Genomic DNA, 56,513 nt, shown 5'->3' with positions numbered 1-56,513 from the left:
CCGGCTGGTCCTGATCACGCTCGACGAGGCGTCGCTGGGCCGCGGCACGCCCGATCAGGAGCATGAGCGGGCGATTGCGATCTATGACCTGATCGAGGTCAACCACTTCACCATTCCCCAGCGCGACCACGGGCCCTACAAGCTCGCCATCAGCCTGATGGAGCGCAAGCTGTGCCTCGACATCCGCAATGAGGCGGATCACCCCATCATCATGCACTTCCTGTCGCTGACCCCGTTCAAGCGGGTCATCAAGGATTACGAGATGATCTGCGAAAGCTACTATGAGGCCATCCGCACCTCGTCGCCCGCGCAGATCGAGGCGATCGACATGGGCCGGCGCGGCCTGCACAACGAGGCGGCCGAAATCCTCATGGAGCGGCTGGAGGGCAAGCTCATCGTGGACCATGACACGGCGCGCCGCCTGTTCACCCTCATCTTCGCGCTTCACTGGAAGGGCTGACGTCCTTGGCGGAGGATGCGCCCGTGCCTCCACCGACCGGGCGGCGTCCGCAGAGCGTGCTGTTCATGTGCGCGCAGAATGCGGTGCGCTCGCCCATGGCGGAGGGGCTGGCCAAGCATTTCTTCGGCAGGTCGCTCTATGTGCAGTCTGCCGGCGTGCGCACGAGCGAGCCTGACCGCTTCATGGTGTCGGTCATGGACGAGATGGGCATCGACGCCAGCCGGCACAGGCCGCGCACCATCGACCAGTTGGAGGAGTGGGAGGGGCTCAACTTCGACCTGATCATCACGCTGTCGCCCGAGGCGCACCACAAGGCGCTCGGACTGACACGGACGATTGCCGCCGAGGTCGAGTACTGGCCGACGGCAGACCCCACAATCCTCCAGGGTTCGCGCGACCAGATTCTGGATGCCTACCGCGAGGTGCGCGACGGGCTGGCGCGGCGGATCAGGGACCGGCTGCGTTAGCGGCGCAGCTTCGCGCCCGATCCGGGGCCGGGGCGCCACCGCCGTGATCGGCAGCCATGCGGCGGCGTTCGACTTTGGCGGGCGCCTGTTCAAGGGCCGCGTGGCGTCCAGCCCCTTAGATGGTGGGCCTGAGGCGCGCGCTCCAGGGCGCATGACGATCCACCGCCAGCTGCCGACATCAACAGCAGCACCGGCCATGAGCATGGCAATGGAGCGCCAGATCGAGCGCATGCAACGCTGCCCGGATGTTGCGATGAGGCTGTGCCGGCGCCCCGACGAAACCGGCCGGCAGGAGGAAAGGCTCGATCAGTTGCTCGACCGGTTCAACGAGACCTGTTCGATGCTGAAGGCCATGGCGATGCAGTTCACCGCCAAGCAGGACGCGCTGACCCATGCCATGGCGGATGACGCGATCCTGAAGAACACCTTCGCAAATCTCGCCTTCGAGCCTTTCGCGATCGCGTCGTACAAGTCCGCGATCGCGATGGCGGAAGCCGGCGGCTGCTCCGAGGCGGCCCGAACGGCTCAGATGCCTGTCCGCTGCCGGATGGCGGCGGACAGGGTGCCGTCATCGAGATAATCGAGTTCGCCGCCCACCGGCACGCCATGGGCGAGGCGTGTGACCTTCACCGGCAGGTGAAGCAGCCTGTCGGTGATGTAATGCGCTGTCGTCGCGCCTTCGACCGTGGCGTTCAGCGCAAGGATGATCTCCTCCACGCCCGGCCGGGCAGCCCGCTCGATCAGGCTGTCAATCCCCAGATGCTCGGGCCGGACGCCGTCCATGGCGGACAAGGCTCCGCCGAGGACGTGATAGCGGGCATTGATTGCGGCCGACCGCTCCAGCGCCCATAGATCAGCGACATCCGCGACCACGACGATGATCGAGCTTTCGCGGCGCGGATCGCAGCAGATCGCACATGGATCGCTGGTATCAAGGTTCCCGCAGGTGGAGCACACCAGAATCGCACGGTGAGCAGCCTGCATGGCCTCCGCAAGGGGGCCGAGCAGCGCGTCGCGCTTCTTCACGAGCTGGAGCGCAGCGCGGCGGGCGGACCGTGGTCCAAGGCCGGGCAGCCGCGCGAGAAGCTGGATCAGCCGCTCGATCTCAGGCCCGGCCGTGAAGCGCGCCACGGCGGGCTCAGAACAGCTTCATTCCGGGCGGAATGGGCAGCCCCTTCGTGATCTCGGCCATCCGCGTCTCCATGACGCGCTCGCCTTTCTGCCGTGCATCGGAGCAGGCAGCGAGGATGAGGTCCTCGAGAATCTCCCGTTCGTCGGCGTTCATCAGCGATGGATCGATGCTGATCCCCTTCATCTGCCCCTTGGCCGTGGTCGTGACCTTGACCATGCCGCCGCCTGCCGCGCCTTCCACAAGGGTGTTGTCGAGTTCGGCCTGCATGTCGGCCATCTTGGCCTGCATGGCCTGTGCCTGCTTCATCAGGCCCATCATGTCACGCATCGGGTGTGCTCCGGTGTCGAACGGGGTCAGAAATCGATGTCGGAATAGGGTTCGGCGTCGCCGTCATGCTGGCCTTCGCCGGATTCGAGCGATGCCGCAAGGCCGGGGTCGAACTCGGCCGGCACAGCCTCCTCGGCAGCGCGGGAGCGGACATCCACAATGCGCGCGCCCGGGAAGGCAGTCATCAGCGCCTTCACGACAGGGTGGCCGGCGGCGCTGTCCTTGCGGCTGCGGTCGGCGGCCAGCTTCTGCTCGCGCAGCGTGGCCTGGCCTTCGGCCTGGACGATGGCGACCATCCAGGTCTGGCCGGTCCAGTCCTTCAGCTTGCGCGACAGCTCGTTGGCGATGCCGCGATCGCCCGTGGGTTCGAGCGAGAATTCGAGACGGCCCGGCTCGATGCGCACAGCGCGCAGATCACGCTGGATGGCGGTCTGAAGCTTGATGTCGCGATTGCGCGCTGCGAGCGCGAGAATGTCTTCGAGCGAGCCGATGCGCGGCGCCGGCGCGCTGCGTTCCGCCGCCGCGGGCGCCGTGGCCTGCGGGCCGCCAAGGCCGGCGCGGCTCAGCCCGAGCGGGCGTGGCGGGCCGGAACTCATGGCAGGCGCGCTCTGGATCGGCGCAGATGTGGCCGCCGGTCCCCGCTCGACCGCGCCTTTTGGCGCCCCGCCGGTTCCGCGCGTCTGAGGCGCCGCCGGTCCCGCCAGCTGGCGCAGGGCTTCGTCCGGCGTCGGCAGATCAGCGGCATGAGCGAGGCGCACCAGCACCATTTCCGACACCGGCAAGGGGCGATTGGCGTCCTTCACCTCGGCGATGCCCTTGAGCAGCATCTGCCAGGCGCGGGACAGAACGCGAATGGAGAGGGTGTCGGCGAATGCCGCCCCACGCACGCGCTCGGCCTGAGTCAGAGCGCTGTCGGCGGCGGCCTCGGGCACGATCTTCAGGCGCGTCACCAGATGGGTGAACTCGGCCAGTTCGGTGAGCACGGCGGCAGGATCGGCGCCAGCGTCATACTGGCCGCGCAGTTCCTGCATCGCGCCGGGAAGATCGCCCTTCATCACCAGCTCGAACAGATCGATCACGCGGGCCCGGTCTGCGAGGCCGAGCATGGCACGCACATCATCCAGCGTGATCCGGCCGGCAGCATGGGCGATGGCCTGGTCGAGCAGCGACATGGCGTCCCGCGCGGAGCCCTCGGCGGCGCGTGCAATAGCCTGGAGCGCATCCTCATCGGCCTCGACTGTCTCGGCCGCGCAGATCCGCGCGAGATAGCCGACCAGCACGGACGCATCGATCCGCCGCAGGTCGAAGCGCTGGCAGCGCGAGAGGATCGTGACCGGAACCTTGCGGATCTCGGTCGTCGCGAAGATGAACTTGGCGTGGGGCGGCGGCTCCTCGAGCGTCTTGAGGAAGGCGTTGAAGGCCTGCGTGGTCAGCATGTGGACTTCGTCAACGATGTAGACCTTGTAGCGGGCCGACACCGGCGCATAGCGCACCGCATCGTTGAGCTGGCGGATGCTGTCGACGCTGTTGTTCGAGGCGGCGTCGATCTCCATCACGTCGATGTGGCGGCCCTCGATGATGGCCTGGCAATGGATGCCCGGCGTTGCGAGTTCGATGGTGGGCCGCGCCGCGCCATCAGCGGTCTGGTAGTTGAGGGCGCGGGCCAGGATGCGGGCGGTCGTGGTCTTGCCGACGCCGCGCACGCCGGTCAGCATCCATGCCTGCGGAATGCGCCCGGAGGCAAAGGCGTTGGACAGGGTGCGGACCATCGCTTCCTGTCCTATCAGGTCGGTGAAATCGCGCGGTCGATACTTCCGGGCCAGGACCTTGTAGGCCGTCTGCTGCGCTACGGGCGCGAGCGACGGGAGCGCATCCAGAAAACCTGGATCGTCACGCATATTGCCGGTCATGTCGTCGGCCATGCGGGCTCAGATCTTCGTGGTGGCGCACAGGCGTTGCCGGCGAACGCATCAGGGCCAATGCCCTGAAAGGCTTCCGCGCATCCGCCGCTGAATGCAAGGTGGAAGGCTGGACGAAGACCCGCACAATCTCGTTAGGGCTGCTTCCTTCCGGACCTGACCCGGTTGGCGAGTGTTACGTCCCTCACCAACCTTCCAACCGTCATATGCGACAGCTTTGCTGCGGATGCAAGGGTGCCCTGAATGCAAGGGCGCCGCGGCGGAGCCGGCATGCCCGTCCGTCAGCTTTCTGGCAACGGCTGCTCCGCGCGCTTTGGGCAAGGCTGCGAATCGCTTAACCTGGAGACGTCATGCCCAGCATCCATGTTTCCTCCCTGTCACGCCTGCATCACACCGTCGCAGTCACGGGCGCGAGCGATCTCGTGACGCTGATCAACGTCAACACCAAGGTGGAGCGGCCCGCATCGATCGAACAGGACAGGCATCTCTTTCTGGGCCTTTCCGATATCGTCGAGCCGATGGAGGGGCATGTGACGCCCGGCGCCGATCATGTGTCGCAACTTCTGTCCTTTGTGGCGGACTGGGGCCGGGAGCGCCCCATTGTCATCCATTGCTGGGCAGGGATCAGTCGTTCCACTGCGGCGGCCTTCATCACCGTCTGCCACCTCAATCCTGCGCGAGACGAGGTTGAACTGGCGCGTTTGCTGCGACACGCTTCGCCCTCGGCGACGCCGAATGCACGCCTCGTCGCCATTGCCGACGGCCTGCTCGGCCGCGACGGCCGCATGGTCGAAGCCATCGCGGGCATTGGCCGGGGCGCTGATGCCTTCGAGGGCGAGCCGTTCGAGTTCAAGCTCGGGTTCTGATCGTCCGGCGACTGATCGAAAGCCAGGGCTGGGCAACGCCCAAGTTTGCGGGTTGAGAGTAAGATTCTCAATGTTTCATCGAGATTTGCCTTGCAGCCTCGAAGAATCTTTCAAAATTGTGCCTTTAAGTTGAATTTTATGTCAATTTCATTGTCAAAAAATCTCCACCTTCGTGCCTTGTTTTTGATAATTTGTCGTCATTTTGAATGTTATTTTGTGTATAAATCAGACATTACGTTGGATAATCAATCGCATAAAAGTCGAATGCGCTGGCGGTTGTATGGGTTATTCCATTGCGTGGATGCATTGATTATTGCAATTTTGTCGCATTTTGTGATTTTCGTATGTTTAATTTTGAGCTCATGTGTTGCGAAAGTTAAGTAGAAATGTTTACTTACGGTCATGCATGATATCTCGGCACGCGGCGCGAATCTCCCCCTGGACATTGACGCGCGCGACAGGTCCATCCTCCGCCTGCTGCAGGAGAGTGGGCGCATCACCAATGCGGAGCTTGCTGAGCGGGTCTACCTCTCGCCATCGGCCTGTCTGCGACGGGTGAAGCAGCTTGAGGACAGCGGGCTCATCAAGGGCTACGCGATGATCCTCGACGAGAAGATCGCGGGCTTCCCGGGGACCGCCTACGTCTCCGTCACGCTCGACCAGCAGGGCAGGGCCTCGCTCGACCGCTTCGAGAAAGCTGTGATGCAATATGAGGAGGTTCTCGAATGTTACCTGCTCGCCGGCAATCACGACTATCTCGTGCGCGTCGCCTATCGCGACAGCGCCGATTTCGAGCGCATCCATTCCGAGATCATCACGCAGCTGCCGGGCGTCTCGCGGGTGAATTCGACGATGACGCTGCGGACGATCAAGCGCACTTCGGCCCTGCCGGTCTGAATGCGGCCTGACGGCGAGGGGCACATGCCGGTCCCGCCCTGCTTGCTCCCGCCGCCTGGCGGGGCGATAAATGTTGCCGCATCGTGCCGCCAAAGCCTGTGAGTCGAACCTGTGACCGACGTGAAGACCGCCGAGACCCGGCCCCTGCCGGATGTGAATGCCATGCCCTTCGAGCAGGCGCTTCAGGAGCTTGAGCAGATCGTGCACCGGCTCGAGAGCGGCAATGTCTCGTTGGAGGATTCCATCGCGATCTACCAACGTGGCGAATCGCTGCGCGTGCGCTGCGCCGCGCTGCTCCAGCGTGCGGAAGCGCGGATCGAGACGATTTCGGTCGGGCCGGACGGACAGGCCGCAGGTGTGACGCCGCTCGATCCCGAGCGTTGAGCGAAGGCCCCGGCGCAAGGACGGCCGTGCACGGCGCGTCTCGAAAGCGCCGCCCCTGCCTGCCATATGAGGATGGCGAGAGCAGGAGGCCAGAACCATGTCGCATCAGCCAGCCGATGATCCGGTACCCGGCCATGCAATGTCGTGCGATGCGATTGAACAGGTGATCGTGCCGCGAGCCCGCGATCTTGGCGGCTGCCTATGGCGAGACATCGCCGGTGAGCTTCCCGTGGGCAGCTCTTTATGCGGAGGCTGTTCTGGCGCCCGGCGCGGTTCTGCCACTCGACGCCGATTATGAGGAGCGGGCCATCTATGTCGTGTCGGGCGAGATCGACATCGCCGGCGACAGCTTCGGGCCGGGCCGACTGCTGATCTTCAAGCCCGGCGACCGGATCTCCGTGCCGGCCCTGTCCAATGCGCGGCTGATGCTGGTGGGCGGCGACCCGATGGATGGACCGCGCCATATCTGGTGGAACTTCGTGGCGTCGTCGAAGGAGCGGATCGACGATGCGAAGGAAGCCTGGCGGAGCGGCCGGTTCGACGCCGTGCCCGGCGATGACGAATTCATCCCGCTGCCTGATCGCTGAATTGCGCCTTCCCTAGATCTCGATCCGGAAGACGGCCCCGGTTTCGCTCTCCTCAAGCGCGATGCTGCCGCCATGGAGCCGGACCAGCTCCGCTGCGATGGCGAGGCCAAGGCCGGCGCCCCCCGCAGTGGTGGAGCCGGTGAAGGCCTCGAACAGCGCGATGCGGGCACGGGCCGGCACGCCAGGCCCATTGTCGCGGACGCGGATCACGATCCGCTCGCCCTCCCGCGCGGCGCTCACGGTGATGAGCGGATCGGGCGTGGCCGCGGCCTGAAGCGCCTGGCTGGCGTTCCGCAGCAGGTTTCCGATGACGCGGTACATCTGGTCAGGGTCGAGGTCGGCGCGCAGGTCCGGGTCGATCCGGTTGTCGAAACGCGGCGCGCTGCCGGCGCCAAGGCCCAGCGTGTCCGCCACGTCACCCAGGAGGGCTGCCAGCGCGACGGGCCGCCGGCGGGGCTCCTGCTCCGTGACGCGTCCATAGGCGAGGGTCGACTGGCAAAAATCGATGGCGCGGTTGAGCGTCGCGATCAGCTTCGGCCCGAAACGCTGCACGGACGGATCCTTCGACTGGCCGATCCTGTCCGAAAGCAGTTGCGCGGAAGCCAGCATGTTGCGCAGGTCGTGGTTGATCTTGCTCACGGCCAGGCCCACGGCGGCGAGTCTCTTCTGCTCGCGCAGCGATCCGGCCAGGGTGCGCTCCATGCCCGCCAGGGCCTTCTCCGCGTCGCCGATCTCGTCGTGCCGGCCCGAGGGTCGAACGATCCGCTTCGGGTCCTCGGGATCGTCTGCGAAGCGCATCACGTCATGGGCAAGGCGCTTGACGGGCCGCACGATCAGCCAGTTCAGCGCCAGGAACAGCAAGGTTGCGGTCAGGCCCGCAATGAACAGCGATATCCAGAGGATGGCCTGGGCGAAATCCAGCATGGCGTGCCGCAGCGGCCGCTCATCGATGACGATCTCGACGAAATCCGCTTCCCCGACCGAGCGTCCTATGACGCGAATGCGCCGCTCGGCGCCGTTGAACAGGATGTCGAGGCTTTCCATGATGAAGCCGATGCGGTCCACCTCGCGCAGATCGACCGTGCGGCCCACTTCGGGCGGCAGGTTCTCCTGGGCCAGCAGGCGACGCGCCCCGCCAGCGCGCGCGGCGATGGCCAGCGCGCCGACGCCATCCAGCAACTGGCTTTCGAGCCCGCTCGGCAGGCCCTCGCGCGGGGCGGCCTCGAGCACCATCACAGCGACCTGGGCAGCAGCGAGGCGGTCATCCAGCCAGTTGCGCCGGAATGTCGCCACGGAGGGCACGAAGATCAGCACTTCCGCGATCATGACGAAGACGATGGTCAGCGTAAGGAGCTTGGCCGAAAGCCCCATCCGCCATCCGCCCGGTCGGGAAGGGTCGGGTTTCGCGTCGCGCGTGTCGATTCGGGTCGATTCCAAGCCTTTTGCCTCAGCCGAACTTCCTCAAGACGCCGAGGATGCGGCGAATCCATGGCTTTCCAGCCATCGGACTGAAATGGGTGAGCGCAGCGCGCTTGGAAACCTCCGAAAATGTCGGATAGGGAAAGATGAAGCCGGCGATGTCCTGCACAGTCCAGCGCTTCTGCACCGCCATGACCCATGGCATCAGCAGATCGCCGGCGCTCTTGCCTGCGATGGTCGCGCCAAGGATGCGGCCTTTGCTGTCGGTCACGATCTTGATCATGCCGTCGGGTTCGCCCTCGGCCTGGGCGCGGTCATTCTCGGCAAAGGGCCAGCGCAGGACCTGGAACGTGCGCCCTTCCTCGCGCGCCTTGTCTTCGGTGAGGCCGACGCTCGCGATCTCGGGGTCGCAGTAGGTGACGCGCGGCATGGCGCTGTTGTCCACCTTCGCGGGCAGGCGGAAGAGGGCGCTGCGGATGACGATGCCGGCATGGTGATTGGCGGCATGGGTGAACTGCAGCCCGTCGGTGGCGCCCGTGGCGCAGTCGCCGATGGCATAGATGCGGCGGTTGGATGTGCGCAAGCCGCGGTCCACCGTGATGCCTGCGCGCCCGTGGGCGACGCCCGCGGCAGCCAGATCAAGCGCCTCGAGGCTCGGCGTGCGCCCCGCCGCGATCAGCAGATGGCTGCCGGCCACAACCTCGCCGCTCGCGAGAATGGCGCGGATGGCGCCCGCCTCGCCCTCGATGCGCTCGACCCTGGCGCCCTCGCGCACGTGGACGCCATCGGCGCGGAGCGCGCGCAAGGCGTAACCCGCCGCCTCGGCGTCGTCGCGTGGCAGGATGCGGCCGGCCTGAAGCAGTGTGACGGCCGAACCAAGCCGACGGAATGCCTGGCCAAGCTCGACCCCGATGGGGCCGCCGCCCAAAACGATCAGGCGGTCGGGCCGGGCAGTCTCATCAAACACCGTCTCGTTCGTCAGATAGGGCACAGAGTCGAGGCCGGGGATCGGCGGAATCGTCGGCCTCGAGCCCGTGGCAATGACGAAACGACGCGGGCGGATGCGGATGTCGCCGACTGCGGCAGTGCGGCCGTCGATGAAGCGCGCCTCGCCCTCAATGACGCGCACGCCGAGGCTGGTGAAGCGCTCGACCGAATCGGTCGGGGCGATGGAGCCGATGACGCGGTGAACATGGGCATGAACGCGGGCAAAATGGATCTGGGGCGCGCCGCTCACGATCCCGAACTGGCCAGCGTGGCGGATGTCATGAGCCCGATGTCCGGCCGCGATCAGCGCCTTCGAGGGCACGCAGCCTGCATTGAGGCAGTCCCCGCCCATGCGGTGGCGCTCGACCAGAACCACAGGCACGCCGAAGAGCGCGGCGGCTGCCGCGACCGAGAGGCCGCCCGAACCGGCGCCTATGACGCAAAGATCGGGTGTCAGAATCTCGGTCATCGGCGATTCCAGTCCCGTCGGTCACCGACCGGAGGTAATGTACGGCCTGGGACACTGCAAGGCGGCGTTCCTTGCAGCTTTGCGAGGCATCGCACCGCAGCGGGGAGGGGCCGCGCCGTGTTGACTTGGTGACCCCCATCCGTCATAAGCCCGCACAAGTCAGGCGCGGGCTTTTGGTGGCGCGCGTCATGCTTTGCCGAGACACTGCGCCTTGCTCGCCTCTCCCCTCAAGGGCGTGGCAGCGACAGGCGCTCCTGACAGATGCCGGAGACCTTCCGTGAAGAGAACATATCAGCCGAGCAAGCTCGTTCGCAAGCGCCGCCACGGCTTCCGCGCCCGTATGGCTACCGTTGGCGGCCGCAAGGTTCTGGCCGCACGCCGCGCCCATGGCCGCAAGCGCCTTTCGGCGTGAGGCTTTGAGGCCGCGCGCCGTTCTGGCGTGTGCCGCAGCGGCGCCGACAAGGAGGGTTGCATGGGCAGGTCCGCCCCCCGCCTTGCACGCTTGACCCGGCGGGTTCAGTTTCAGGCGGCGGCCGGCAACGGTCGCCGCTTTCGTTCATCAGTTCTGACGGTGCAGGTGCTCGACAGGGCCGCAGATGATGACGGCATCCGCCTCGGGCTCACCGCATCGCGCAAATGCGGCAACGCCGTGAAGCGCAACCGGATCCGGCGGCGGCTCAGGGCCGCGGCGCGCGAGGCCTTCGCTGAAAGGACGGCTCATGCCGACTTGGTTGCCGTGGCGCGTGCCGAAACGCTGGCCGCACCCTTTGACGAACTGGTGCGCAGCCTGCGCGGCGCCTTGACCAAGGCGCGGGCGCAGCGGAAACACCAACCGGACAGTCCGGAGCCGGGCCCGGGCATTTCACGCGGTCGCGACGAACAAGAGACAGAACGGTCATGATGAACCGGGAAGACAACAAGAACCTGCTGCTGGCCATCGTGCTGTCGGCCGTGGTTCTGCTGGGCTGGAACTACTTCTATGGAATGCCGCAGATGGAGCAGCAGCGCCGGGCCGCGCAGCCCGTGCAGCAGGCCCAGCCCGGCTCCGTCGCGCCGGGCGTGGGGACCGTCACGCCGACGCCCGGCGGCGCGACTCCCGGCGGTGCTCCGGCCGGCGCCATGGAGGCGGCGACCCGCGAAGGCGCGCTGCAGGCTGCGCCGCGCGTCATCATCGAGACGCCGCGCCTGAGCGGCTCGCTGTCCCTGCTCGGCGGGCGCATCGACGATGTCTCGCTCAAGGGCTACCGCGAGACGGTGGACCCCAAGAGCCCCAAAATCATCCTGTTCTCCCCGCAGAACGGCCCGAACGCCTACTACGCCGATTTCGGCTGGGCGGCTGGCGCGGGGGTCAATGCCACGCTGCCGGGACCGCAGACCCTGTGGACCGCCGACCAGACGAAGCTGACGCCGGAAACTCCGGTCAACCTCAGCTGGGATAATGGTCAGGGCCTGACCTTCCGCCGCCAGATCGCCGTCGACGCGAACGCCATGTTCACGGTGACCGACGGCGTGCAGAACAGCCTTGGCGCGCCCGTCACGCTTTTCCCCTACGGCCTCGTGGCCCGCCATGGAAAGCCTGTCACGCAGGGCTATTACGTGCTGCATGAGGGGCTGATCGGCGTCATCGGCGACAAGGGCCTGCAGGAATACACCTACGACCATGTCGAGAAGGAAGCCGTGCTCGGCGGCACCCAGCGCGGCAAGGTCTGGAAGGACGCGACCTCCGGCTTCCTCGGCATCACAGACAAGTACTGGGCCGCCGCGATCATCCCGGACCAGTCGCGCACCTTCGAGGGCCGCTTCTCTGTCAACATGAGCGGCAACAAGACCTTCCAGGCCGACTATCTTGGCCAGGGCATGACCATCGAGCCCGGCGCCTCGGCCAGCGCCGTGACACGGCTCTTCGCCGGCGCCAAGGAAGTGGCGACGGTGGATGGCTACGAGCAGAGCCAGAACATCAAGCGCTTCGACCTGATGATCGATTGGGGATGGTTCTATTTCATCACCAAGCCGATGTTCTACGCGATTGATTTCTTCTTTCGCATGTTCGGCAATTTCGGCGTCGCGATCCTGCTCGTCACCGTGCTGGTGAAGCTGATCTTCTTCCCGCTGGCCAACAAGTCCTACGCCTCGATGGCCAAGATGAAGGCCGTCCAGCCCGAGATGCTGGCCATCCGCGAGCGCTTCGCCGATGACAAGATGAAGCAGCAGCAGGCGCTGATGGAGCTCTACAAGAAGGAGAAGATCAACCCGCTGGCCGGTTGCTGGCCGGTGCTGATCCAGATCCCGGTGTTCTTCGCGCTCTACAAGGTCCTGTTCGTCACCATCGAAATGCGGCACGCGCCGTTCTTCGGCTGGATCCGTGACCTTGCCGCGCCTGACCCGACCTCGATCTTCAACCTGTTCGGGCTTCTGCCCTTTGCGGTGCCCGCCATGCTGCTGATCGGCGTGTGGCCGATCCTGATGGGCATCACGATGTTCGTCCAGATGAAGCTCAACCCGGAGCCGACGGACCCGGTGCAGAAGATGGTGTTCACCTGGATGCCGGTGTTCTTCACCTTCCTGCTCGGCTCGTTCCCTGCCGGCCTCGTGATCTACTGGACCTGGAACAACTTCCTGTCGATCCTGCAACAGGCCTACATCATGAAGAAGCACGGCACGAAGATCGAACTGTGGGACAATCTGATGGCCATGTTCCGCAAGAAGCCGGCTGCGCCGGAAGGCGGGAAATAGGCTGACGGCAACTTGTTCAGGGGCGCAGGCGCGGCGATGTTTTCCTTCCGCCGTGTTGTCTTTCCCCTGCGCTTTGCGCTGGCCGGGAATCGCGCCGGGTGAACGGCCGGGCCGGAACGGCAGGCGAAACGGTGTCTACCCCGGTGAGCAGCAGGCGTGCGAGCGGATTGGCCTTGCCAACGTGACAACTCCGCGCCGACCGCAACGCGCCGGCTAGCGGCCCAGCGCGCATCCCTCACCGCTCACCGCAGGCCAGACATGCCCTTGCCCGATCCCACCATCCGTCATCCCATCGCTGGCTGGAAGGGCACCGGCTACCTCAAGGCGATCGTGAAAAGCCCTCTGATCGAGGTGGGCGACTTCACATATTATGACGACTCGCGCGGGCCCGAACACTTCGAGGCCCGTTGCGTGCGCTACCATTTCGACTTCCTCGGCGACCGGCTGCTGATCGGCAAGTTCGTGGCCATCGCGCAGGGCGCACAGTTCATCATGAACGGCGCCAACCATCCCATGGGCGGCTTCTCGACCTATCCGTTCAACATGGTGGGCTTCACGGACAAGCCGCCCTTCTCCGATGACGGACTGACCAACCGGGGCGACACCATCATCGGCAATGATGTCTGGATCGGGCGCGACGCGGTGATCATGCCGGGCGTGCGTATTGGCGACGGCGCGATCATCGGGGCGCATGCCGTGGTCGCCAGGGACGTGCCACCCTACGCGGTTGTCGTCGGCAACCCGGCAAGGATCACGCGGCGGCGCTTCAATGATGCAACGATCGATGCCTTGCTGACGATCCGCTGGTGGGACTGGCCGGTGGAGGCGATACAGGCGCATGTGGCATTGATCACGGGCGGCGATATCGACGCGCTGCGCGCGGTGCGTTAAGAGCGCCCCATGACCCAGGACAATGCGGATTTCACGGAGGCGGGGCGCAAGCTCTTCGCTGGCGACTGGCAGTTCATCTGGGCGGCCGACAAGGTGGATGGGCTGCCGCCCATGACCGGGCTCGAATTCGCGCTTGCCGGCCGCTCCAATGTCGGCAAATCAAGCCTTGTGAACGCGCTGACGGGCCGCAAGGCACTCGCGCGAACCTCGCATACGCCGGGGCGCACCCAACAGCTCAACTTCTTCCGCGTCGGCGACCGCGCCACGCTGGTGGACATGCCCGGCTATGGCTTCGCCGCCGTTGGCAAGCAGAAGGTCGAGACCTGGACCAGGCTGATCCATGATTACCTGCGCGGCCGGCAGAACCTCGCGCGCGTCTATCTCCTCATTGATGCGCGTCACGGATTCAAGGAGGTCGACACGCAGGTGCTGGAGACGCTCGACAAGTCGGCGGTGTCCTACCAGATCGTGCTGACCAAGGCCGACGAGGTGAAAAAATCCGAGATTCCCGGATTGCTCGAACGGGCGAGCGCGGCGATCCAGCGCCGGCCTGCGGCCTATCCAGATATCCTGCTGACATCGAGCCGCGACGGCGACGGCATCGCCGAACTGCGCGCCAGCATCGCCCGGCTTCTCGCCGAGCGCGGAGCCTGATCCTTTTTCGCGCTCGTCGCCGTGCCTTGCGCGAGTCCGGGCGCCTGTGGAGTTGAAGCCGCCATGATCGCGCTTGCCTGCCGTGCCCATCTCGCCATCGCCGCACTGTTCGGCGCGGCCGGAACCATCCTGTGGGCCTCGGCGACCCATGCCGCAGGCGGCGGCAGCGCGGCCATCGGCGCACAGATGCTGCTGATTCATGCCGGCGCGATCACCGCCCTGGTGGCTGCGCGCAGCGGCGGCCTGTTGCCGGAGCGTCTGGCCAGCTGGCTGGTCTCGCTGCTGGCCTTCGGGGTGGTGCTGTTCTCCGCGGATCTGGCGCTGCGCGGACTGGTGGCCCAGCGGCTTTTTCCGATGGCGAGCCCGCTGGGCGGCGTCATGATGATCGCGGCGTGGCTGGGGCTGGCGCTCGCGCCTTTTCTGCGCCGCCGGGCCTGATGCGGCTTCCGCAGGGCTGCGCCTTCGGCTAGAAGCCGGCCGAACCCGCCCCATCGCCGCCTGTCGGCGGCCTCGCCGGAGCACGCGCCATGACCGACCTGTCGAAGCTCTCGCCGTCCCTGCAAGCCGACCTGCTGGTGCAGGCGCTCCCGCATATGCAACGCTATGACCAGCAGGTGGTCTGCATCAAGTATGGCGGCAACGCGATGGGCGACGCGGCCACGGCCGAGGACTTCGCAGAGGATGTCGTCCTTCTGGAGCAGTCGGGCCTCAAGCCTGTCGTCTGCCACGGCGGCGGGCCGCAGATCGCCCGGATGCTGGAAAAGCTCAACATCCGCAGCGAGTTCAAGCAGGGCCTGCGCGTGACCGACGCCGCTACTGTGGACGTGGTGGAGATGGTGCTGGCCGGCTCGGTCAACAAGGACATCGTGGGCTACATCACCCGTGAAGGCGGCAAGGCCATCGGACTGTGCGGCAAGGACGGCAACATGGTCACCGCCCGCAAGGTGCACCGCACGGTGGTCGACCCGGATTCGCGCATCGAGCAGGTGCTGGATCTCGGCTTTGTCGGCGAGCCGGAAACCGTCAACACGGAAGTCCTGAATGCTGTCCTCAAGGCCGAGCTGATCCCGGTTCTGGCGCCGGTCTGCGCGGGCTCTGACGGACAGACCTACAATGTCAACGCCGACACCTTCGCCGGCGCCATCGCGGGCGCCCTGGGCGCCAAGCGCCTGTTGCTGCTGACGGATGTGCCGGGCGTGCTCGACAAGGACAAGCAACTCATCAAGGAACTGAGCATCGAGGATTGCCGCCGCCTGATCGCGGACGGCACCATCACCGGCGGCATGATCCCGAAGATCGAGACCTGCATCTACGCGCTGGAGAAGGGCGTGGAGGCTGTGGTCATCCTCGACGGCAAGGTTCCCCATGCCGTACTGATCGAGCTCTTCACCGATCGCGGCGCAGGCACGCTCATCCGCCGCTGAGGGCAGCGGGCCGCAGCCTCAATCGAACAGACCGGGCAAGGGGGCGGCGGGCTTCGGCCGTGCGGCAGTTCGCGGCTGTGGCGACTGCGCTCCGTTGACCGTGGCGGCGAACTCGCCATCCGCAAGCTCGATGGTGAGGAGCGCGCCCGCAGCGGCGCCAGCCACGCTGCGCAGTGATTCCCTGTCGGCGTTCCGCACGATGGCATAGCCGCGACGCAGCACCGCCTTGTAATTCATCGATTCGAAAAGCTGCACTGTTGCGCCCAGCCTGGAGGCTTGCCGATCGAGCAGCCCACGCAGCGCGCGCGACGCACGGTCCGCGAGCCGGTCGAGCGCTTGCCGCTCGGCTGCGATGCGCTTTTCCTCTGCGCGGAGAATCGTTTGGCGCGCGAATGTGAGACGTTGATTCAGCGACTTCACTTCGCCGATCGCGAGGGCCAGCCGCATCTGGGGCGAGCCCGCCTGAAGGCGCCGCGAGAGGCTGGCCAGACGGCGCTCATGCTCGCCGGCATTGGCCCGCAGCGCTGCAGGCAGGCGCGCCGTCGCCAGATCGAGCCGCTGGCGCGGCAGGTTGAGCAGCGTGTCGCGACTCGGCAGGGCACGCGCGGCGGCTCGAAGCCCCTGCCGCCTGTGGTCGATCGCCCGCGCCATGGCCGCCTGTCGCCGGCGCTCCAGCCCCGCAACCGCGGCGAGAAGATCGACCCGCACGGGCACCACCTTCTCGGCCGCCCCGGTCGGCGTGGGCGCGCGCAGATCGGCGGCCTGGTCGATCAAGGTCCAGTCGGTCTCGTGCCCAACCGCCGAGATGAGCGGGATGTCCGAAGCTGCTGCGGCGCGCACCACTGCCTCTTCATTGAAGCTCATCAGATCTTCGAGCGAGCCGCCGCCGCGCGCCACGATGAGGACATCAGGGCGCGGAATCGTGCCGCCGGGCCGCAGCGCGTTGAAGCCGCGGATTGCGGCGGCGACCTCCGCCCCGCTGGTTTCGCCCTGCACGCGCACGGGCCAGACCAGGACGCGGCGCGGGAACCGGTCATCAAGGCGATGCAGGATGTCGCGGATCACGGCCCCGGTGGGGGAGGTGATGACGCCGATCACTTCGGGCAGGTAAGGGATGAGCTGCTTGCGCGCCTCGTCGAACAGGCCTTCGGCCGCAAGCTTGCGGCGGCGCTCCTCCAGCAGCGCCATGAGCGCGCCGAGGCCGGCCGGTTCGATGGCGTCGATGATGATCTGGTAGGAGGACTTGCCAGGGAAGGTGGTCACCTTGCCGGTGGCGATGACCTCGAGCCCCTCCTGTGGCTTCGTCTTGAGGCGGCCGAACACGCCCTTCCAGATCACGGCATCAATGCGCGCGCTCTCGTCCTTGAGGGAGAAATAGACATGGCCGGAGGCCGACGGGCCGCGATAGCCCGATATCTCGCCGCGCACGCGCACGAAGCCGAACTGATCCTCAACAGTGCGCTTGAGCGCTCCGGAGAGATCGGACACGCTCCATTCGAGCGCATTGGTCGTGGGGGACGATTCAGGATCCATGCCCCATCTTCGCAGGTTTGGCGGCCCGATGGCAGGGGGCAACTGGCGCTCAGGCGCGTTGCCCGGAGGGCGCTGTCGCGCTAAAGCCGCCGCATGAACATCCTGCTGATCGGCTCCGGCGGCCGCGAACATGCGCTGGCCTGGAAAATCGCCACCTCGCGGCTGTGCGAGATGCTGTTCATCGCGCCGGGCAATCCGGGCACGGCGCAGCACGGCACCAATGTCGGGATGGATGTCAGCCGCCATGACGACGTGATCGAGTTCTGCTTCACCCATGATGTCGGGCTTGTTGTGATCGGGCCGGAAGCGCCGCTCGTGGCCGGGCTGGCGGATGATCTCATCGCCGCCGGCATCAGGGCCTTCGGGCCCGGCCGGGTCGCGGCACGCCTCGAGGGCTCCAAGGCCTTCACGAAAGAGCTATGCCGGGAGGCCGGCATCCCCACAGCCGACTTCGCGCGGTTCACGGAGCTGGGGCCGGCGCTCGCTCACCTTTATGCGCATGGCGCGCCGATCGTGGTGAAGGCCGATGGCCTTGCGGCCGGCAAGGGCGTGGTGGTCGCGCAGACGCTGGAAGAAGCGGAGGATGCGCTGGAGATGATGTTCTCGGGCGGGCTTGGCGCCGCGGGAGCGGAGGTGTTGCTGGAAGAATGCATGATCGGGGAGGAAGCGAGCTTCTTCGCCCTGTGCGATGGCAAGAGCGCGCTGGCCCTGGCGTCAGCCCAGGACCACAAGCGAGTCGGGGAGGGCGACACAGGCCCCAACACCGGCGGCATGGGGGCCTATTCGCCGGCGCCGGTCATCACGCCTGACATGGAAGCGCGCGTCATGCGCGAGATCATCGAGCCGACGATGCGCACCATGGCGGCCCGCGGCACGCCCTTCACAGGGGTGCTCTTCGCCGGGCTGATGATCACCGGCGAGGGTCCCAGGCTGATCGAGTACAATACGCGCTTCGGCGACCCCGAATGCGAGGTGCTGATGCCGCGCCTCAAGAGCGATCTGGTCGAGCTGATGCTGGCGGCCTGCGACGGTGCTCTGGCGAAGATGCCCATCCACTGGTGGGATCATGCCGCACTCACCGTGGTGATGTGCGCCAGTGGTTATCCTTCCACCCCGAAGAAGGGCGGGACGATCCGCGGGGTCGAGGCTGCCGCGGGGCTCGATGACGTCCTTGTCTTCCATGCCGGAACAGCCGAGCAGGATGGCGCCCTCGTCGCCGCCGGCGGGCGCGTGCTCAATCTGGTCGGAATCGGCGCCAGCGTGGCGGACGCACGGGCAAGGGCCTACGCCGCCGTCGATCTGATCGACTGGCCCGACGGCTTCTGCCGACGCGACATCGGCTGGAGGGCGCCGGGGCCCACGAGTTGAGGCGCCCGCAGGGTCTCGCCTTGAACCTGCCAGGCGCGCGGCCCACATTCGGAACGCGCCATCAAGCCGTCCATTCCCAGCCGCCGGGGCCATCATGATCGATACCTCCTCGCTCTTTCCCGGATTCGAGGCCCATTGGCTCGATGGCGAGGAAGGTCGCATCTTCGCCCGCGTGGGCGGGGAGGGGCCGCCCGTCGTGCTGGTGCATGGCTTTCCGCAGACCCATGCGCTCTGGCACCGCATCGCGCCCGAACTCGCCAGGACGCACCGCGTGGTGTGCCTCGACCTGCGCGGCTATGGCTGGTCATCCGCGCCGCCGAGCACGGGCGGCGAGCGCTACGCCAAGCGCGAGATGGGCAAGGATGTGGTGGCGGTGATGGAGCAGCTTGGCCATGTCAACTTCGCCCTTGTCGGTCACGATCGCGGAGCGCGGGTGGGCTATCGCCTCGCGCTGGACCATCCCGGGCGGCTGACCCGGCTCGCGCTCCTCGACATCCTGCCGACATGGCTGGTCTGGCAGCGCATCAGGGCCGGTGAGGCGCCGGGCGCGCACTGGACCTTTCTCGCCGGCCGGAAGCCCGGGCCGGAAACCGAGATCGCCGCTGATCCGGACGCCTATTTTGAGGGACTGCTGGCCAAATGGACCAAGGCGGGCACGCTGGACGCCTTTTCGCCGCGCGCGCTGGCCAGCTATCGCGCCAGCTTCAACGACCCGACGCGCATCCATGCCATGTGCGAGGATTATCGCGCCGGCGCCACGATTGACCTCGCGGCCGACGAGGCCGACCAGGCGGCCGGGCGCACCATCGCCTGCCCGACCCTGCTTGTATGGGGGGATTTCTATCTCACCGGCAAGGATGTCGACACGCTGGCCGCATGGCGCGGCTCTTTCGCGCCGCAGGCCATAGGCGTGCAGGTCGATGGAGGGCATTTCGTGGCCGAGGAGGATCCGGCCGGCACGCTTGCGGCGGTGCAGGGCTTCCTCAGCTGATGGCGCCGCCAGGCGGCTTGGCGGGCAATGCGGGCGTGGCGGCGATTGCGCCGCCCGGCTCGGTTCGCCTCGCGCTGGGCGCGGGCGGCGCGCGGGGCCTTGCCCACATCGTGGTGCTCGAGGCGCTTGACGAGCTGGGCCTGCGGCCCTCCGCCATCGCCGGCTCATCCATGGGAGCGGTGGTCGGCGCGGCCTATGCCGCGGGGCTTTCCGGGCGGGATCTGCGCGCCTTCATCCTCAGCGCGTTCAGGCGGCGGCCGGTGGTGCTGGCAAGGCTGCTCAGCGCACGGGTGGGGCGACTGACGCAGATTGTCAGCAAGTCAGGGCTGGGCAATCCGGTGCTGCTCGACGGCGAACGCCTGCTTGACCTGTTCTGGCCCGAGGCTGTGCCTGATCGCTTCGAGAGCCTGTCGATCCCGTTCACGGCCATCGCGACGGATTTTCACCAGCGCACGGAACTGGCGCTCTCGACCGGCGCGCTCACGCCTGCGGTCGGGGCATCGATGGCCCTGCCGGGCGTGGTGCGGCCCGTGGTGCTGGGCGGACGCGTGCTGATCGATGGCGGCGCGACCAATCCCGTGCCGTGGAACCATGTCGAGGCAGAGGGTGCCTTCGTGATCGCGGTCGATGTCACGGGAGGGGCGCGCGCCATCGAGGCTGCGGTGCCCGAGCCGATCGAGGCCATGTTCGGCGCTTCGCAGATCATGATGGGCGCGCTCGTGCAGCGCATGGTGGAGAGGCGCCCCCCCGACCTGCTGCTGCGGCCGGCGGTTGGCGCCTTCGCAGGGCTGAACTTCTTCAAGGCGCAGGAGATTCTTGCGGCATCGGAGCCGATGCGGGACGAGATCAAGCGTGCCATCGAGCGCGTTCTGGGCTGAATCGGCAGCCATGGCATTGCTGGCAAGCCCGGCGCTCCCCAGTTAACAGGTCCGATGGTCATGACGCACGCCCTGCTTTCCGAAGCCCGCAACGCCGCGCGGGAGGCTTTTTCCCACGTCGATACCTGGGTCTTCGACCTCGACAACACGCTCTACCCGCACGGTTCGCAGGTCTGGCCGCAGGTCGATGCCCGGATCACGCTGTTCCTGTCGGAGCTGTTCGGGCTGGACGGGTTGTCAGCGCGCGCCCTGCAGAAATACTTCTACCAGCGCTACGGCACCACGCTGAAGGGGCTGATGGACGAGCATGACATCCACCCGGATGACTTCCTCGACTTCGTCCATGAGATCGACCTTTCGCTGCTCGATCCCGATCCGGGCCTTGGCGACGCGATTGCGGCGCTGCCCGGCCGCAAGCTCATCTACACGAACGGCACCCGCAAACATGCCGAGAATGTCGCGGGCAAGCTTGGCATCCTCGACCGTTTCGACGGCGTGTTCGGCATCACGGAGGGCGGGCTCAAGCCCAAGCCCGAGCGGGAAGCCTTCGAGCGGTTCTTCAACGAGCATGCCGTCGAGCCCTCGCGCGCGGCGATGTTCGAGGACATGGAGAAGAACCTGGTGGTGCCTCATGCCGTCGGGATGCGGACGGTGCTGATCCTGCCGAAAACGCCTGATCCGTTCCGCGATGCCTGGGAGCAGGTGGCCATCGGCTCAGGACACGTGCATCACGTGACGACCGATCTCACGGGCTTCCTGAAGGGCCTGCGCTGAGGTTAGCCGTCAGGCGGCTTCCGAAATCGCTGTGGCGGCGGACTTGCGGGTGAACTGGCCCCTCAGCACCGCGTCCTCCACGATCCTGATGTCCTCGTGGTGAACGATCCTGTCCCGTCCCGAGGATTTGGCGAGGTACAGCGCGCGGTCCGCATTGGCCAGCAGCGCTTCGGGCGTGATCGCGTCGCCCATGACGGCGACGCCGATGCTGGCCGTGACGGCGATGTCGCTGCCGTGGTGATCGACCGAAGTGGCGCGCAGCGTCACGATGATGGCCATGGCAGCCGCAGCCGCCGCAGCTGAATCAGGCGCGAAGCAGACGAATTCCTCGCCGCCGATGCGTCCCAGGATCATCTCGGGCGTGACCGTCTCGCGCATGATGGAGGCGGCGCGCTGAAGCGCAGCGTCGCCGCCCGAATGACCGTAGTGGTCGTTGATCGTCTTGAAGTGGTCGAGATCGATGTAAAGCAGCGCGCCGACGCGCCCCTCGGCGGTGCACTCGGCGATGGCCTTGCCGATGCGTTCCAGAACGGCGCTACGGTTCGGCAGGCCAGTGAGTTGGTCGGTGGTGGCAATATGGCGGGCCGTCTCCGCAAGGCTGTGCGTGCGCAACAGTTCGAGGCTGAACATCAGCCCGCACGGAATGGCGATCGCCAGCGTGACGATAGACGTGGACAGCATGGCCAGCGGCCGCAAACTGGCCTCGGCGCTGAGCGAAGGCGGAGCGAACACCTCGATGAGCGTCGTCACAAGGATCAACGCCAGCAGCATCGCGGCAGACGCCACGATGGCGGTAAGGCGATAGGCATCCTTACGTTTCGTCACTGGCGGTAGTGATATCATCGCAGTCCCTTGGCACCCCGATTCGCACTATGGTCCTTTTTGATGTTTTTCGGCTTGCGGATTTGCATCGAATTTTAGTCATTTGAATCCGGCACCGTGCCCTCGCTGGCCAGGACTGCGGGACAGGGCCGCTTGACGCGGAGGCTGGCATGGGCTTTTCGTGCGTCGCCATCCGAAGACCGCCCTCCCATCTTCCCAAGGACTGAAGGCCATGAGCCAGAACAGCACGGGTCCGAACGACCTCGCCATCGCCATCGAAGCTGCATGGGAGGACCGCGCCAGCATCAACCCGGCGTTCCGGGGCGCTGCGCGCGATGCGGTGGAGAGCGCGCTCGCGATGCTCGACAGCGGGGCGCTGCGCGTCGCCGAGAAGGTTGGCGGGGAATGGGTGACGCACCAGTGGCTGAAGAAGGCCGTGCTGCTCTCCTTCCGGCTCAACGACAATGCTGTGATGCCCTTCGATGCCGACAATGCCGGCTCGCCCCACAGCCCTGTCTATGGCTGGGACAAGGTGCAGACCAAGACCCATGGCTGGGGCGCCGACCGTTTCCGTGAAGCAGGCTTTCGCATGGTTCCGGGCGCCGTCGTGCGCCGTTCGGCCTTCATCGCCAAGAACGTCGTGCTGATGCCCTCCTTCGTCAACGTTGGCGCCCGCGTCGACGAGGGCACGATGGTCGACACCTGGGCCACGGTCGGCTCATGCGCGCAGATCGGCAAGAACGTGCATCTCTCGGGCGGCGTCGGCATTGGCGGCGTGCTCGAGCCGCTGCAGGCCAATCCGACCATCATCGAGGATAACTGCTTCGTGGGCGCGCGCTCGGAAGTGGTCGAGGGCGTGATCGTCGGCGAGGGCTCGGTCATCTCCATGGGGGTGTTCATCTCCGCATCCACCAAGATCATCGACCGCAGCACCGGCGTTGTGCATGTGGGCAAGGTGCCGCCCTATTCGGTGGTGGTGTCCGGCTCCTTGCCGGGCAAGCCCCTGCCGGATGGCTCGCCAGGGCCGTCGCTGTATTGCGCCGTGATCGTCAAGACAGTCGACGCCCAGACGCGGTCCAAGACCGCGATCAACGACCTGCTGCGCGACTGATGAGGCTCGCCCAACTCGTGGGGGAGGACCCTGTCGCGCTGGCGCAGGCCCTTGTGCGATGCCCGTCGGTGACGCCCGAAGAGGGCGGCGCGCTCGCCCTGCTGGCGACGGAACTCGCTGCGGCGGGCTTCACCGTCCACCGTCCCGTGTTCAGCGAGCCCGGTTTTCCGGACGTGCATAACCTTTACGCGCGCTACGGGAGCCAGGCGCCGGTTTTCGTGATCGCCGGCCATACCGACGTGGTGCCGCCCGGCGATGGCGCCGGCTGGGCGCATGATCCGTTCTCCGGCGCCATCGTCGACGGGGTGCTGCATGGCCGCGGGGCCTGCGACATGAAGGGAGGGCTTGCCGGCATGACGGCGGCGGCGATCCGCTTCGTACGCGAGAACCCGGATTTTCCCGGCTCGATCGCCTTGCTGGTGACGGGCGACGAGGAGGGCCCCGCCGTCAACGGCACGGTGAAGCTGCTGGAATGGGCGCATGCCCGCGGCGAGCGCTTCGACCACTGCATGCTGGGCGAGCCGACCAATCCCGAGCGGCTGGGCGAGATGATGAAGATCGGCCGGCGTGGCTCGCTGACCTGCCGGCTGAGCGTGACAGGCCGGCAAGGCCACGTCGCCTATCCCGAACACACGATCAATCCGATCCGTGACATGGTCAAGCTACTGGCCGCCCTCGATGCCGCGCCGCTCGATGCCGGCACGGCCTATTTCGGCCCGTCCACGCTGGAATTCACCACGCTCGATGTCGGAAACCCCGCCGCAAACGTGGTGCCCAACGAGGCGAGGGCGGTGATAAACGTGCGCTTCAACGATGTGTGGACGCCCGAGACGCTTGAGGCCGAGATGCGCCGCCGGCTGGACAGCGCCAACATCAGGAGCCGCTATGGAGCGAGCTTCGCCAAGACCAATGCCGTCTCCTTCCTGACCGAGCCCGGACCTTTCGTGGCGATGGTGTCGGAGGCCGTGCGCCTCGAAACCGGGCTCACGCCCAAGCTTTCGACCACGGGGGGCACCTCCGATGCGCGCTTCATCAAGGATTATTGCCCGGTCATCGAGTTCGGGACAGTCGGCAAGACCATGCACCAGGTGAATGAGAGCGTGGCGACAGCCGATATCGAGGGCGTGTGCCGCATCACCCGGCGGGTGCTCGGGCAGTATTTCGGCCGACAGTGACGGCCTCGTGAAGAAACGCCGCCAGTCCGCAGGCTGGCGGCGGACTGCAATCAGCGGTTCTGCTTGACCCGGCCCTGACACGAACTGTTCTGCGATTTCGCCATGTCGGTCTCCTGTCCTGTCTGGCGATGACATGTCGCTTCGCGCGCAACGGGCCGACAACGCAGCTTACCCGCTGGCGTTCATGTCCAGAATGCAAATCTGCACGCCGTTTTCGTGCCCGCGCGGCGCAACCCTCCAGCAAGCTGGAGCAGGGCCGCCGCGCCGGCGCCGATTGTGGCTGGCCTCAGGCTCCGGATTGGGAGCCAGGCGCAGCGCCGGCCTCGTCTGCGCCGCCGGGCGCAGCCCTGGCCTTCGGGGTGCCCGAGGACACGCCCACCAGGGCAGGGCGCAGCACGCGGCCGCTTATGGCGTAGCCGGACTGCACCACGGCCACGACATGGCCCTTGGGGTGGGTCGGGTCCGGCGCCTCGAACATGGCCTGATGCAGGTTGGGATCGAACTTCTGCCCTAGCGGGTCGAGCTTCTTCACATTGTGCTTTTCAAGCGTCTTGATCAGCTCGCGTTCGGTCAGTTCGATGCCTTCGACCATGGCCTTCATGGCGGGGTCGAGGGCTGCCTGCGCTTCGGGCCCGAGGCTTTCGAGCGCGCGGCGCAGATTGTCTGCAACTCCCAGCAGATCGCGGGCGAAGCCGGTCACGGCATAGGCCTTGGCGTCCGCGACATCGCGCTCGGTCCGGCGACGCAGATTCTCCATGTCTGCGAGCGTGCGCAGCAGCTTGTCCTTGAGCTCCGCCTTCTCTGCTTCAAGCGTGACCAGGGGATCGGCAGCCGGCGCATCGGCCTCATCGGCGGGAGTTGCGGTTTCGGGGGCGGGCTTGTGGGACGCGGGCTTGTGGGACATGGGATCGCTCATCTGTGTGCCGCTCTCAGCTGAATCATCACGGGATCGAAGGGGATTGCTCGCGATATCGTGGCTTGGTGGCCGAAAATCAAGCGCGCGCCGCCAGCTCCGCGCGCGACTCGGGCAATACAGCCGGTGCGCCGAAGACCTCAAGCAGGCTGCGCCGGATGGTCGCCTGGCGCTGCGGCGAGAGAACCTTGGCGTTGGTGAGGTCCGCTACATAGAACACGTCGACCGCCTTCTCGCCGAAGGTCGCGATATGGGCCGATGCGATGTTGAGGTTCAGTTTGCCGATCGCGGTTGTGAGGTCGTAAAGCAGGCCCGGCCGGTCGAGCCCCGACACCTGCAGCACGGTGTGCCGCGTGGACAGGGCATTGTCCACGATCACCTCGGGCGCGACCGTGAAGGTGGCTCCGCGCGGCGGCGGCGCCCGGCGCTGGGCCACGAGGTCGGCGATCCTGATCTCGCCCTTCAGCGCGCGCTCAATGGCGAGGGCGATGCGTTCGCCGCGGCGCATCTCGTCCTCGTCGAGATCGAAGGCTCGCGAGACGAAGATGGTGTCGAGGGCGAGCCCGTCGGTGGTCGTGAAGATCTGCGCGTCGACGATGTTGCCGCCCGCCGCCGCGCAAGCCCCCGTGATGATGGCGAGCAGGCGCGGATGGTCTGGCGCGAGGATGGTCAATTCGGTCACGCCGCGAAAGCCGTCGGTCTCGACGCTGGTCGTGGTGGTGAGGCCATCGCGCTCGGCCCCGGCAAGGAAACGGGCATGCTTCACCTTGCGCGCCAGATCGACCTTCAGCCAGTAGGCCGGATAGTGGCGCGCGATGTAGGCCTCGCGCGCGAGGTCGGTCCAGTCTGACAATTCCGCCATCAGGGCGCGCTGGGCGCGGCCCACGCGCTCCTTCCGCTCGATGGCGGAATGGCCACCTGCCAACACCACTTCCGTTTCGTAGTAGAGCGAGCGCAGCAACTCACCCTTCCAGCCGTTCCAGACGCCTGGACCCACCGCCTTGATGTCGCACACGGTCAGCACCAGCAGAAGCTTGAGCCGCTCCAGCGTCTGCACGATCGCGGCGAAGCTCTGGATCGTCTTGGGGTCGCCCAGATCGCGGCTTTGCGCGATGGTGGACATCTCGAGGTGGTAGGTGACGAGCCATGCGACGGTCTCGGTCTCGGCCTCGGTGAGCCCCAGCCGCGGGCAGAGGCGGCGCGCCACGGCGGCGCCGGCGATGGAGTGATCCTCGGTGCGGCCCTTGGCGATGTCATGCAGGAACAGCGCGACATACAGAGCGCGCCTGTTGGTGATGGTCGGGAAGATGGCGTTGGCCAGCGGATGCTCGGCCTCCATCTTGCCGGCCTCGATCTCCGCCAGCATGCCGATGGAGCGGATCAGGTGCTCGTCGACCGTGTAGTGGTGATACATGTTGAACTGCATCATCGCCACGACACGGCCGAAATCGGGGACGAAGCGGCCCAGCACGCCAGCCTCGTTCATGCGCCGCAGCGCTGTCTCCGGCGCGCGGCGGGAGGTGAGGATTTCAAGGAACAGCTGGTTCGCCTCGCGGTCGGCGCGGAGGGCCGGCGTGATCAGCTTGAGCGAACGCGTGACGAGATGGGTCGCATCCGGGTGGATGGCGAGGTCCTGCTTCGCCGCGATGGCGTAAAGGCGGATGAGATTGACCGGATCGTGTTCGAGGACCTGAAGGTTCACCGTGGTGAGACGGTCGTTCTCGAGCGCGAAGTCGGTCCCGCCGTAGGGTAGCTTGCGGCGGCGTGAGATTCCGAGGCCGCTGAGCATGCGCTGGAGGGTGGGCCGCTGCTTCTGGTGGCGGGCCTCCAGCGCTGCGCAGACGATGGCGGTGAGATCGCCCACATCCTTGGCGACGAGGAAATAGGCCTTCATGAAGCGCTCGACGGCTGACAGGCCGGTGCGCTCGGCATAGCCGAACTCGGCCGCGACCGGTCTTTGCAGATCGAATGTCAGCCGCTCCTCGGCTCGACCCGTTATGCTGTGCATGAGGCCGCGCACGCGCCACAGGAAATCCTCGGCCCGCTCAAAGACCGCGAACTCCTCCGCCGTGAACAGGCCTGCTGCGACCAGATCCTTGGCGTCGCGGACCCGGTAGGCGTATTTGGCGATCCAGAACAGCGTGTTGAGATCGCGCAGGCCGCCCTTGCCGTCCTTGACGTTGGGCTCGACCTTGTAGCGGGAGGCGCCCGCCCTGCTGACGCGCGTTTCCCGTTCGGCCAGCTTGGCGTTGACGAACTCGGCCGCCGTGTCCCGCACCAGATCGTGATCGAAGCGGCGCGCGAACTCATCGAAGAGCGCGCGGTCGCCGCAGATGAAGCGGGCCTCGAGCAACGCCGTGCGGGTCGTCATGTCGGCCCGCGCCTCGCGCAGGCAGTCATCGATCGAGCGTGTGGAGTGTCCCACCTTCAATTTGAGGTCCCAGAGCGGGTAAAGCATGCTCTCGACCACGCTCTCGCCCCAGCCCGTCTGCTTGTGCGGAAACAGGAACAGCAGGTCGATGTCGGAGCCCTCAGCCAGCGTGCCCCGGCCATAACCGCCCACGGCCACCACGGCGATGCGCTCGGAGGTCGAGGGGTTGACGGCCTTGTAGAGATGGCTGGTGGCCGCGGCATGGAGCGCGGTCATCACCGCGTCCATGGCTGCGGACAGGCGCCTCGCCGCGGCCATGCCCGAGCGGGGGCGCGAGAGCATGGCGCGCATCGTCTCGCGCGCCGCGTCCAGCACCGCGCGCAGGCGGGCCGCGAGCGCGGCGCGGAAGGCAGCCTTGTCGCCATCCTGCGCCAGCTCGCTGACGAGGGCGACAGGCTCCGCCATGAAACGGTCAAGCGCGGGAAGAGGCAGTTTGGCCATGTTCTTGTCGCCGGATGCGGCACAGCCGCGAGGCTCTGGCCATGCCACAAAGGCACCGGAAGCGCCATGCGAAACCCGCCTCGGCACGCGGGCCGCATGAGGCGCGCTGCCGACTTCCGGTCATTTGCATGCGGCTGACGCCTGGTTGCAGCCGGCGGAGAAGTCGAAACGCGGCCATTTCCTGTTTGACAAACAGGATTGTCCGCTTTAACAAACGACCACGCGCCGATTTGAGCCAGCAGCTTGCGGGCGCGAAACAAGTGCAGCTAAAGCGGTGGGATCATGAATGAGGCTTTGAAATGGCCCCTGACATGCCATCCCCTGCGGAAACAGAACCGAAAGGGAAAGACCATGTCCTCCAATCATCATCATTCTCGCCGCCGTCTCCTTCGTCTGGCGCTTACTGCTGTAGCGCTGGGCACCGTATCGTTCGTTTCAACGAACGTAATGGCGCAGGCGCCGAAGGAAATTCGCGTCGACTTCGCCACGTACAATCCCGTCAGCCTCGTGCTCAAGGAGCGCGGCATTCTCGACAAGGCGCTGGCTGCCGAAGGCATCGCGGTGCGCTGGATCCAGTCGGCCGGCTCCAACAAGGCGCTCGAGTTCCTCAATGCCGGTTCGCTCGACTTCGGCTCGACGGCGGGAGCGGCTGCCCTGATCGGCCGCGTCAATGGCAACCCGATCCGCTCGGTCTATGTGTTCTCCCGCCCGGAATGGACGGCGCTGGTGACCACGCCCAGGACCGGCGTGACCAGGGTGGCCGATCTCAAGGGCCGGCGGGTGGCCGTGACGCGCGGCACGGACCCGCACATCTTCCTCGTGCGCGCGCTCGCGGAAGCCAGGCTCACGGAACGGGACGTGCGGCTCGTGCTGCTGCAGCATCAGGACGGCAAGCTCGCGCTCGAGCGCGGCGATGTCGACGCCTGGGCAGGGCTTGACCCGCTTATGGCCGCCGCCGAGATCGAGAGCGGGGCCGTGATCTTCCACCGCAAGGCTGCCGACAACACCTGGGGCATCCTCAACGTGCGCGAGGAATTCGCACAGAAGCATCCCGACCTCGTGCGCGCCGTGCTCAAGGCGTATGAGGAGGCCCGGCAGTGGTCTGTCGAGAATCCGGCCGAGCTGCGCAAGCTGCTGGTCAGCTTCACGAAGCTTCCCGAGCCCGTTGTGGCGCGCCAGCTTGAGCGCACCGAACTCACCCATGGCCCGGTCGGCCAGGCGCAGGTTGACACGATCGTGGCGGCCGGCGAGGCGCTGAAGCAGGTCGGCATCCTCCCCGCCAGCGTCGACGTGAAGGCGGCGGTCGACGGCTTGTTCGACAGGCGCTTCACCGCCGCAGCCCGCTGAACGCCGGAGCTGCGCGGCCCATGAGCATCGCCGTCAAGGACGCGCCGGCCACCGCCACTGGCGAGGCCGCACGCACTCAGTCATGGAGAAGCGGCGCGCGCAGCCTTGGCTGGATGCTCGGCTTCGTGCTCCCGGTGACGCTCGGCCTGCTCTGGGAGCTGTCCGTCTGGTCCGGATGGGCCAATGGGCGGCTCATGCCGCCGCCATCCCGCATCGGCGCCACACTCCGGGATCTCGCCCAGTCGGGCGAGCTGGCGGAACATGCCGCCGCGACGCTCTGGCGCGTGGCGGCAGGTTTCGGGCTCGGCGCGGCCGTCGGGACCATCCTTGGCGCGGCGTCCGGCGCCAACGAGGCGGTGCGCCGCATCATGGACCCGACCCTGCAGGCGCTGAGGGCCATCCCCTCCATCGCGTGGGTGCCGCTCTTCATCCTGTGGCTCGGCATCTTCGAGGCCTCAAAGGTGGCGCTGATCGCCGTGGGCGTGTTCTTCCCGGTCTATCTCGGCGTTGCCGCAGCCCTTGCCGGCGTGGATCGCAAGATCATCGAGGTGGGGCGGGTGTTCCGGCTGTCGCGCTTGGGCATGATCCGCCGGGTGACGCTGCCGGCGATCCTGCCTGCCTGGATCACGGCGCTGCGCACGGGCCTGGGCCTTGGCTTCATGTTCGTCGTCGCGGCCGAGTTCATGGGCGCCAGCGAGGGCCTTGGCTACCTCCTCGTCGATGGTCAGCAGCTTGGCCGCCCCGACCGGATCCTGGCCGCCATCATCGCCTTCGCCGTCCTCGGCAAGATTGCCGACGGCATCCTTGTCATCGCCTCGCGCCCCCTGCTGGTCTGGCAGGATGTCGGCCGGGCCAGATTGTGAAAACCGCCATGCTTCGCATTGACCATCTGTCAAAGACCTACGCCGACGGCAAGGTTGCGCTCCAGGACCTCGACCTCACCGTAGCCGCAGGCGAGATCGTGGCCCTCGTCGGCGGATCCGGTTGCGGCAAGACGACCTTGCTGCGCCTCATCGCCGGGCTCGACCACGCCAGCCAGGGCCAGATCAGGCTCGATGATGCCGTGATCGACGGGCCCTCCGCCGATGTCGGCGTCATATTCCAGGAGCCGCGCCTGTTTCCCTGGCTCAGCATCGAGGAGAATGCAGGCTTCGGGCTGTCGCACCTCACCGCGTTCGAGCGTGAAGGCCTTGTGGCCAATGCGCTGGCGCGGGTTGGCCTTGGTGAGCATGCGAAGCGCTGGCCGCGGGAGCTTTCCGGCGGGCAGCAGCAGCGCGCGGCGATCGCGCGGGCGTTGGTGACGCGGCCGCGCCTGCTGATCATGGATGAGCCTTTCTCTGCGCTGGACCCCACGACGCGGCAGACGCTGCACCGGCATCTTCTGTCACTCTGGGATGAAAGCCGTCCGACCGTGCTGATGGTCACCCATGATGTCGAGGAGGCCGTTTCGCTGGCCGACCGCATCCTGGTGATGCAGCCTAATCCGGGCCGGATCTTCGAGGAGTTCGCCAACACGCTGGCAAGGCCGCGCGCCCGGCTCGGAAGCGGGTTCGAGACCCTGAGCCGGCAGGTGCTGACATCGCTGGACACCTCGCTGAAGCCGCAGGCGACGCCGCGCATCCGCGCGGCAGCCGGCGATGCCGCGTGGTGGTGAGCCGTCCGCCTGAGGCACTGGCCTCGGGCGCGGCGAAGCCTTATGGCTCCACGACAACCTTTCAAGCGAGATGACAGCCATGGACCAGACCATCGACGCCGCAACGCTGCGCGCCCTGCAGGCTCCCCTGAAGGACAGCTACCGCAACACGCCAGACGCGGCCGTGATCACGCTCAAGGCGCATGGCTCGATCGATGAAAGCAAGATCGCGTGCAAGGTCGAGACCGGGCGCGCCATCATGGAAGCGGGGCTGCATCCCGCAACGGGCGGCAGCGGCGCCGAACTGTGCTCGGGCGACATGCTGCTCGAAGCGCTGGTGGCCTGTGCGGGCGTGACGCTGAAGGCCGTCGCAACGGCGCTGGAGATCAACCTCACGCGCGGCGTGGTCCGCGCCGAGGGTGACCTCGACTTCCGCGGCACGCTGGGCGTCGCCAAGGATGCGCCTGTCGGCTTCAGGGCGATCCGGCTTGTCTTCGACGTGGCCAGCGACGCGCCGCAGGAGAAGCTCGACACGCTGCTCAAGCTCACCGAGCGCTATTGCGTGGTCTTCCAGACGCTGAACGTGAAGCCCGAGCTCAGCGCCACGCTCAACGCAGCCTGAGGGTCTTCGCCGCCGCTCACTCGGCCGCGCGCAGGGCGGCCGGGGCAGGGGGCGGGGCAGGGTGCGGGGCGGAGGCTGGCGGCGGAACTGCGCTTTCGAACTCGAGCGCCTCGATGCGGTCGCCGCGCCGGACGATCTTCTCGGCCGAGGTGCGGATCAGGCCGACATCCTCGCTGACCTGGCGGAAATGGGCGTCCAGCTTGTCGGCCCGCTCTCCGAGCCGCCGCACATCGACAAGCAGCGTCGCGACCTCGGCCTGGATGATGCGCGCCTCGTCGCGCATCCGGGCATCGCGCACCATCGAGCGCATCAATTGGACCGCCAGCGCCAGCAGAGAGGGCGAGACGATCACGATGCGTGCGCGCTGGGCCTTCTGCACCAGATCCTCGAAGTGCTCGTGAAGATCGGCGTGGATTGCCTCGGACGGCACGAACATCAGCGCCATGTCCTGGGTGTCCTCGGCCGCGACGTATTTCTCGGCCATGTCCTTGATGTGCGCGCCCATGTCGGCGCGAACGCGGGCGATCGCCAGGCGGCGAGCCTCATCATGGGCCGCCGAACGGAAGGCCGTGAAGCCCTCGAGCGGGAACTTGGCGTCCACGACCAGTGGCCGGGCATCGCCGGGCAGGCTGATGACGCAATCGGGCCGGGTTCGGTTGGCCAGCGTGACCTGGAAGCCATAGGCGGCGGCGGGCAGCCCGTCGCGGATGATGGCCTCCATGCGTCCCTGGCCATAGGCGCCCCGGGCCTGCTTGTTGGACAGGATGTCCTTGAGCGTCAACATCTCGCCGGTGAGGACGGTCAGGTTCTTCTGGGCACTGTCGATCACGGCCAGCCGCTCGTTGAGCTTCTGGAGCGATTCGACGGTGCTGCGGCCGCTCGCCTCCAGCCCGTGGCCGAGATGGCTGCGCAGGCCGTCGATCCGCTCGGCCAGCAGCCGCGCCATGTCTGAATGCCGTGAGCCGAAAATCTCGGCCATGGTCTGCATTCGGCTGGTGAGTTCGGCCTGGAGCCGGTTCATCTCGGCGATCTTGTCGTCCATCTCGCGGGCGCGTTCGCTGGACGAGGCCGCCTCCAGCGTGCGCTCGTGGCTGGCGCTGCGCTGCGTCAACGCAGTCCAGGCCAGCAGCGCCAGAACGCTCGCGCCAAAGCCGAGAGCCAGCTGCAGATAGGTCAGATCATGTCCGCCGACGGTGAGCGCTATGGCCTGCATCCGCTCACGCTAGCGCAATGCCGCGCCAAAGAAAAGAACAAAAAAAGAACGGTTTGACGGCGAAGGCGCGACATCCTATGTGCGGGCCAGCATCATTGTGGGTCCCGTTCCATGGCCATCAAGCGTCTCGTCTTTCTGCCCGATCCGCGCCTGAAACAGGTCTCGGAGCCGGTTTTTGCCATCACCTCCGACATCAGGGCTCTCGCTGCGGACATGCTCGAGACAATGTACGACGCGCCGGGAATCGGGCTCGCGGCCATCCAGATCGGCGTGCCCAAGCGCGTGGTGACCATCGATCTCGCCAAGGAGGACGGGAAGCGCCAGCCGATCGTCTTCATCAACCCGGAAATCACCTGGGAATCGGATGAGATCGGGGTCTACGAGGAAGGCTGCCTTTCGATCCCGGAGTATTACGAGGAAGTGGAGCGGCCGGCTTCGGTCAAGGTCCGCTACATGGACCTTGAGGGCGCCAGCCGCGAGATCGAGGCCGACGGCCTGCTGGCCACCTGCATCCAGCACGAGATCGATCATCTAAACGGGGTTCTGTTCATCGACCACCTATCGAAGCTCAAGCGCGATCGCTGCGTGAAGAAGTTCGCCAAGCAGGCGAAGGAACGCGAGCGCGGCGCATGAGCCTGCGGCTTGTGTTCATGGGCACGCCGGATTTCGCCGTGCCCACACTGACGGAGCTGATGGGGCAGGGGCACGAGATCGCGGCTGTCTACACACGGCCGCCCGCGCAAGGCGGACGCGGGCTGGAGCTGCGGCCCTCGCCGGTCCACCGCGCGGCCGAACGCTTCGGCATTCCGGTGCTTCACCCGCGCTCGCTGCGCGGTGAGCCCGAGCAGGCCGCCTTCGCCGCCCATGATGCCGATCTGGCCATCGTGGTGGCCTACGGGCTGATCCTGCCGCGCCCCATCCTCGATGCGCCGCGGCTGGGCTGCGTCAACCTTCATGCCTCGCTGCTGCCTCGCTGGCGCGGCGCCGCGCCGATCCAGAGGGCCGTCATGGCGGGCGACCGCGAGTCCGGCGTGTGCGTGATGCGCATGGAGGAAGGTCTCGACACCGGGCCTGTCGGCATGGTCGAGAAAGTGTCTTTGGGCCCCGACATGACGTCGGGCGAACTGCATGACCAACTGGCGGTGCTCGGCGCCGACCTGATGGTCCGGGCGGTGGCGGCGATGACGCGCGGCTCGCTGAAGTTCACGCCCCAGACCGGGGCTGGCGTGACCTATGCCGCCAAACTGACGAACCAGGACGGCCTGATCGACTGGGCGCGTCCGGCCAGCGCGCTGCATGATCAGGTCAGGGGGCTCTCGCCGTTTCCAGGCGCCTATGTCGACATCGACCTCGGCAAGGGGCCGGAGCGGCTGAAGCTGCTGAAAACGCGCGTCGGAACTGGCGCAGGCGCTCCTGGCACGTTGCTCGACGAGGCCGGCACGGTGGCCTGCGCGGAGGGCGCCTTGCGCCTGCTCACCGTCCAGCGCGCCGGCAAGGCCGCGATGCCGGCGGAGGATTTCCTGCGCGGGGCGCGGCTCAAGGCTGGCGATCGGCTCCCGGCTGCCTGATGCCGCGCTACAAGCTCACCATCGAATATGACGGCACGCCTTTCTCGGGCTGGCAGCGACAGGAGAACGCGCCGTCCGTGCAGCAGGCCATGGAGGAGGCCATGGAGCGTTTTGCAGGCGAGCCGGTGAGGCTGCGCTGCGCGGGGCGCACGGATGCGGGCGTGCACGCGCTCGGCCAGGTGGCCCATGTCGATCTCAGCCGGGAGTTCAGGACGGACACGGTGCGTGACGCGACAAACGTCCACTTGCGGCCGAGCCCTGTGACGGTGCTCTCGGCGGAGCTTGCCGCGCCGGACTTCGATGCGCGCATTTCGGCGAAGCGCAGGCATTACCGCTTCCGGATCCTCGACCGCCGGGCGCCGCCTGCGCTGGAGGCGGGACGCGTCTGGCATGTACCCTACAGGCTGGACTACGAGGCCATGCACGAGGCGGCGCAGGCCTATCTCGGCGAGCATGACTTCACCACCTTCCGAGCGGCGGAGTGTCAGGCGAACTCGCCCATCCGCAGCATCGACCGCTTTGATGTGATGCGCCATGGCGAGGAGATCGCCATCGAGACGCATGCGCGCTCCTTCCTGCATCATCAGGTCCGCTCGCTGACGGGGGCGCTGCTGCCTGTGGGGCGCGGCAAATGGCGACGCCGTGATATCAGCCGCATCCTCAACGCGGCGGATCGCTCGCTGTGCCCCGGCCTTGCGCCCTCCTGCGGACTTTATCTCGCCCGCGTCGATTATTGAGCCGCGCCGAACTGGCGTGAGCCGGGCTGCGGGTCTATTCTCAAGGCTGAAACGAGGAGGAGCGATCATGCTTTCCACCGACAGCGACATTCTGGCCGCCGCCGAGGCATGGGCGCGGGAGGGGCGCGGGGTCGCCATCGCGACCGTGACCGAGACCTGGGGCTCGGCGCCCCGGCCTGTGGGCTCGCATCTGGTGATCGACTCTGCTGGCAATTTCCTGGGCTCCGTGTCCGGGGGCTGCGTCGAAGGCGCGGTTGTCAGCGATGCGCTCGACGTCATCGCGGACGGCAAGGCGCGGATGCTGGAGTTCGGGGTCGCGGACGAGACTGCCTGGCAGGTGGGCCTGTCCTGCGGAGGGCGAATCCGGGTTTATGTGGAGCGTGTGGCTTGAAGCTCGATCTGCTGGCGGCGCTGAACGCCGAACGCGCGGCGCGACGTGCCTGCGTGCTGGTGACCGATCTGAAGGGTGGCGGGCAGCGCCTCGTTCGCGAGGATGAGCTGGGCCCGGGCGCAGGGCTCGACGAGGCGCTGCTGGCCGGGCTGGGCGATGCCCTGCGCACGGGGCGCAGCGGCATTGCTGAGTTCGGGGAGCGCTCGCTCTTCCTCACTGTCCATGCCCCGCCGGTGAAGCTGGTGGTGACCGGCGCGGTCCATATCAGCCAGGCGATGGCTCCGATGGCGCGCGCCCTGGGCCTCGACATGACGGTGATCGATCCGCGCAGCGCCTTCGCTACGCCCGAGCGCTTTGCGGATGTCACGCTGCTGGCCGAATGGCCGGACGAGGTGCTGGAGTCAGTCGGGCTCGACCGCTATACCGCCTTCGTGGCCCTGACACATGATCCCAAGATCGACGATCCGGGGCTGCATGCGGCGCTGCGATCGGACTGCTTCTACGTGGGGGCTCTGGGCTCGCGGAAGACGCATGCGCGGCGGGTCGAGAGGCTGGGCCAGGCAGGCTTTGACGCGGGGGCCATCGGGCGCATCCACGCGCCGATCGGCCTCAACATCGGCGCCGTCAGCCCGGCGGAGATCGCGCTGTCGATCCTTGGCGAGATTGTTTCGGTGCTGCGGGCCGAGCGGGCGGCGCTCCGCGCGGCAGCGGCGCGATGAGGAGCAACCCGTGAAGTTCGGGCCCTTGCCCGTGCATGAAGCGCTTGGCGGCATCATTGCCCATGCCGTGCGCCATGGCGCGCTTGCGCTACGCAAAGGCACGGTGGTCACGGCCGAACATGTTGAGGCTCTGACACGGGCCGGCGTCAGCGACATCGTGGTGGCCATGCCCGAGCCGGACGATCTTGGCGAGGACGAAGCCGCCCGCCGCATAGCCGGCGCAGCTGCGGGGGCCGGGATCAGGGCCGAGCCTCCGGCGACCGGGCGGGCCAACCTGTTCGCTGGCGAGGCCGGGCTGCTGCTGGTGGACCGGGCGCGTATCGATGCGATCAACGGCATCGACGAGGCCATCACCGTCGCCACGCTTGAGCCGATGCGGGCTGTCGCGGCAGGCGAGATGGTCGCTACGGTCAAGGTCATTCCCTTCGCGGTTCCGGAGAGCCTCGCGCAGGCTGCGGCTTCCATCGCCGCCGGGGCGGTGGCGATCGCGCCGTTCAGGCCGCTCAGGGTCGGCGTGATCTCGACCCTGCTGCCTGGGCTGAAGGCCAGCGTCGTGGCCAAGACGGCCGAGGCGCTTGATCAGAGGCTGGAGAAGCTTGGGCTCCCGCCGGCCATCCATCATCTGCAGACGTTGCATGAGCCTGCGGCCGTGGCTGGAGCGCTTGCGCAATCGGTCGCGGCGGGCGCCGAGATCGCCATCGTGTTCGGCGCATCCGCGATCACCGATCGGCGCGACGTCATCCCGGCGGCCATCATGGCGGCGGGCGGGCGCATCGCGCATCTGGGAATGCCGGTGGATCCGGGGAACCTGTTGCTGCTGGGCTCGCTAAAAGCGACTCAAGTCATCGGCGCGCCGGGGTGCGCGCGCAGCCCGCGCGAAAATGGCTTTGACTGGGTGTTGCAGCGGCTTCTGGCCGGGCTTGCGGTGGGCCGTGCGGAGATCCAGTCCATGGGGGTCGGCGGGTTGCTGATGGAGATCTATTCGCGGCCGCAACCCCGCTCCGCAGTCTTTCACGCCAAGGCGCCGCCGGTCGCGGCGGTGATCCTCGCCGCCGGGCGCTCCACGCGCATGGGCGCGAACAAGCTTCTGGCGCCGATGGAGGGCAAGCCGGTCGTCCGGCATGTGGCGGAGGCGGCCCTCGCTTCGCGCGCTGGCCCGGTGCTGGTGGTCACCGGGCATGACGACGCCGAACTTCGCCGGGCCCTCGACGGGGTTGCCGTCACATTCGTGCCGAATGCGGATTACCAGGAAGGCATGGCCTCGTCGCTGAAGGCTGGCATCGCAGCCGTCCCGGCAAGCGCCGCCGCGGCGCTGATCCTGCTGGGCGACATGCCCCTGGTGACGCCCAGGCTCATCGACAGGCTGATCGACAACTACGCCGCCCAGCCGGAGCTCAAGGCGGTGACCCCCGTTGCGGAGGGCCGGAGGGCGAACCCTGTGCTCATCGCAAGGGCGCTGTTCGGCGAGATCGAGGGGCTGAGCGGCGATGTCGGCGCACGGCGCGTTCTCGAAGAGGCGGGCGAGGGCGTGCTCGAGATCATGGTGGATGAGGACGCTGTGCTTCTCGATGTGGACACGCCCGAGGCGCTGGCAAGGGCGAGGGCGCTCGCTGCCCGGCCGAAGGGCTGAGGCGGCTGCTCAGGCCACCCTGGCGAAGGGTGCGCCGCTGGCCAGCATCTCGTCGATGCGGTCCGACGTGACGGGCTTGGAGAACAGGTAGCCTTGCAGTTCGTGGCAGCCCACCGCCTGCAGGAAGCGGTGCTGCTCCTCGGTCTCGATGCCCTCGGCGCAGACGGTGAGGCCAAGGGCGCGGCCCAGGTGCACCACCGAGTGCACAAGGATGGCCGACTCGCCGGTTGTTTCCATCGACTCGAGGAAGGCGCGGTCGATCTTGATCTTGTCGAAGGGGAAGCGCCGCAAGTAGATGAGCGACGAATAGCCCGTACCGAAATCATCGAGCGCCAGGCTGATGCCATGCTCGCGCAGCGCGAAGATGGCCTGCTCGGCTTTCTCCTCATCCTCGACGATCATGCCTTCGGTCAATTCCAGCTCAAGGCGGGAGAGGTCGAAGCCGATATCGTCGACGCTCACCAGCAGGTCACGCACGAAGTTGGGCTGCTTGAACTGGGCCGCCGATACGTTGACCGCGACCTTGATGTTGCCCCAGCGCTTGCCGTCCTCGCAGGCCCGGCGCAGCACCCATTGGCTGAGGGGCAGCATAAGGCCGCGTTCCTCGGCGATGGAGATGAATTCCAGCGGCAGGATCAGGCCGCGGACCGGATGACGCCAGCGCACGAGGGCCTCGACGCCACGAATTGTCAGGCCGTCGGCGGAGACCTGGGGCTGGTAGTGCAGTTCGAGCTGGTTTTGTGCGATGGCGTCGCGCAGCTCCTCTTCCACGAACTGCTTCATCTTCAGATGGGCGTCGATGCTCTCCTCGAAGAAGCGGTAGCGATTGCGCCCGTCATTCTTCGCCTGATACAGCGCGCTGTCGGCCAGGCTAATCACACCGTCGACGTCATGGTCCTCTTGCGGCGCCAGCACGATGCCGATCGAGCAGCCGACGGTGATCTCGGCGCCGCCGATTCGGATGGGCTGGTTGATCGCCTCGCGCAGGCGCACGGCCAGCGCGCCGGCCTCGTGCGTCGTTTCGGTGTCCACCTGGACGATGGCGAACTCGTCGCCGCCGAGCCGCGCCACAATGTCGGCGCCGCGCACCGTGTCCTGAATCCGGCGGGCCGCCTCGCGGATCACGGCATCGCCTGCCTGATGGCCCAGCGTGTCGTTGACCTCCTTGAAGCGGTCAAGGTCGACGATGTGGAGGGCAAAGCCGCTATGCATGCGCCGGGTACGGTCCATTTCCGCCGTGATGCGCTCGTTGAAGCTGCGACGGTTGAGCAGCCCCGACAGATGATCGTGGCTGGCCAGGCGATTGGCCTTCTCCTCCTCCCGGGTCATCTCCGCGCCCAGCTTGCGCAGGCGGTCGAAGAGCACGGCGAAGGCGCCGATCACGGCGAGGAGGCCGGTCATGACAATGAGAAGCAGGTTCGGCAGCATGGCCGATCCCGGACGCGAGAACTCCCAAGTGATCGTGCCGATGCGGCTGCCCGAGGCATCCGAGATGGCCACCGAGAAGGGCGAGGCGGCGCTGCCGGACGTGGTGAAGGTGAGCTTGCCGAGGCCGTAGCGACGCCCGATGTCGCGCAGTGCGCTATCGGGCACCGCCCGGAGGGTCACGAGCGTGACACTGCCTCCCGAGCCATAGGTGAGCGCCTTGATCGGAACCACGGAGGCCAGCGTCAGGCCGGTGCCATCATGAAGGAGCGCGGACGCGCCATGGCTTTTCTCGAAGCCGGGGGATGAGAGGTCATATGCGCCCGCCTCCTGCGCTCGGCGCCGGTTGGCCTCCACGGTGCGGATCAGGTGGATGATCATGGGCTTGACCATGCTGAAACCGGCATCGCCGATGGGCTGGCCCATTTCCAGGCCCAGCACTACGCTGCCCGATTCATCGAGCGCGTAGAGCGAATCGAAGCCGAAGACATGCCATGCGGCGTGGAGGCGCTCGGCAAGCGAGCCGTTGTGGGCGTCATCGCCTCTGAGCGTGAACCGGCCGGATTCGCCTGAGGCCACGACGGCGGCCTGATGCTGGGCCTGAAGCAACTCCGATTCCACGGCCATCTCGAGCCGGGCCATTTCTTCCGCGGCAGCGCTGCGGTTGGTTTTTTCTGTCAACGTCATCAGGGTCGTCGTCATCAGGACGACCACGGACAGTACGATCGCGCCCAGAAGCAGGAGAGCGCGATTTATGAAAATCGAGGAACGTGAGGGAAACGACAAATCCAGACACCACAGCCCATGGTGCCAAACACTGTCTCCACAATACTTTAAGATGGAGTTGATGGTTGCTACGCTGCGTCAGATGTTGGATTTCGGTTTGTAGGGAGGCCGGGGGATGGCCATGTGCGCCGCTCTCAGGGCCGCTGACCAGCGCTCGCGCAGATCATGGAAATAGGGCTCGCCCGCCTCGATCCGGTGCACGAGTTCCGGTTGCAGCGCATCCGACCGCATCACCATGACATCGATGGGAAGGCCGACCCCGAGGTTGGAGCGCATCGTCGAATCCATCGAGATCAGCCCGACCTTGAGCGCGTCGTAAAGCTGCGTCTCGAATGTCACGGCCCGGTCGAGGATCGGCTTGCCGTATTTGTGCTCGCCTACCTGGAGAAAGGGCGCGTCGACGCCGCATTCGATGAAGTTGCCGGCTGCATAGACCATGTAAAGGCGCATGGGGCCTGTGCCGATGCGGCCGCCGAAAAGGAAGGAGACGTCGAACTTGACCCGCGCATCCTCCAGAGCCTGTCCGTCGATCTGATGCACCTTGCGGATGGCGCGGCCCACCACCTGCGCGGCGCGGAACATGGTGGGAGCCGTCTCCAGCGTCTCGACCTCGTCAGTGTCAGGATTCAGCACGCCCTCCTGCAGCAGCCCGAGCACGGTCTGGGTCACGGACAGGTTGCCCGCCGAGGCAAGGGCCAGCGTGCGGTCCTTGCCTGTCGCGAAGACGTGGAGCTTTCGGAAGGTGGAAATGTTGTCGAGCCCGGCATTGGTCCGCGTGTCGGCAATCATCACGAGGCCCTCGCGCACGAGGATTCCGGCGCAATACGTCATGGCAGGCTCCAGATCAGGTTCAGGTCCGCAAAAGCTGCGGCGTCATTGGTCGACCGCTGCGACGCGCAGGGCATTGCTGGCGCGCTCGCCAGCGCCGCCCACGCGGCTGACCCGGAAGGGCGCCGCGTCGGCATGATCGATCCCGGTCGCCACGCGGACATGGGCGTCCACGGGGCACAGGTTGAGGCAGGCATCGAAGCCGATCCAGCCATAGCCGTCGACCCAGGCTTCCACCCAGGCATGGCGGGCCGCAAGCGCGGAACCGCCCTCCGGAACCGCAAGATAGCCGGCCACCAGCCGCGACGGCACGCCAAGCTCCCGCGCGCAGCCGCAGAAGACATGCGCGATGTCGATGGGCGAGCCGCGGCGCAGCGAGAAGGCGTCGCAGGCCTTGGCCGGCTCGTCATTCCGGCCAGGCTCGATGGTCATCTCGGTGTGGAGGGCGTCCATCAGCCCGTGGAGCTGCTGGAGGGGGCTGACGCCCGCCCGCGCGAGTCGTCGGGCATACAGGATCATCGGCTCGTCGGGATGGGTCAGCTTGGACTGGCGCAGAAACATGGGCGGCGGCAGCAACTCCGCAGCCCCTCGCACGAAGCCGGTGGTGTCGGTGGTCTCGACAATGCCGTCGATGCGGATCGCGAGTTGATCGAAGGGGCCGTCGGCCTCGAAGTGATGCACGAGATTGCCGAAAGGGTCCTCGCCGGCGCGCAGCCGTCCGTCGACCGAAGGCTCGATGCGCCAGGACACGACGACCTGGCCCTCATGGTCCCGCGGCATCACGCGCAGCGCGTGCATCACCGAGCGCGCCGGTGAATCATAGGTGTAGGCGATCTCCTGGGAAATCCTGATGCGCACTCGCCTCGTCCCTGCCGCGCCGCCCTGCCGTGTTCAGACCAGATACTGCTCGGAAATGATGCTGCCAAGCCGGTTGTTGTCGTCGATGAACTCGGTGATGAACTCGTGCAGGCCGTTGTCGTAGATGTCGCCCATCTTGCGGTGGGAAAGCATGCTCAGCGTCTTTCGCGCCATGCGCTGGGAAGGCCCCTGGCGGCCATAGGTCTCGCCGATGGCGTCGAGGAAGCGCGAGATGTTCTCGTAGCAGCTGGCGAAGGACCGCGGCATCTGCCGGTTGAAGATGAGCAGATCCGCCACCAGCCAGGGCTTGATGGATTCGCGATAGACCCAGTGGTAGGCAGTGAGGGCGGAGACCTCGCGCAGGATCGTGGTCCATTGGAAATAATCGAGCGAACCGCCCACCTGCTCGGTCGCCGGCAGGAGCACGTGGTATTTCACGTCCAGAATGCGCGCGGTGTTGTCGGCGCGCTCGACATAGACCCCGAGCCGCGAGAACCAGTAGGCATCGGAGCGCAGCATGGTGCGGTAGGCCGAGCCGTCGAAGGTCAGCGACAGCGCCTTCACGAACTCGATGAAGCGGCCGTAATCGTCGCGGCTGAGCTTGCGGCCGTCATATTTGCGCAGTTCGAGCCAGGCGCTGTTGAGCGTGTCCCACATCTCGTAGGTGAGGGCGGTGCGCACGGCCCGCGCATTCGCACGCGCGATCTCGAGGCAGTTCCGGATCGAGGACGGATTCTCGGAGCTGAAGCACAGGAAATGGTGGACGCTGGCCTCATCGGCCTTGTCATGATGCCGGGCGAAGAGATCGCCGCATCCGGCTGTCTTGACGGCGCTTTCCCACTCGGAGGCGGCGCCGCCATAACTTGACGGAAGATTGGAGAGCCGGGTGGTGGCCTCAAGGATGCGGGCGAGATATTCCGCCCGTTCGACATAGCGCGAAACCCAGTAAAGACTGTCGGCGGTGCGGGCGAGCATGGCTGGCTTATCCTGTTCTCATGCGTCCAGGACCCAGGTGTCCTTGGTGCCGCCGCCCTGGCTGGAATTGACCACCAGCGAGCCATCCTTGAGCGCCACGCGGGTCAGCCCGCCCGGAACGCAACGGATGCCGTCCGAGCCGGTGAGCACGAAGGGGCGAAGGTCCACATGCCGTGGTGCGACGCCCGACGCGACGAATGTCGGGCAGGTGGACAAGGCAAGTGTCGGTTGCGCGATGAAGCCTTCGGGTTCGTGCTTCAGCTTCTTGCGGAACGTCTCGATCTGGGCCCTGGAGGCATGGGGCCCGACAAGCATGCCGTAACCGCCTGAGCCGTTGACCTCCTTCACGACCAGTTCATCGAGATTGTCGAGGACGTATTTCAGCGCGTCGGGCTCGCGGCAGCGATAGGTCGGCACGTTCTTCAGGACCGGCTCTTCTCCTGTGTAGAAGCGCACGATCTCCGGCATGTAGCTGTAGACGGCCTTGTCGTCGGAGACGCCCGTGCCGACGGCATTGGTCAGCGTGACATTGCCGGCCTTGTAGGCGCCGATCAGCCCGGGCACGCCAAGCACCGAGTCGGCGCGGAAGGTAAGCGGGTCGATGTAGTCGTCGTCGATGCGCCGGTAGATGACATCGACGCGGCGCGGACCCTGCGTGGTGCGCATGTAAACGACCTCGTCGCGGACGAAGAGGTCCGAGCCCTCGACCAGTTCAATGCCCAGCTTGTCGGCCAGGAAGGAGTGCTCATAAAAGGCCGAGTTGAACTGGCCGGGCGTGAGCAGCACGATATTCGGGTCTTTCGAGGCCGTGCGCGGCGCCAGCGAACGCAGCGTGGCCAGCAGCGCGTCGGGATAATTCTCGACCGGCGCGACGCGGTGCTGCGCGAAGAGCTCGGGAAAGAGCCTGAGCATCACCTCGCGGTTCTCAAGCATATAGGACACGCCGGAAGGCGTGCGGGCGTTGTCCTCAAGCACGTAGAAGGTGTCGCCGTCGACGCGGACGATGTCGATGCCGGCGATGTGGACATAAAGGTCGTGAGGGACCGGCTGGTTGATCATCTCGAGGCAATAGCCGGCGTTGCGATAGATCAGGTCGTCAGGGATGATGCCCGCCTTGAGGCACTCCTTGGGGCCGTAAATGTCCTTGAGGAACATGTTGAGCGCCGTAACCCGTTGGCGCAGGCCGCGATCAAGGACCGCCCATTCCGGCTTGGTGATCACGCGCGGGATGATGTCGAAGGGGATGAGCCGCTCCGTGGACTGCTCGTCGCCATAGACCGCGAAGGTGATTCCGATCCGACGGAAGAAGACGTCTGCCTGGCTCCGGCGCGTGCTGAATTCCTCGGGAGGCGTGGTCCTCAACCAGGTTTCGAGCTGGGCATAAGCCTCGCGCGTGATCCCGTCGAACCCGTGCATCTCATCAAAAGCTGCCATACGGCGTCGTTGCCCCTCGCCAAGTCGCCTTCCTGTTGATCGACTGTGACAGGCAATTTTTGCGCCAGCAAGGGGGCAAGTTCATGAATCCTTTGAAACATCTGCGACGAAGGCCTCAGGCGCCGTCCAGGCTTCGCCGCGTCTGGCGCTGACCGCCGCGAGGATGGCCTGCGCTTCGGCCAGGCCAAGCAGCGTCTCGACGCCGGCCGAGAGCTTGCGGCGCCAGTTGGGCCGTTCGCGATCGGTGCCCGGAAGGTTGAGCCGCTCCCGCTCGCCCGCGAGATCATCGGCCTGGACAAGCATCAGTTCGCTTGGCGATGCCGCGAGCCAGCCATGGACCGCAGCCGCCACGCTGGCGTCGAAGGGGCCGGCGGCGTCCAGCGCCAGCTTGTCCCTGGCCATGGCTTCGGCAAGGGCGCGCTTCTCCGCCTCGCGCCCGGCGCGCGCTTCGGCCGCCTCAGGCGCTGAAAGCGTGCCAAGCCGCACGAGTTCATCAATGTCGGAAGCCTCCCACCAGCCCGCAAGCGTCGGCAGGTCATGGGTTCCCACGCAGGCGGCGGCGCCGGCAGGATACTGGCCCGGCGAGCGGAAGGCCGGGCCGTCACGCTCCAGCCACAACACGCGGCAGGACATGACGCCCGTGCTCGCCATCCTGTCGCGGAAGCCTTCGGGCACGGTGCCAAGATCCTCGCCGATGACGGCGCAGCCCGCCCGCTGGCTTTCCAGCGCCAGGATCTGGAACTGCTCGTCCGGGCGATAGGCCACATAGGCGCCATCGCGGGCGCTCGCGCCATCGGGCACCCAGAACAGGCGCTGCAGGCCCATGGCATGATCGACGCGCAGCGCGCCTGCATGGCGCATGTTGGCCGCCAGAAGGTGGCTGAAGGCGCTATAGCCATCCGCCCTTATCGCGTGCGGATCCGGCGCGGGCAGGCACCAGACCTGCCCGTCCGACGAGAATGGATCGGGCGGCGCGCCGATCGAGACGCCGGTGGCGAACAGCGCCTGGCAGGCCCAGGCTTCGGCGCCATCGGGCGCCGCGCCCACCGCAAGGTCGCGGTAAAGCCCAAGCGACAGCCCGGTCGCCGCAGCGGCGTCAGCCAGGCCCGCTTCCGCCAGCCATTGCTGGAACATGACGAATCGCAGCTCCGCGCGCCGCCTGTCGCAGAATGCGTCGATGGCCGCTGGTTGGGCATCGCGCAGTTCCTGCGGCCAATGTGTCCAGGGTTTGCCGCGATGATGCGCTGCAATGACTTCAAAGGCCGCGAAACGCTGGAGCGCGTCGCCACCCGCAGCGATGAAGGCGGCGAACGCTTCCTGCTGGCTCGCAAAGCCGTGCCCCACCGCATGCTGCATGGCGCTGAAGGCCGCGGACAGCACCTCGCGCCTGGCGTTCCAGACTGCCGGATAGTCAACCTTGTCCGCAGTGCGCAAAGCCCTGAAGGTCGACTCATTGCGCGCCATGAGGTTGCGCACTGCCGGCAGCTTGCCGAAGGGCCCCGACGCCGGGTCGATGTAGATCGGATCGAGGAAGCGACGATCGCTGGGATGGTAGGGGCTGGCGCGGTCACGGTCATGGGCAAAGAGCGCGTGCAGCGGGTTGAGCCCGAGCGTGACGGCGCCTTCGCCTGCCGCCCGGCGGCCAAGCTCGGCGAGCGTGGTGAAATCGCCGATGCCCTGATCCTGATCGCGCCGCAGCGCATAGAGGTGAGCCGCGATGCCGTAGGGGCGGCGGAACAGCGCCTCCGGCTCATGGCAGCGCGCCGGCGTGACGATGAGATGGCAAGGCTCATGCGCGTGGTCTTCCAGCATCAGATGATGCCGGCCTCGTGGCAGGGGCGGCAGCGCCACGCGCCGGCGCGGCAACGTACCGGCGCCTGTGCCCGCAAGGGGAAGCGCTGTTCCGGCGTCTGGCGGCACCATGAAGCGCTCGATCGATCTGTCCTCGCCTTCGAGGGCGAGCCAGAGGCGGCGGCCCGGTGCCTGCGGCAGGTCGAGCGCGATGGGCTCGCCCTCCGTGGCGACGAGGACGCTGGGCAAGCCGCGCCGGTCGCGCTCACGCCTGAGCCGCATCAGGCTCATCCGGGCCTCGGCGGTGCTGTGCGCCGGCAGGCGCATGGCCGCAAGCAGCGCCGCCTTGACCTCTGGCGAAACCTCGTGCCGACGCCCCGAGACCTCCCACCAGTCAGGCGCAATGCCGGCCGCGTCGGCGAGCTGGGCAAGGACAGCCTGATCGACGCCGCTGCGCGGCCGGGCAGTGCGGGCCGCGATCTCGACAAGGCAGATCGCCTCGCGCGCGCCGATGGCGAGGCTGTCGTGCTCTGGCGGCGAGTCGTGCTTCTGGCCCGCGCCAGGCCGCGCCCAGGCTTGACCTGGCCGCGGCTCTGGCAGCGTCACCGTGACAGGATCGCAACCCGCGTTGAGCACGACGATGGCGCGGCTGTCGGCCGGCGTGCGCGTATACAGCGATGCGATCACCAGGCGATTATGCGGATCGTGCCAGTCCTCATGACGCATGGCGGTTCCGTCCGCACGAAGCCACTCGACATCGGGCAGGCCGCTTTCATCGCACGGCGCGCCACTCAGGGCGCGGTCATCATGCAGGGCCGGCGTGGCGAGGCGGGTGGCGATGAGCGAGCGGACATGGTCGATCAGCGCGGTATCGGGCGCGCTCCAATCCAGCCAGGAGATCGGGTTGTCCTGGGCATAGGCATTATTGTTGCCGCGCTGCGTGCGGCCCATTTCGTCGCCCATGGAAAGCATCGGCGTGCCGCGTGAGAGCAGCAAGGTGGCGAGCAGTGCGCGCTGGTCCCGCGCGCGGGCCTCGCTCGCCGCAGGATCATCCGTCATGCCCTCGATGCCATGGTTCCAGGAGTGGCTGGAATCCGTGCCGTCACGGTTGTCCTCGCCATTGGCCTCGTTGTGCTTGCGCTCGTGGCTGACCAGATCGGAAAGTGTGAAGCCATCATGGGCGGCGATGTAGTTGACGCTACGCGAGACAGGCCTGCGCCTTGGCGCGAACACATCCGCCGAGCCCGCCATGCGGGTGGCCATCTCGCCGGCCATGCCGGAATCGCCGCGCCAGAAACGGCGCGCCGTGTCGCGGTAACGATCGTTCCACTCGCCCCACCCGGCCGGAAAGGCTCCGAGTTGGTAGCCGCCCATGCCGATGTCCCAGGGCTCGGCGATCAGCTTCAGAGGGCTGAGCACAGGGTCCTGCGCGATGGCGACGAGAAGCGGGTGCCGGGGGTCGAACCCCCCGGCGCGCCGGCCCAGCGTGGCGGCGAGATCGAAGCGGAAGCCGTGGACGCCGGCCCGCTCGGCGAAGCGCCTCAGGCTGTCCGTGGCCAGCCGCAATATGGCGGGCCGTTCGAGGGCGAGCGTGTTGCCGCAGCCGGCATCATTGGCGTAGCGGCGCGGATCGGATGGATCGAGGCGATAGTAACTCGCATTGTCGAGGCCCTTCAGCGACACGGTCGGGCCGAGGTGATCGCCTTCGCCGGTGTGGTTGAGCACGACATCGAGGATGGTCTCGATCCCCGCCGCCTCGAGCTTCTCCACCGCAGCGGCGATCTCGTTCCATCCGCCGGGGCTGAGGCGCGGATCGGGCGCGCCGAATCCGACGGGATTGTAGCCCCAGTAATTGCTGAGCCCCAGCGGCGGCAGATGCCGCTCATCCAGCCAGGCGGCGACCGGCATGAGTTCGACGGTGCTTATCCCAAGTTCTGCGAGGTGCCGGATCGGGGCGGGATGGGCGAGGCCCGCGAAGGTTCCGCGCTGGGCTGCGGGCACCTTCGGGTGAAGGCGGGTGAAGCCCTTGACGTGCATCTCGTAGATGACCGTCCGGCTCCAGGGTGCAAGCGGCCTTGGCTGCAGGGCGAGCGCAGGCGCAAGCACGACCGCCTTCGGCATGAAGGGCGCGCTGTCGGTGTCGTCGAAGCCGAGGTCAGCCTCCGGATCGGAGTCCGCGCCTTCAAGCCGATAGCCGAACATGGAGGGGTGGAGCACGAAGGGCCGGTCGATCAGCGCGGCCTGCGGATCGAGCAACAGCTTGTGCGCGTTGAAGCGGTGGCCCTCGCGCGGCGCATGGGGCCCATGGGCTCGCAGCCCGTAGCGCTGGCCGGCGCCTATCCCGGCCACATGCCCGTGGAGTATGTCGCCGGTGCGCTCGGGTAGCGTGATCCGTGCCGTCTCGCGGTCCGCGTCATCGAAGAGGCACAGCTCGATCCGGGTTGCGTGGGCCGAAAACACGGCGACGTTGACGCCGCCGCCCGTCAGCGTGACGCCCATCGGGTCGGGAAGGCCAGCGGTCAGGCGGAAGGCGTCGTGCATCGTCCAACTGTGTGATGAGGCGGCGCAGCTTGGCCATACGGCCTTGCTGCACCTGCGCGAAATCATGGGCAGCGCCGGCAGGGGCTTGCCGGTTTCAGGTGATGACCGAGGGCGCGTCGCGCCCGGTGTGATATCTGATCTGCGCGATCTCCTCCGCCAGCATGACAAGCTCGCGCAAGGCTTCGTCCGTCTCCAGCCCGAGCCGCGAGGCATCCCCCTCGAAGCGCTCGATGTAGACGCGGAGCGTCGCGCCGGCCGTGCCGGTGCCGGAGAGCCGGAACACGATGCGCGATCCATCGGCAAGCAGAAGCCGCACGCCCTGCGCCTTCGAAACCGAGCCATCAACCCTGTCGGCATAGGCGAAATCGTCCGCCTCGCTGACTGTGAGCGCGCCGAAGGAGCGGCCCTTCAATGCGGGAAGTCTCTCGCGCAGGCCCGTCATCAGCGCATTCGCGCCCGCGCTCGCCACCTCCTCGTAGTCATGGCGTGCGTAGTAGTTGCGTCCGTAGGTGGACCAGTGCTCGCGCACGATGTCGGCAACGCCCTGCTTTCGCGCTGCCATGATGTCGAGCCACAGCAGCACGGCCCAGATCCCGTCCTTCTCGCGAACATGGTCGGAGCCCGTGCCGGCGCTCTCCTCGCCGCACAGGCTGATCAGCCCGGCGTCGAGAAGATTGCCGAAGAACTTCCAGCCGGTGGGAGTCTCGAAGCATTCAATCCCCAGCTTCCGGGCCACCCTGTCTACGGCCTGGCTGGTGGGCATGGAGCGCGCCACGCCGGCGAGTCCGCGCGCATAGCCGGGCGCGAGATGAGCGTTGGCGGCCAGGATGGCGAGGCTGTCGGAGGGCGTGACGAACTGCCCGCGGCCGATGATGAGGTTACGGTCGCCATCGCCATCGGAGGCGGCGCAAAGGTCTGGAGCCTGTGCCGACATGGCAAGATCAAGAAGATGGCGGGCATGGACCAGATTGGGATCAGGGTGGTGATGGCCGAAGTCGGGCAGCGGCGCCCCGTTGATCACCGTGCCGGGCTTCATGCCCAGCGCGCCTTCGAAGATGGCGTGCGCATAGGGGCCGGTGACCGCGCTCATTGCGTCAAAGCGCATCGTCAGGCCCGATGCCACGGCGGCGCGGATGCGGTCGAAGTCGAACAGCGTCTCCATCAATGCCTGGTAGTCCGTGACCGGGTTCACGATCTCCACCACCATGGGTCCGTCCGCACCCGCGATCGACGTCTCACCGATGCGGTCGAGGTCTATGCCGGCTGAGTCTGCGATCAGGTAGCGGTCGATGCTGGTCGTGCGGGCAAAGATGGCGTCGGTGATCCTCTCTGGCGCTGGCCCGCCATTGCCCGTGTTGTACTTGATGCCGAAATCCCCGTCGGGGCCGCCGGGATTATGGCTGGCCGAGAGAATGAGGCCGCCGAAAGCCTTGCGCTTGCGGATCAGATGCGAGGCGGCAGGAGTGGAGAGGATGCCGCCCTGTCCGATCACCAGCCGGCCGAAGCCGTTGGCGGCGGCCATGCGGATCACCGTCGCGATGACCTCGCGGTTGAAGTACCGGCCATCGCCGCCCACAACCAGCATCTGCCCGCCATGACCCTCAAGACTGTCGAAAACCGACTGCACGAAGTTCTCGACATAATGCGGGGCCTGAAACTCCGGCACGCGCTTGCGAAGGCCCGAGGTGCCGGGCTTCTGGCCGTCGATCGGCTGCGTTGCGATGGTGTGGATCATCAAAAACTCCGACAGGTCAGGCGCCGGCTCCGGCGAGCGAGCGGTAAAGCTTGGCGTACTGCGCGGCGGGACCGCGCCAGGAGACATCGCGCGCCATGGCGTTGCGCATGACGCCGCGGAAGGCCGCGGGCCTGGCATGGAGCGCAATGGCCCTCTGCAGGGCATGGCCTAGCCCGGCTGCGGTCAGTTCATCGAAGACGATGCCGGTCACGCCATCCTCCACAGTGTCCGCCAGTCCGCCGACTCGAGCGACCACCGGGACAACTCCATAACGCAGAGCGCACAGTTGCGTCAGCCCGCACGGCTCGAAACGCGATGGCACAAGAAGAAGGTCCGCGCCGGCCTGTATCTGATGGGCGAGGCTTTCGTCATAGCCGATCTGTAGCCCGACCGCGCCGGGATGGGCCGCCTTGGCCGCCCTGAAATCGGCCTCCAGCGCCGGATCGCCCGCGCCGAGCAGGGCGAGCTGCGCGCCGCTCGCCACGAGCGCGGGCAGGGCATCGCGGAGCAGGTCGAGGCCCTTCTGCCATGAAAGGCGGCTGACAACCCCGAAGAGCGGAGCGCCGGCATCGGGCCTGAGCCCAAGGAGGGCCTGCAGCGCTGCCTTGTTCGCAGCCTTGGGCTTGAGGTTCGTCCGCCCGTAGGCTGCCGCGATCATCGGGTCGGCGGCCGGGTTCCATACGGCGGTGTCGATGCCGTTGAGGATGCCGCTCAACGCGTCGGAACGGTGGCGCAGCAGCCCGTCCAGCCCCATGCCGCCGGCCTCGGTCAGGATCTCGCGCGCATAGGTCGGGGAGACGGTGGTGATGTGGCTGGCATATTGCAGCCCGGCCTTGAGATAGCCGATGGCGCCATGATGCTCGATGCCATCGAAGCGGAAGGCTGCTTCCGGCAGGCCGAGCACGCCGAGCAGCTCAGCAGGAAACTGCCCCTGGAAGGCGAGGTTGTGTATGGTCATCACCGTCGGCGGAGACTTCGGCCCGCCATGACGCAGATAGGCTGCCGTCAGCCCGGCCTGCCAGTCATGCGCGTGGATGACGCGCGGGCGATAGCCCTTGATCGCGCCGCGCCCGATGGCCGCTGCGATGGCAGCCAGCGCCGCAAAGCGCAGGGCGTTGTCAGGCCAGTCCTGGCCGTTGGGCCCCAGATAGGGATTGCCGGGCCGGGCGTAGAGATGGGGCGCGGCGAGCGCCATGATGTCGAGGCCGTGGGCCTTGCCGCGGATGACCTCCGCCGGGGCGCCGAACAGGTCGGGGATGGCGAGCACCGCGCGCGCTTCGGACAACGTGTCGGTCAGCGCGTCGGCCACCGCCGGATAGCCGGGAATGAGGGTGGTCACAGCCACGTCTTCCTGCGCCAGCGCGGCTGGCAGCGCTCCGACCACATCGGCGAGGCCGCCGGTCTTGATCAGCGGAAAAATCTCCGAGGCGACGGCTAGGACGGGGAGGGCGCGCGCCATGGCCAGTGCGTCAGGCCAGCTTGTCGATCATGGGCTGGGTGATGAGACAGACGCCCTTATCGGTGCGACGGAAGCGGCGGGCGTCGAGGACGGGATCCTCACCCACCACGAGCCCGTCTGGGATATGCACGCCGCGATCGATGACAACTTTGCGCAGATGCGCGCTGCGGCCGACTTCAACATAGGGCAGGATCACCGCCTCCTCGACATGCGAATAGGAATTGATGCGCGCGCCTGTGCACAGCAGCGTGCGCCGCAGCGACGAGCCGGACACGATGCAGCCTCCGGATACCAGCGACGACACCGCCTGACCGCGGCGGCCATCCTCGTCATGCACGAACTTGGCGGGCGGCGTGATCTCGCCATAGGTCCAGATCGGCCAGTCGCGGTCATAAAGATCAAGGTCCGGCACCACATCGGTCAGATCGATGTTGGCTTCCCAATAGGCGTCGAGCGTTCCCACATCGCGCCAGTAGGAGGCGGCCTCCTTGCTGGAGCGCACGCAGGATCGTGAGAAATGATGAGCGAAGGCTTTGCCGTTCTTCACCAGCGAGGGGATGATGTCCTTGCCGAAATCGCGGCTCGAAGCGGGGTCGGACGCGTCACGCTGCAATTCGGCGATCAGGAAGCTGGTGCGGAAGACATAGATACCCATGCTCGCCAGCGCCATGTCGGGTTTGCCCGGCATGGCGGGCGGGTCCTTCGGCTTCTCAAGGAAATCGATGATCCGGTCGGTGGCGTCGATGTGCATGACGCCGAAGCCGCTCGCCTCGCCGCGCGGCACCTCGAGGCAGCCGATGGTGACATCCGCGCCCGTGTTCGCATGCTGCTGGAGCATGTGCTCATAGTCCATCTTGTAGACATGGTCGCCCGCCAGGATGACCATGTATTCGGAGCCTGCGCCCTCGATGATGTCGATGTTCTGGTAGACCGCGTCGGCCGTGCCGGCATACCACTGATCTTCCGAGATGCGCTGGCTCGCGGGCAGAATGTCGAAGCTCTCGTTGCGCTCCTCGCGGAAGAAGTTCCAGCCGCGCTGGAGGTGCCGGATCAGGCTGTGCGCCTTGTACTGCGTCGCGACCCCTATGCGACGGATGCCGGAATTGAGTGCGTTGGACAAGGCGAAGTCGATGATGCGGGCCTTGCCGCCGAAATAGACCGCGGGCTTGGCCCGGCGGTCCGTCAACTCCATCAAGCGGCTGCCGCGCCCGCCCGCCAGCACATAGGCCATGGCCGAACGTGACAGCGGCGCGCTCGCGCCCACCGATCGGTTGATCGAAGGCGTTGCGTCGGAATCGCTCGTCCTGAGGCGTGAAGGCATGCCCGTCTCCCTGGGGTGTGGCGCGCGGGTCTTGGCGCCCGCCTCGCGCATCGCGTCATTGTCAGTCAGGTTCGTATCGAAGGTAAAGCGTCGCAAGCGGCGGCACGACGATGCAGGCCGAAGCGGGCAGGCCGTGGCCGGGATCGGCGGTCGCCCGAACCTCCCCGCCATTGCCCTGGCCCGAACCGCCATAGTCCTGCGCATCGGTGTTGAGGATCTCGCGCCAGCGCCCGGCATGGGGCAGGCCGATGCAGTAGCCATGGCGGGGGACCGGCGTGAAGTTGGCGATCACAGCGACGGGCGGCGCGCCTTCATCGCCAAGGCGGAGCCATGCGAGCACGGATTGCGCGGCATCATCCGCCACGATCCAGCGGAAGCCCTCGGCCTCGCAGTCGCGGCGGTGGAGCGCTGGCTCCGCGCGATGCAGTTGGTTGAGGTCCCGCACAAGGCTTTTCACGCCGCCATGGGCGCGCGCGTCGAGCAGATGCCAGTCCAGCTCCTTGTCATGGTTCCATTCGGCCCGCTGGGCGAATTCCTGGCCCATGAATATCAGCTTCTTGCCGGGATGGCCCCACATGAAGCCATAATAGGCCCGCAGATTGGCGAAGCGCTGCCAGTCATCTCCTGGCATGCGTGTCAGGATCGAGCCTTTGCCGTGCACCACCTCGTCATGGGAGAGCGGCAGCACGAAGTTCTCGGAGAAGGCGTAGAGCAGCCCGAATGTCATCTTGTCATGGTGCCAGCGCCGATGGGCCGGGTCCTTGCCCATGTAGGCGAGGGTGTCGTTCATCCAGCCCATGTTCCACTTGAAGCCGAAGCCGAGGCCGCCGGCGTGCACGGGCTGGGACACGCCGGGCCAAGCCGTCGATTCCTCCGCCATGGTCGCTGCGCCGGGATGCTGCCCATAGATCAGCGAGTTGACGTGGCGCAGGAACGAAACCGCTTCGAGGTTGTCGTTCCCGCCATGGATGTTGGGTATCCACTCTCCCGGCTTGCGCGAGTAATCGAGGTAGAGCATCGAGGCCACGGCATCGACGCGCAACGCATCCACGTGGAAGGCATCGAGCCAGTAGAGCGCGTTGGCGGCGAGCATCGTCACGACCTCGGGGCGGCCGAAATCGTAGATGGCGGTGTTCCAGTCGGGGTGAAAGCCGCGCCTTGGGTCCTCGTGCTCGTAGAGCGCGGTCCCGTCAAAGCGCGCGAGGCCATGCCGGTCGGTCGGGAAATGCGCCGGCACCCAGTCGATGATGACTCCGAGCCCAGCCCCATGGGCGGCGTCCACAAGGCGGCGGAAGCCATCAGGATCGCCGAAGCGGCTCGAAGGGGCGAACAGACCGATGGGTTGATAGCCCCAGGATGCGTCGAGCGGATGCTCGGAGACAGGCATGAATTCGATGTGAGTGAAGCCCATCTCGCGGACATAGGGGATCAGCGTGGCCGCGATCTCGTCATAGCTCAGATAGCCGCCATCGCTGCGCCGACGCCACGAGCCCAGGTGCACCTCGTAGATCGACATGGGAGAGCGGCGCTGGTCATGGCCCAGGCGGCTGTCCATCCATGCCGCATCGCGCCACCGATGTCCGCTTGGCGCGGCGACAATCGAAGCGGTCGAAGGGCGCATCTCCGCCGCCGCGCCAAGTGGATCGGCCTTGAGCGGCAGGATTTCGCCCGAGGGCCCGAGGATCTCGTATTTGTAGGCCGCGCCGGCAGCGGCGCCCGGCACGAAGATCTCCCAAAGCCCTGACGTGACGCGCTTTCGCATGGGGTGGCGGCGGCCATCCCAGTCGTTGAAGTCGCCCACGGCCGACACGCGCAAGGCATGGGGCGCCCAGACTGCGAAACGGACGCCATCCACGCCCTCGTGCCTGGCGGGATGCGCGCCGAGGCGCTGGTGCAAAGTCCGGTGCGTGCCCTCCAGCAGCAGATGATCGTCCATCTCGCCAAGCACGGGCCCGAAGCCATAGGGATCGTGCAGGGTCCACACGGCTGCGGCATTGGCGGCGCGCAGGCGATATGGACGCGGCAGCGAAGCGGGAGCGAGGCCCTCGAAAAAACCCGCATCGTGCCGGCGATGGAGTTCGGCCAGCACCTCTCCATCCTTGCCGAGAACGCTCAGTCGTTCGGCATGGGGCACGAAGGCGCGCACCACGAGGCACCCTTCGACCTGATGCGGCCCGAGGACTGCGAATGGATCGCCATGACGCGCCTCGACGATCGCGGCGATGGCCGCATCGCCGGCGCGCCAGCTGTCCGCGGCGGGCCCGCGCGGGCTTGAGGGCCGCTTCGCCACCTCAGCGGCCGATCATGCCGGGCCGCCCGCCGGGGCAACGCCCCAGATCCCGGAGGCGTATTCGGCAATGGTGCGGTCGGACGAGAACCAGCCCATCCGCGCCGTGTTCAGGATGGCCTTCTTCCACCAAATGGCGGGGTCCTGCCACAGGTCATCGAGCCGGCGCTGGGCGGCAAAATAGGCGTCGAAATCGCCAGAGACCATGAAATAGTCATGATAGGTCACCGCATCGACCAGCGGACGGAATCGGGCCGGATCATCGGGCGAGAATACGCCGGAGCCGACCGCATCGAGCACTTCCTTCAGGACATGCGAGCGGCGGATTGTGTCCAGCATATCGAGCCCCTCGGCGCGGCGGGCCCCCACCTGCTCGGTGGTCATGCCGAAGATGAAGATGTTGTCGTCGCCGACATGCTCCTTCATCTCGACATTGGCACCGTCGAGCGTGCCGATGGTGAGCGCGCCATTCAGCGCGAACTTCATGTTGCCGGTGCCGGAGGCTTCCATGCCGGCGGTCGATATCTGCTCCGAGAGGTCGGCAGCCGGGATGATGGCCTCGGCCAGGCTGACATTGTAATTCGGCATGAAAACGACCTTGAGCAGCCCGCGGATGGCCGGATCGCCATTGACGACGCACGCCACGTCATTGGCGAGCTTGATGATCAGCTTGGCCTGATGGTAGCTCGCGGCCGCCTTGCCGGCGAAGATCTTGACGCGCGGCGTCCAGTTGTGGGTCGGCTGCGCGCGGATCGCATCATAAAGCGCGATGGTCTCAAGGATGTTGAGCAGCTGGCGCTTGTATTCATGGATGCGCTTGATCTGGACATCGAAGAGCGCGTCCGGATTGAGCTTGATGCCCAGGCGCTCCTTCACCAGCGCAGCCAGCGCAAGCTTGTTGGCGCGGCGCTCGGCCCGGTAGCGGGCCTGGAAGGAGGCATCCTGCGCCACCGCCTCTAGAGCGGTCAGGCCGGCAGGATCATCCAGCAGTTTCGGGCCCGCCGCATCGACCAGCAGCCGCGTCAGTCCGGGATTGGCCTCGAACAGCCATCGGCGGAAGGTGATGCCGTTGGTCTTGTTGACGATGCGGCCAGGAAACACCCGGTCGAGATCGCCGAACACCGTGCGGCGCATCAGGTCGGTGTGCAGGCCCGAAACGC

At 66.7% G+C, this 56,513-nt stretch carries 51 protein-coding genes and 1 other RNA gene (2 of these 52 only partly in view); 30 read left to right on the top strand and 22 right to left on the bottom strand.

Translation table 11 applies throughout. The features are described 5' to 3' along the window. From HEQ16_12830 to HEQ16_12820, 3 genes are all read left to right on the top strand, one after another. Window positions 1–460: the 3' portion of a UPF0262 family protein gene (locus HEQ16_12830; GenBank protein ID MCO4054908.1), read on the top strand. 23 nt of this gene lie to the left of the window's left edge; only the last 460 of its 483 coding nucleotides appear in the window; its start codon lies beyond the left edge, outside the window; its stop codon occupies window positions 458–460. 65 nt (window positions 461–525) lie between these two features. Continuing rightward, window positions 526–927 (top strand): low molecular weight phosphatase family protein, encoded by a 402-nt coding sequence (locus HEQ16_12825; protein ID MCO4054907.1) that lies wholly within the window; start codon window positions 526–528, stop codon window positions 925–927. 43 nt (window positions 928–970) lie between these two features. After that, window positions 971–1,507 carry a DUF892 family protein gene (locus tag HEQ16_12820; GenBank protein MCO4054906.1) on the top strand — a complete coding sequence of 179 codons (537 nt, stop codon included), beginning with the start codon at window positions 971–973 and terminating at the stop codon, window positions 1,505–1,507. Here the strand turns inward: HEQ16_12820 and recR are convergent. From recR to ffs, 4 genes are all read right to left on the bottom strand, one after another. Further along, window positions 1,453–2,058 carry a recombination protein RecR gene (gene recR, locus HEQ16_12815; GenBank protein MCO4054905.1) on the bottom strand — a complete coding sequence of 202 codons (606 nt, stop codon included), beginning with the start codon at window positions 2,056–2,058 and terminating at the stop codon, window positions 1,453–1,455. The two genes, HEQ16_12820 and recR, sit on opposite strands and share 55 nt — an antisense overlap. A 7-nt stretch (window positions 2,059–2,065) precedes the next feature. Next, a complete protein-coding gene (locus HEQ16_12810) occupies window positions 2,066–2,386 on the bottom strand; it encodes a YbaB/EbfC family nucleoid-associated protein (protein ID MCO4054904.1) in 321 nt (106 codons plus the stop codon). 26 nt (window positions 2,387–2,412) lie between these two features. Further along, entirely contained in the window at window positions 2,413–4,296 is a 1,884-nt protein-coding gene (locus tag HEQ16_12805; GenBank protein MCO4054903.1) for a DNA polymerase III subunit gamma/tau, read from the bottom strand. 109 nt (window positions 4,297–4,405) lie between these two features. After that, window positions 4,406–4,502, bottom strand: an RNA gene (gene ffs, locus HEQ16_12800) — signal recognition particle sRNA small type. Window positions 4,503–4,655: 153 nt separating this feature from the next. Here ffs and HEQ16_12795 point away from each other — a divergent pair. The 4 genes from HEQ16_12795 to HEQ16_12780 all read left to right on the top strand — a co-directional run bounded on the left by HEQ16_12795 (window position 4,656) and on the right by HEQ16_12780 (window position 7,039). After that, window positions 4,656–5,171 carry a protein tyrosine phosphatase gene (locus HEQ16_12795; GenBank protein MCO4054902.1) on the top strand — a complete coding sequence of 172 codons (516 nt, stop codon included), beginning with the start codon at window positions 4,656–4,658 and terminating at the stop codon, window positions 5,169–5,171. Between the two features lie 402 nt (window positions 5,172–5,573). Next, a complete protein-coding gene (locus HEQ16_12790) occupies window positions 5,574–6,068 on the top strand; it encodes an Lrp/AsnC family transcriptional regulator (protein MCO4054901.1) in 495 nt (164 codons plus the stop codon). Between the two features lie 162 nt (window positions 6,069–6,230). Continuing rightward, window positions 6,231–6,452 carry an exodeoxyribonuclease VII small subunit gene (locus tag HEQ16_12785; GenBank protein MCO4054900.1) on the top strand — a complete coding sequence of 74 codons (222 nt, stop codon included), beginning with the start codon at window positions 6,231–6,233 and terminating at the stop codon, window positions 6,450–6,452. A 185-nt stretch (window positions 6,453–6,637) separates the two neighbouring features. Next, complete coding sequence (locus HEQ16_12780; protein MCO4054899.1) at window positions 6,638–7,039, top strand: hypothetical protein; 402 nt, start codon at window positions 6,638–6,640, stop codon at window positions 7,037–7,039. 12 nt (window positions 7,040–7,051) lie between these two features. On the opposite strand, the gene HEQ16_12775 is transcribed toward HEQ16_12780, so the two are convergent. Both HEQ16_12775 and HEQ16_12770 read right to left on the bottom strand, forming a co-directional pair. Then, window positions 7,052–8,410, bottom strand: a complete 1,359-nt coding sequence (locus tag HEQ16_12775) for a HAMP domain-containing histidine kinase (protein MCO4054898.1) — start codon at window positions 8,408–8,410, stop codon at window positions 7,052–7,054. A 76-nt stretch (window positions 8,411–8,486) separates the two neighbouring features. After that, window positions 8,487–9,914, bottom strand: coding sequence for an FAD-dependent oxidoreductase (locus tag HEQ16_12770; protein ID MCO4054897.1), 1,428 nt, complete (start codon window positions 9,912–9,914; stop codon window positions 8,487–8,489). 277 nt (window positions 9,915–10,191) lie between these two features. Here HEQ16_12770 and rpmH point away from each other — a divergent pair, with 277 nt between their 5' ends. The 7 genes from rpmH to argB all read left to right on the top strand — a co-directional run bounded on the left by rpmH (window position 10,192) and on the right by argB (window position 15,616). Next, a complete protein-coding gene (gene rpmH, locus HEQ16_12765; GenBank protein MCO4054896.1) occupies window positions 10,192–10,326 on the top strand; it encodes a 50S ribosomal protein L34 in 135 nt (44 codons plus the stop codon). Between the two features lie 60 nt (window positions 10,327–10,386). Beyond that, the gene (rnpA, locus tag HEQ16_12760) at window positions 10,387–10,815 is read left to right on the top strand and encodes a ribonuclease P protein component (protein MCO4054895.1); all 429 of its coding nucleotides are present in this window, start codon (window positions 10,387–10,389) and stop codon (window positions 10,813–10,815) included. Beyond that, window positions 10,815–12,647 (top strand): membrane protein insertase YidC, encoded by a 1,833-nt coding sequence (gene yidC, locus HEQ16_12755; GenBank protein ID MCO4054894.1) that lies wholly within the window; start codon window positions 10,815–10,817, stop codon window positions 12,645–12,647. Before rnpA ends, yidC begins: the two co-directional genes overlap by 1 nt. A gap of 258 nt (window positions 12,648–12,905) precedes the next feature. Next, window positions 12,906–13,538 (top strand): CatB-related O-acetyltransferase, encoded by a 633-nt coding sequence (locus HEQ16_12750; GenBank protein MCO4054893.1) that lies wholly within the window; start codon window positions 12,906–12,908, stop codon window positions 13,536–13,538. A 9-nt stretch (window positions 13,539–13,547) separates the two neighbouring features. Next, on the top strand, window positions 13,548–14,192 hold the full coding sequence (locus tag HEQ16_12745; protein MCO4054892.1) for a YihA family ribosome biogenesis GTP-binding protein: 645 nt from the start codon (window positions 13,548–13,550) through the stop codon (window positions 14,190–14,192). 63 nt (window positions 14,193–14,255) lie between these two features. Continuing rightward, entirely contained in the window at window positions 14,256–14,630 is a 375-nt protein-coding gene (locus HEQ16_12740; protein MCO4054891.1) for a DUF423 domain-containing protein, read from the top strand. A gap of 89 nt (window positions 14,631–14,719) precedes the next feature. Further along, window positions 14,720–15,616 (top strand): acetylglutamate kinase, encoded by an 897-nt coding sequence (gene argB / locus HEQ16_12735; protein MCO4054890.1) that lies wholly within the window; start codon window positions 14,720–14,722, stop codon window positions 15,614–15,616. Window positions 15,617–15,634: 18 nt separating this feature from the next. Here the strand turns inward: argB and HEQ16_12730 are convergent, their stop codons facing one another. Continuing rightward, window positions 15,635–17,149: an exodeoxyribonuclease VII large subunit gene (locus tag HEQ16_12730; GenBank protein ID MCO4054889.1), complete on the bottom strand. Its 1,515-nt coding sequence runs from the start codon at window positions 17,147–17,149 to the stop codon at window positions 15,635–15,637. A 93-nt stretch (window positions 17,150–17,242) separates the two neighbouring features. Between HEQ16_12730 and purD the strand changes: the two genes are divergently transcribed. The 4 genes from purD (at window position 17,243) to HEQ16_12710 (ending at window position 21,160) form a co-directional block, all read left to right on the top strand. Further along, complete coding sequence (gene purD, locus HEQ16_12725; GenBank protein ID MCO4054888.1) at window positions 17,243–18,517, top strand: phosphoribosylamine--glycine ligase; 1,275 nt, start codon at window positions 17,243–17,245, stop codon at window positions 18,515–18,517. A 94-nt stretch (window positions 18,518–18,611) separates the two neighbouring features. Then, window positions 18,612–19,508, top strand: a complete 897-nt coding sequence (locus HEQ16_12720) for an alpha/beta hydrolase (GenBank protein ID MCO4054887.1) — start codon at window positions 18,612–18,614, stop codon at window positions 19,506–19,508. Continuing rightward, a complete protein-coding gene (locus tag HEQ16_12715; GenBank protein ID MCO4054886.1) occupies window positions 19,508–20,386 on the top strand; it encodes a patatin-like phospholipase family protein in 879 nt (292 codons plus the stop codon). Before HEQ16_12720 ends, HEQ16_12715 begins: the two co-directional genes overlap by 1 nt. A gap of 54 nt (window positions 20,387–20,440) precedes the next feature. Beyond that, window positions 20,441–21,160, top strand: a complete 720-nt coding sequence (locus tag HEQ16_12710) for a pyrimidine 5'-nucleotidase (GenBank protein ID MCO4054885.1) — start codon at window positions 20,441–20,443, stop codon at window positions 21,158–21,160. Between the two features lie 9 nt (window positions 21,161–21,169). On the opposite strand, the gene HEQ16_12705 is transcribed toward HEQ16_12710, so the two are convergent. Further along, window positions 21,170–21,985 (bottom strand): GGDEF domain-containing protein, encoded by an 816-nt coding sequence (locus HEQ16_12705; protein ID MCO4054884.1) that lies wholly within the window; start codon window positions 21,983–21,985, stop codon window positions 21,170–21,172. 229 nt (window positions 21,986–22,214) lie between these two features. Between HEQ16_12705 and dapD the strand changes: the two genes are divergently transcribed. Together dapD and dapE are read left to right on the top strand one after the other, a co-directional pair. Next, on the top strand, window positions 22,215–23,093 hold the full coding sequence (gene dapD, locus HEQ16_12700; GenBank protein ID MCO4054883.1) for a 2,3,4,5-tetrahydropyridine-2,6-dicarboxylate N-succinyltransferase: 879 nt from the start codon (window positions 22,215–22,217) through the stop codon (window positions 23,091–23,093). Next, a complete protein-coding gene (dapE, locus tag HEQ16_12695; GenBank protein MCO4054882.1) occupies window positions 23,093–24,268 on the top strand; it encodes a succinyl-diaminopimelate desuccinylase in 1,176 nt (391 codons plus the stop codon). Before dapD ends, dapE begins: the two co-directional genes overlap by 1 nt. 286 nt (window positions 24,269–24,554) lie before the next feature. Here dapE and grpE read toward each other — a convergent pair whose 3' ends face one another. Next, window positions 24,555–25,184 carry a nucleotide exchange factor GrpE gene (grpE, locus tag HEQ16_12690; GenBank protein MCO4054881.1) on the bottom strand — a complete coding sequence of 210 codons (630 nt, stop codon included), beginning with the start codon at window positions 25,182–25,184 and terminating at the stop codon, window positions 24,555–24,557. A 76-nt stretch (window positions 25,185–25,260) separates the two neighbouring features. After that, window positions 25,261–28,017: a [protein-PII] uridylyltransferase gene (locus tag HEQ16_12685; GenBank protein MCO4054880.1), complete on the bottom strand. Its 2,757-nt coding sequence runs from the start codon at window positions 28,015–28,017 to the stop codon at window positions 25,261–25,263. Between the two features lie 387 nt (window positions 28,018–28,404). Here HEQ16_12685 and HEQ16_12680 point away from each other — a divergent pair, with 387 nt between their 5' ends. The 4 genes from HEQ16_12680 (at window position 28,405) to HEQ16_12665 (ending at window position 31,655) form a co-directional block, all read left to right on the top strand. Beyond that, window positions 28,405–29,400 (top strand): aliphatic sulfonate ABC transporter substrate-binding protein, encoded by a 996-nt coding sequence (locus tag HEQ16_12680; protein MCO4054879.1) that lies wholly within the window; start codon window positions 28,405–28,407, stop codon window positions 29,398–29,400. 20 nt (window positions 29,401–29,420) lie between these two features. Further along, complete coding sequence (locus HEQ16_12675; protein ID MCO4054878.1) at window positions 29,421–30,263, top strand: ABC transporter permease; 843 nt, start codon at window positions 29,421–29,423, stop codon at window positions 30,261–30,263. 8 nt (window positions 30,264–30,271) lie between these two features. Then, window positions 30,272–31,054 carry an ABC transporter ATP-binding protein gene (locus tag HEQ16_12670; GenBank protein MCO4054877.1) on the top strand — a complete coding sequence of 261 codons (783 nt, stop codon included), beginning with the start codon at window positions 30,272–30,274 and terminating at the stop codon, window positions 31,052–31,054. Between the two features lie 91 nt (window positions 31,055–31,145). After that, entirely contained in the window at window positions 31,146–31,655 is a 510-nt protein-coding gene (locus HEQ16_12665) for an OsmC family protein (protein MCO4054876.1), read from the top strand. 16 nt (window positions 31,656–31,671) lie between these two features. On the opposite strand, the gene rmuC is transcribed toward HEQ16_12665, so the two are convergent. Further along, window positions 31,672–32,868, bottom strand: a complete 1,197-nt coding sequence (gene rmuC, locus HEQ16_12660; GenBank protein ID MCO4054875.1) for a DNA recombination protein RmuC — start codon at window positions 32,866–32,868, stop codon at window positions 31,672–31,674. Window positions 32,869–32,979: 111 nt separating this feature from the next. Here rmuC and HEQ16_12655 point away from each other — a divergent pair, with 111 nt between their 5' ends. The 6 genes from HEQ16_12655 to HEQ16_12630 all read left to right on the top strand — a co-directional run bounded on the left by HEQ16_12655 (window position 32,980) and on the right by HEQ16_12630 (window position 37,913). Next, on the top strand, window positions 32,980–33,501 hold the full coding sequence (locus HEQ16_12655) for a peptide deformylase (GenBank protein ID MCO4054874.1): 522 nt from the start codon (window positions 32,980–32,982) through the stop codon (window positions 33,499–33,501). Then, window positions 33,498–34,436: a methionyl-tRNA formyltransferase gene (locus HEQ16_12650; protein ID MCO4054873.1), complete on the top strand. Its 939-nt coding sequence runs from the start codon at window positions 33,498–33,500 to the stop codon at window positions 34,434–34,436. The genes HEQ16_12655 and HEQ16_12650 overlap by 4 nt, the downstream gene beginning before the upstream one ends. Next, window positions 34,436–35,173 carry a tRNA pseudouridine(38-40) synthase TruA gene (truA, locus tag HEQ16_12645; GenBank protein ID MCO4054872.1) on the top strand — a complete coding sequence of 246 codons (738 nt, stop codon included), beginning with the start codon at window positions 34,436–34,438 and terminating at the stop codon, window positions 35,171–35,173. The genes HEQ16_12650 and truA overlap by 1 nt, the downstream gene beginning before the upstream one ends. 67 nt (window positions 35,174–35,240) lie before the next feature. Next, a complete protein-coding gene (locus HEQ16_12640) occupies window positions 35,241–35,564 on the top strand; it encodes an XdhC family protein (GenBank protein MCO4054871.1) in 324 nt (107 codons plus the stop codon). Continuing rightward, complete coding sequence (locus HEQ16_12635; protein ID MCO4054870.1) at window positions 35,561–36,283, top strand: XdhC/CoxF family protein; 723 nt, start codon at window positions 35,561–35,563, stop codon at window positions 36,281–36,283. Before HEQ16_12640 ends, HEQ16_12635 begins: the two co-directional genes overlap by 4 nt. Window positions 36,284–36,293: 10 nt before the next feature. Next, complete coding sequence (locus HEQ16_12630) at window positions 36,294–37,913, top strand: NTP transferase domain-containing protein (GenBank protein ID MCO4054869.1); 1,620 nt, start codon at window positions 36,294–36,296, stop codon at window positions 37,911–37,913. 9 nt (window positions 37,914–37,922) lie between these two features. Here HEQ16_12630 and HEQ16_12625 read toward each other — a convergent pair whose 3' ends face one another. The 11 genes from HEQ16_12625 to HEQ16_12575 all read right to left on the bottom strand — a co-directional run. Beyond that, complete coding sequence (locus HEQ16_12625) at window positions 37,923–40,040, bottom strand: EAL domain-containing protein (protein MCO4054868.1); 2,118 nt, start codon at window positions 40,038–40,040, stop codon at window positions 37,923–37,925. A 162-nt stretch (window positions 40,041–40,202) separates the two neighbouring features. Then, window positions 40,203–40,955, bottom strand: a complete 753-nt coding sequence (locus HEQ16_12620) for a peptidase (GenBank protein ID MCO4054867.1) — start codon at window positions 40,953–40,955, stop codon at window positions 40,203–40,205. A 42-nt stretch (window positions 40,956–40,997) separates the two neighbouring features. After that, window positions 40,998–41,810 (bottom strand): transglutaminase family protein, encoded by an 813-nt coding sequence (locus HEQ16_12615; protein ID MCO4054866.1) that lies wholly within the window; start codon window positions 41,808–41,810, stop codon window positions 40,998–41,000. A gap of 33 nt (window positions 41,811–41,843) precedes the next feature. Then, window positions 41,844–42,785, bottom strand: a complete 942-nt coding sequence (locus HEQ16_12610; protein MCO4054865.1) for an alpha-E domain-containing protein — start codon at window positions 42,783–42,785, stop codon at window positions 41,844–41,846. Between the two features lie 18 nt (window positions 42,786–42,803). Next, window positions 42,804–44,219 (bottom strand): circularly permuted type 2 ATP-grasp protein, encoded by a 1,416-nt coding sequence (locus tag HEQ16_12605; GenBank protein MCO4054864.1) that lies wholly within the window; start codon window positions 44,217–44,219, stop codon window positions 42,804–42,806. Window positions 44,220–44,300: 81 nt separating this feature from the next. Beyond that, a complete protein-coding gene (glgX, locus tag HEQ16_12600) occupies window positions 44,301–48,551 on the bottom strand; it encodes a glycogen debranching protein GlgX (protein ID MCO4054863.1) in 4,251 nt (1,416 codons plus the stop codon). Window positions 48,552–48,645: 94 nt separating this feature from the next. Next, complete coding sequence (locus HEQ16_12595; GenBank protein ID MCO4054862.1) at window positions 48,646–50,286, bottom strand: alpha-D-glucose phosphate-specific phosphoglucomutase; 1,641 nt, start codon at window positions 50,284–50,286, stop codon at window positions 48,646–48,648. A 16-nt stretch (window positions 50,287–50,302) separates the two neighbouring features. Further along, window positions 50,303–51,745, bottom strand: coding sequence for a glycogen synthase GlgA (gene glgA, locus HEQ16_12590; protein MCO4054861.1), 1,443 nt, complete (start codon window positions 51,743–51,745; stop codon window positions 50,303–50,305). 10 nt (window positions 51,746–51,755) lie between these two features. Beyond that, complete coding sequence (gene glgC / locus HEQ16_12585) at window positions 51,756–53,066, bottom strand: glucose-1-phosphate adenylyltransferase (GenBank protein ID MCO4054860.1); 1,311 nt, start codon at window positions 53,064–53,066, stop codon at window positions 51,756–51,758. 61 nt (window positions 53,067–53,127) lie between these two features. Beyond that, complete coding sequence (gene glgB, locus HEQ16_12580) at window positions 53,128–55,356, bottom strand: 1,4-alpha-glucan branching protein GlgB (protein ID MCO4054859.1); 2,229 nt, start codon at window positions 55,354–55,356, stop codon at window positions 53,128–53,130. 12 nt (window positions 55,357–55,368) lie between these two features. Then, window positions 55,369–56,513: the 3' end of a glycogen/starch/alpha-glucan phosphorylase gene (locus HEQ16_12575; protein MCO4054858.1), read on the bottom strand. 1,351 nt of this gene lie beyond the right edge of the window; only the last 1,145 of its 2,496 coding nucleotides appear in the window; the start codon falls outside the window, past its right edge; the stop codon is at window positions 55,369–55,371.

This window comes from Bosea sp. (in: a-proteobacteria) (assembly GCA_023910605.1).
Taxonomy (GTDB): domain Bacteria; phylum Pseudomonadota; class Alphaproteobacteria; order Rhizobiales; family Beijerinckiaceae; genus Allobosea.
Note: the sequence above shows the minus strand (reverse complement) of the source record. Positions and strands in the feature narration are given on the sequence as shown.

What these genes read in the sequence shown, in the direction of transcription:
- HEQ16_12750 (MCO4054893.1), top strand. Translation starts at nt 12,906, where the DNA reads ATGCCCTTGCCCGATCCCACCATCCGTCATCCCATCGCTGGCTGGAAG.
- purD (MCO4054888.1), top strand. Translation starts at nt 17,243, where the DNA reads ATGAACATCCTGCTGATCGGCTCCGGCGGCCGCGAACATGCGCTGGCC.
- grpE (MCO4054881.1), bottom strand. Translation starts at nt 25,184, where the DNA reads ATGAGCGATCCCATGTCCCACAAGCCCGCGTCCCACAAGCCCGCCCCC.
- dapE (MCO4054882.1), top strand. Translation starts at nt 23,093, where the DNA reads ATGAGGCTCGCCCAACTCGTGGGGGAGGACCCTGTCGCGCTGGCGCAG.
- HEQ16_12650 (MCO4054873.1), top strand. Translation starts at nt 33,498, where the DNA reads ATGAGCCTGCGGCTTGTGTTCATGGGCACGCCGGATTTCGCCGTGCCC.
- HEQ16_12670 (MCO4054877.1), top strand. Translation starts at nt 30,272, where the DNA reads ATGCTTCGCATTGACCATCTGTCAAAGACCTACGCCGACGGCAAGGTT.
- HEQ16_12745 (MCO4054892.1), top strand. Translation starts at nt 13,548, where the DNA reads ATGACCCAGGACAATGCGGATTTCACGGAGGCGGGGCGCAAGCTCTTC.
- HEQ16_12730 (MCO4054889.1), bottom strand. Translation starts at nt 17,149, where the DNA reads ATGGATCCTGAATCGTCCCCCACGACCAATGCGCTCGAATGGAGCGTG.
- HEQ16_12790 (MCO4054901.1), top strand. Translation starts at nt 5,574, where the DNA reads ATGCATGATATCTCGGCACGCGGCGCGAATCTCCCCCTGGACATTGAC.
- HEQ16_12720 (MCO4054887.1), top strand. Translation starts at nt 18,612, where the DNA reads ATGATCGATACCTCCTCGCTCTTTCCCGGATTCGAGGCCCATTGGCTC.
- rmuC (MCO4054875.1), bottom strand. Translation starts at nt 32,868, where the DNA reads ATGCAGGCCATAGCGCTCACCGTCGGCGGACATGATCTGACCTATCTG.
- HEQ16_12770 (MCO4054897.1), bottom strand. Translation starts at nt 9,914, where the DNA reads ATGACCGAGATTCTGACACCCGATCTTTGCGTCATAGGCGCCGGTTCG.
- HEQ16_12805 (MCO4054903.1), bottom strand. Translation starts at nt 4,296, where the DNA reads ATGACCGGCAATATGCGTGACGATCCAGGTTTTCTGGATGCGCTCCCG.
- HEQ16_12680 (MCO4054879.1), top strand. Translation starts at nt 28,405, where the DNA reads ATGTCCTCCAATCATCATCATTCTCGCCGCCGTCTCCTTCGTCTGGCG.
- yidC (MCO4054894.1), top strand. Translation starts at nt 10,815, where the DNA reads ATGAACCGGGAAGACAACAAGAACCTGCTGCTGGCCATCGTGCTGTCG.
- argB (MCO4054890.1), top strand. Translation starts at nt 14,720, where the DNA reads ATGACCGACCTGTCGAAGCTCTCGCCGTCCCTGCAAGCCGACCTGCTG.
- HEQ16_12795 (MCO4054902.1), top strand. Translation starts at nt 4,656, where the DNA reads ATGCCCAGCATCCATGTTTCCTCCCTGTCACGCCTGCATCACACCGTC.
- HEQ16_12605 (MCO4054864.1), bottom strand. Translation starts at nt 44,219, where the DNA reads ATGGCAGCTTTTGATGAGATGCACGGGTTCGACGGGATCACGCGCGAG.
- HEQ16_12675 (MCO4054878.1), top strand. Translation starts at nt 29,421, where the DNA reads ATGAGCATCGCCGTCAAGGACGCGCCGGCCACCGCCACTGGCGAGGCC.
- HEQ16_12825 (MCO4054907.1), top strand. Translation starts at nt 526, where the DNA reads ATGTGCGCGCAGAATGCGGTGCGCTCGCCCATGGCGGAGGGGCTGGCC.
- dapD (MCO4054883.1), top strand. Translation starts at nt 22,215, where the DNA reads ATGAGCCAGAACAGCACGGGTCCGAACGACCTCGCCATCGCCATCGAA.
- truA (MCO4054872.1), top strand. Translation starts at nt 34,436, where the DNA reads ATGCCGCGCTACAAGCTCACCATCGAATATGACGGCACGCCTTTCTCG.
- HEQ16_12710 (MCO4054885.1), top strand. Translation starts at nt 20,441, where the DNA reads ATGGTCATGACGCACGCCCTGCTTTCCGAAGCCCGCAACGCCGCGCGG.
- HEQ16_12640 (MCO4054871.1), top strand. Translation starts at nt 35,241, where the DNA reads ATGCTTTCCACCGACAGCGACATTCTGGCCGCCGCCGAGGCATGGGCG.
- HEQ16_12685 (MCO4054880.1), bottom strand. Translation starts at nt 28,017, where the DNA reads ATGGCGGAGCCTGTCGCCCTCGTCAGCGAGCTGGCGCAGGATGGCGAC.
- HEQ16_12625 (MCO4054868.1), bottom strand. Translation starts at nt 40,040, where the DNA reads ATGACGACGACCCTGATGACGTTGACAGAAAAAACCAACCGCAGCGCT.
- HEQ16_12595 (MCO4054862.1), bottom strand. Translation starts at nt 50,286, where the DNA reads ATGATCCACACCATCGCAACGCAGCCGATCGACGGCCAGAAGCCCGGC.
- HEQ16_12715 (MCO4054886.1), top strand. Translation starts at nt 19,508, where the DNA reads ATGGCGCCGCCAGGCGGCTTGGCGGGCAATGCGGGCGTGGCGGCGATT.
- HEQ16_12620 (MCO4054867.1), bottom strand. Translation starts at nt 40,955, where the DNA reads ATGACGTATTGCGCCGGAATCCTCGTGCGCGAGGGCCTCGTGATGATT.
- HEQ16_12740 (MCO4054891.1), top strand. Translation starts at nt 14,256, where the DNA reads ATGATCGCGCTTGCCTGCCGTGCCCATCTCGCCATCGCCGCACTGTTC.
- glgA (MCO4054861.1), bottom strand. Translation starts at nt 51,745, where the DNA reads ATGGCGCGCGCCCTCCCCGTCCTAGCCGTCGCCTCGGAGATTTTTCCG.
- rnpA (MCO4054895.1), top strand. Translation starts at nt 10,387, where the DNA reads ATGGGCAGGTCCGCCCCCCGCCTTGCACGCTTGACCCGGCGGGTTCAG.
- glgX (MCO4054863.1), bottom strand. Translation starts at nt 48,551, where the DNA reads ATGCACGACGCCTTCCGCCTGACCGCTGGCCTTCCCGACCCGATGGGC.
- glgC (MCO4054860.1), bottom strand. Translation starts at nt 53,066, where the DNA reads ATGCCTTCACGCCTCAGGACGAGCGATTCCGACGCAACGCCTTCGATC.
- HEQ16_12775 (MCO4054898.1), bottom strand. Translation starts at nt 8,410, where the DNA reads ATGGGGCTTTCGGCCAAGCTCCTTACGCTGACCATCGTCTTCGTCATG.
- HEQ16_12810 (MCO4054904.1), bottom strand. Translation starts at nt 2,386, where the DNA reads ATGCGTGACATGATGGGCCTGATGAAGCAGGCACAGGCCATGCAGGCC.
- HEQ16_12610 (MCO4054865.1), bottom strand. Translation starts at nt 42,785, where the DNA reads ATGCTCGCCCGCACCGCCGACAGTCTTTACTGGGTTTCGCGCTATGTC.
- HEQ16_12655 (MCO4054874.1), top strand. Translation starts at nt 32,980, where the DNA reads ATGGCCATCAAGCGTCTCGTCTTTCTGCCCGATCCGCGCCTGAAACAG.
- HEQ16_12785 (MCO4054900.1), top strand. Translation starts at nt 6,231, where the DNA reads ATGCCCTTCGAGCAGGCGCTTCAGGAGCTTGAGCAGATCGTGCACCGG.